Origin of the sequence: Acrocarpospora phusangensis, assembly GCF_016862995.1 — a bacterium.
Lineage (GTDB): Bacteria > Actinomycetota > Actinomycetes > Streptosporangiales > Streptosporangiaceae > Acrocarpospora > Acrocarpospora phusangensis.
Genome location: NZ_BOOA01000009.1, coordinates 57672 through 112066, shown reverse-complemented (window position 1 = coordinate 112066; position 54395 = coordinate 57672). Strand labels below are relative to the sequence as shown.

General features: G+C 68.8%; 56 protein-coding genes, 1 tRNA gene and 1 pseudogene (2 of these 58 cut by a window edge). 27 read left to right on the top strand and 31 right to left on the bottom strand.

Translation table 11 applies throughout. The features are described 5' to 3' along the window. From Aph01nite_RS07940 to Aph01nite_RS07915, 6 genes are all read left to right on the top strand, one after another. A protein-coding gene (locus Aph01nite_RS07940; RefSeq protein WP_204040109.1) for a DUF4132 domain-containing protein crosses the window boundary here: on the top strand, positions 1 to 808 show its end. It extends 2480 nt beyond the left edge of the window; 808 of the gene's 3288 nt are visible here — the last part of the coding sequence; its start codon lies off the left edge, out of view; its stop codon occupies positions 806 to 808. Continuing rightward, complete coding sequence (locus Aph01nite_RS07935) at positions 805 to 1881, top strand: ATP-binding protein (RefSeq protein ID WP_204040108.1); 1077 nt, start codon at positions 805 to 807, stop codon at positions 1879 to 1881. Before Aph01nite_RS07940 ends, Aph01nite_RS07935 begins: the two co-directional genes overlap by 4 nt. Positions 1882 to 1883: 2 nt before the next feature. Then, positions 1884 to 4127 (top strand): DUF5682 family protein, encoded by a 2244-nt coding sequence (locus tag Aph01nite_RS07930; protein ID WP_204040107.1) that lies wholly within the window; start codon positions 1884 to 1886, stop codon positions 4125 to 4127. Further along, positions 4124 to 5242 (top strand): VWA domain-containing protein, encoded by a 1119-nt coding sequence (locus Aph01nite_RS07925; RefSeq protein WP_204040106.1) that lies wholly within the window; start codon positions 4124 to 4126, stop codon positions 5240 to 5242. The genes Aph01nite_RS07930 and Aph01nite_RS07925 overlap by 4 nt, the downstream gene beginning before the upstream one ends. Further along, positions 5239 to 7155 carry a YehQ family protein gene (locus Aph01nite_RS07920; RefSeq protein WP_204040105.1) on the top strand — a complete coding sequence of 639 codons (1917 nt, stop codon included), beginning with the start codon at positions 5239 to 5241 and terminating at the stop codon, positions 7153 to 7155. The genes Aph01nite_RS07925 and Aph01nite_RS07920 overlap by 4 nt, the downstream gene beginning before the upstream one ends. 231 nt (positions 7156 to 7386) lie before the next feature. Then, the gene (locus Aph01nite_RS07915; protein ID WP_204040104.1) at positions 7387 to 7995 is read left to right on the top strand and encodes an SMI1/KNR4 family protein; all 609 of its coding nucleotides are present in this window, start codon (positions 7387 to 7389) and stop codon (positions 7993 to 7995) included. Between the two features lie 27 nt (positions 7996 to 8022). On the opposite strand, the gene Aph01nite_RS07910 is transcribed toward Aph01nite_RS07915, so the two are convergent. The 4 genes and pseudogenes from Aph01nite_RS07910 to Aph01nite_RS41180 all read right to left on the bottom strand — a co-directional run bounded on the left by Aph01nite_RS07910 (position 8023) and on the right by Aph01nite_RS41180 (position 13446). Beyond that, positions 8023 to 9045, bottom strand: a complete 1023-nt coding sequence (locus Aph01nite_RS07910) for a DUF2515 family protein (RefSeq protein ID WP_204040103.1) — start codon at positions 9043 to 9045, stop codon at positions 8023 to 8025. A 112-nt stretch (positions 9046 to 9157) separates the two neighbouring features. Continuing rightward, a pseudogene (locus tag Aph01nite_RS42570) lies at positions 9158 to 9331 on the bottom strand (alpha/beta fold hydrolase); the annotation flags it as partial. An 84-nt stretch (positions 9332 to 9415) separates the two neighbouring features. Further along, positions 9416 to 12169 carry an ATP-binding protein gene (locus Aph01nite_RS07900; RefSeq protein WP_204040101.1) on the bottom strand — a complete coding sequence of 918 codons (2754 nt, stop codon included), beginning with the start codon at positions 12167 to 12169 and terminating at the stop codon, positions 9416 to 9418. Positions 12170 to 12345: 176 nt separating this feature from the next. After that, the gene (locus Aph01nite_RS41180) at positions 12346 to 13446 is read right to left on the bottom strand and encodes a helix-turn-helix transcriptional regulator (RefSeq protein ID WP_239161479.1); all 1101 of its coding nucleotides are present in this window, start codon (positions 13444 to 13446) and stop codon (positions 12346 to 12348) included. Positions 13447 to 13565: 119 nt separating this feature from the next. Between Aph01nite_RS41180 and Aph01nite_RS07890 the strand changes: the two genes are divergently transcribed. Beyond that, positions 13566 to 14231: a hemerythrin domain-containing protein gene (locus Aph01nite_RS07890; RefSeq protein WP_204040100.1), complete on the top strand. Its 666-nt coding sequence runs from the start codon at positions 13566 to 13568 to the stop codon at positions 14229 to 14231. A 443-nt stretch (positions 14232 to 14674) separates the two neighbouring features. Beyond that, positions 14675 to 15583: a hypothetical protein gene (locus Aph01nite_RS07885; RefSeq protein WP_204040099.1), complete on the top strand. Its 909-nt coding sequence runs from the start codon at positions 14675 to 14677 to the stop codon at positions 15581 to 15583. A gap of 76 nt (positions 15584 to 15659) precedes the next feature. Here the strand turns inward: Aph01nite_RS07885 and Aph01nite_RS07880 are convergent, their stop codons facing one another. The 3 genes from Aph01nite_RS07880 to Aph01nite_RS07870 form a co-directional block, all read right to left on the bottom strand. After that, positions 15660 to 16751, bottom strand: coding sequence for an MBL fold metallo-hydrolase (locus tag Aph01nite_RS07880; RefSeq protein WP_204040098.1), 1092 nt, complete (start codon positions 16749 to 16751; stop codon positions 15660 to 15662). 194 nt (positions 16752 to 16945) lie between these two features. After that, a complete protein-coding gene (locus tag Aph01nite_RS07875; RefSeq protein WP_204040097.1) occupies positions 16946 to 17416 on the bottom strand; it encodes a MarR family winged helix-turn-helix transcriptional regulator in 471 nt (156 codons plus the stop codon). Between the two features lie 48 nt (positions 17417 to 17464). Then, on the bottom strand, positions 17465 to 18298 hold the full coding sequence (locus Aph01nite_RS07870; protein WP_204040096.1) for an MBL fold metallo-hydrolase: 834 nt from the start codon (positions 18296 to 18298) through the stop codon (positions 17465 to 17467). 88 nt (positions 18299 to 18386) lie between these two features. On the opposite strand from Aph01nite_RS07870, the gene Aph01nite_RS07865 reads away from it, so the two are divergent. Both Aph01nite_RS07865 and Aph01nite_RS42420 read left to right on the top strand, forming a co-directional pair. After that, on the top strand, positions 18387 to 18857 hold the full coding sequence (locus Aph01nite_RS07865; RefSeq protein WP_204040095.1) for a winged helix-turn-helix transcriptional regulator: 471 nt from the start codon (positions 18387 to 18389) through the stop codon (positions 18855 to 18857). After that, positions 18781 to 19107: a DUF4291 family protein gene (locus tag Aph01nite_RS42420; protein WP_307836766.1), complete on the top strand. Its 327-nt coding sequence runs from the start codon at positions 18781 to 18783 to the stop codon at positions 19105 to 19107. Before Aph01nite_RS07865 ends, Aph01nite_RS42420 begins: the two co-directional genes overlap by 77 nt. Positions 19108 to 19291: 184 nt before the next feature. Here Aph01nite_RS42420 and Aph01nite_RS07855 read toward each other — a convergent pair. Then, positions 19292 to 19367 (bottom strand) — tRNA-Ala (locus Aph01nite_RS07855). A 161-nt stretch (positions 19368 to 19528) separates the two neighbouring features. Between Aph01nite_RS07855 and Aph01nite_RS07850 the strand changes: the two genes are divergently transcribed. Continuing rightward, on the top strand, positions 19529 to 19951 hold the full coding sequence (locus Aph01nite_RS07850; RefSeq protein ID WP_204040093.1) for a TIGR03668 family PPOX class F420-dependent oxidoreductase: 423 nt from the start codon (positions 19529 to 19531) through the stop codon (positions 19949 to 19951). Positions 19952 to 20233: 282 nt separating this feature from the next. Here Aph01nite_RS07850 and Aph01nite_RS07845 read toward each other — a convergent pair whose 3' ends face one another. From Aph01nite_RS07845 to Aph01nite_RS07830, 5 genes are all read right to left on the bottom strand, one after another. Further along, positions 20234 to 20935 carry an HAD family hydrolase gene (locus Aph01nite_RS07845; RefSeq protein ID WP_204040092.1) on the bottom strand — a complete coding sequence of 234 codons (702 nt, stop codon included), beginning with the start codon at positions 20933 to 20935 and terminating at the stop codon, positions 20234 to 20236. A 47-nt stretch (positions 20936 to 20982) separates the two neighbouring features. Further along, a complete protein-coding gene (locus Aph01nite_RS41175; RefSeq protein WP_239161478.1) occupies positions 20983 to 21102 on the bottom strand; it encodes a DLW-39 family protein in 120 nt (39 codons plus the stop codon). Positions 21103 to 21359: 257 nt separating this feature from the next. After that, positions 21360 to 21746, bottom strand: coding sequence for an ATP-binding protein (locus Aph01nite_RS07840; protein ID WP_204040091.1), 387 nt, complete (start codon positions 21744 to 21746; stop codon positions 21360 to 21362). Between the two features lie 79 nt (positions 21747 to 21825). After that, positions 21826 to 22323 (bottom strand): DUF305 domain-containing protein, encoded by a 498-nt coding sequence (locus Aph01nite_RS07835; RefSeq protein WP_204040090.1) that lies wholly within the window; start codon positions 22321 to 22323, stop codon positions 21826 to 21828. Positions 22324 to 22377: 54 nt separating this feature from the next. Next, positions 22378 to 25464: an AfsR/SARP family transcriptional regulator gene (locus Aph01nite_RS07830; protein WP_204040089.1), complete on the bottom strand. Its 3087-nt coding sequence runs from the start codon at positions 25462 to 25464 to the stop codon at positions 22378 to 22380. 107 nt (positions 25465 to 25571) lie between these two features. On the opposite strand from Aph01nite_RS07830, the gene Aph01nite_RS07825 reads away from it, so the two are divergent. The 5 genes from Aph01nite_RS07825 (at position 25572) to Aph01nite_RS07805 (ending at position 29665) form a co-directional block, all read left to right on the top strand. Beyond that, complete coding sequence (locus Aph01nite_RS07825; protein ID WP_204040088.1) at positions 25572 to 26153, top strand: NADPH-dependent FMN reductase; 582 nt, start codon at positions 25572 to 25574, stop codon at positions 26151 to 26153. Between the two features lie 9 nt (positions 26154 to 26162). After that, complete coding sequence (locus tag Aph01nite_RS07820; protein ID WP_204040087.1) at positions 26163 to 26702, top strand: dihydrofolate reductase family protein; 540 nt, start codon at positions 26163 to 26165, stop codon at positions 26700 to 26702. A gap of 13 nt (positions 26703 to 26715) precedes the next feature. Then, positions 26716 to 27810 (top strand): serine hydrolase domain-containing protein, encoded by a 1095-nt coding sequence (locus Aph01nite_RS07815; protein WP_204040086.1) that lies wholly within the window; start codon positions 26716 to 26718, stop codon positions 27808 to 27810. A 115-nt stretch (positions 27811 to 27925) separates the two neighbouring features. Further along, positions 27926 to 28561 (top strand): winged helix-turn-helix transcriptional regulator, encoded by a 636-nt coding sequence (locus Aph01nite_RS07810; protein ID WP_204040085.1) that lies wholly within the window; start codon positions 27926 to 27928, stop codon positions 28559 to 28561. A 60-nt stretch (positions 28562 to 28621) separates the two neighbouring features. Next, on the top strand, positions 28622 to 29665 hold the full coding sequence (locus Aph01nite_RS07805; RefSeq protein ID WP_204040084.1) for a DNA alkylation repair protein: 1044 nt from the start codon (positions 28622 to 28624) through the stop codon (positions 29663 to 29665). Positions 29666 to 29671: 6 nt separating this feature from the next. On the opposite strand, the gene wsfD is transcribed toward Aph01nite_RS07805, so the two are convergent. Beyond that, positions 29672 to 31153 carry a glycan biosynthesis hexose transferase WsfD gene (gene wsfD / locus Aph01nite_RS07800; RefSeq protein WP_204040083.1) on the bottom strand — a complete coding sequence of 494 codons (1482 nt, stop codon included), beginning with the start codon at positions 31151 to 31153 and terminating at the stop codon, positions 29672 to 29674. A gap of 49 nt (positions 31154 to 31202) precedes the next feature. Next, positions 31203 to 31967, bottom strand: a complete 765-nt coding sequence (locus tag Aph01nite_RS07795) for a septum formation family protein (RefSeq protein WP_204040082.1) — start codon at positions 31965 to 31967, stop codon at positions 31203 to 31205. Positions 31968 to 32134: 167 nt separating this feature from the next. Here Aph01nite_RS07795 and Aph01nite_RS07790 point away from each other — a divergent pair, with 167 nt between their 5' ends. Then, positions 32135 to 32662: a hypothetical protein gene (locus Aph01nite_RS07790; protein ID WP_204040081.1), complete on the top strand. Its 528-nt coding sequence runs from the start codon at positions 32135 to 32137 to the stop codon at positions 32660 to 32662. Beyond that, the gene (locus Aph01nite_RS07785; protein WP_204040080.1) at positions 32659 to 34038 is read left to right on the top strand and encodes an XrtP-associated glycosyltransferase; all 1380 of its coding nucleotides are present in this window, start codon (positions 32659 to 32661) and stop codon (positions 34036 to 34038) included. The genes Aph01nite_RS07790 and Aph01nite_RS07785 overlap by 4 nt, the downstream gene beginning before the upstream one ends. Positions 34039 to 34329: 291 nt before the next feature. On the opposite strand, the gene wecB is transcribed toward Aph01nite_RS07785, so the two are convergent. Both wecB and Aph01nite_RS07775 read right to left on the bottom strand, forming a co-directional pair. Further along, complete coding sequence (gene wecB / locus Aph01nite_RS07780) at positions 34330 to 35442, bottom strand: non-hydrolyzing UDP-N-acetylglucosamine 2-epimerase (RefSeq protein WP_204040079.1); 1113 nt, start codon at positions 35440 to 35442, stop codon at positions 34330 to 34332. Continuing rightward, positions 35435 to 36112: a LuxR C-terminal-related transcriptional regulator gene (locus Aph01nite_RS07775; RefSeq protein ID WP_204040078.1), complete on the bottom strand. Its 678-nt coding sequence runs from the start codon at positions 36110 to 36112 to the stop codon at positions 35435 to 35437. Before Aph01nite_RS07775 ends, wecB begins: the two co-directional genes overlap by 8 nt. Positions 36113 to 36396: 284 nt before the next feature. On the opposite strand from Aph01nite_RS07775, the gene Aph01nite_RS07770 reads away from it, so the two are divergent. From Aph01nite_RS07770 to Aph01nite_RS07760, 3 genes are all read left to right on the top strand, one after another. After that, positions 36397 to 37101, top strand: a complete 705-nt coding sequence (locus tag Aph01nite_RS07770) for a choice-of-anchor protein CoaP (RefSeq protein WP_204040077.1) — start codon at positions 36397 to 36399, stop codon at positions 37099 to 37101. A 373-nt stretch (positions 37102 to 37474) separates the two neighbouring features. Then, entirely contained in the window at positions 37475 to 37840 is a 366-nt protein-coding gene (locus tag Aph01nite_RS07765; RefSeq protein ID WP_204040076.1) for a DsrE family protein, read from the top strand. 710 nt (positions 37841 to 38550) lie between these two features. Beyond that, positions 38551 to 39240: an alpha/beta hydrolase gene (locus tag Aph01nite_RS07760; protein ID WP_204040075.1), complete on the top strand. Its 690-nt coding sequence runs from the start codon at positions 38551 to 38553 to the stop codon at positions 39238 to 39240. 10 nt (positions 39241 to 39250) lie between these two features. On the opposite strand, the gene Aph01nite_RS07755 is transcribed toward Aph01nite_RS07760, so the two are convergent. Genes Aph01nite_RS07755 through Aph01nite_RS07745 form a run of 3 tightly spaced genes read right to left on the bottom strand, consistent with a single transcriptional unit; the run spans position 39251 to position 41359 of the window. Beyond that, a complete protein-coding gene (locus Aph01nite_RS07755; protein ID WP_204040074.1) occupies positions 39251 to 39643 on the bottom strand; it encodes a hypothetical protein in 393 nt (130 codons plus the stop codon). A 25-nt stretch (positions 39644 to 39668) separates the two neighbouring features. Further along, positions 39669 to 40781, bottom strand: a complete 1113-nt coding sequence (locus Aph01nite_RS07750; RefSeq protein ID WP_204040073.1) for an SRPBCC family protein — start codon at positions 40779 to 40781, stop codon at positions 39669 to 39671. Positions 40782 to 40786: 5 nt separating this feature from the next. Then, positions 40787 to 41359, bottom strand: a complete 573-nt coding sequence (locus Aph01nite_RS07745) for a hypothetical protein (RefSeq protein WP_204040072.1) — start codon at positions 41357 to 41359, stop codon at positions 40787 to 40789. A 227-nt stretch (positions 41360 to 41586) separates the two neighbouring features. Between Aph01nite_RS07745 and Aph01nite_RS07740 the strand changes: the two genes are divergently transcribed. The 6 genes from Aph01nite_RS07740 (at position 41587) to hypF (ending at position 46592) form a co-directional block, all read left to right on the top strand. After that, positions 41587 to 42381, top strand: a complete 795-nt coding sequence (locus Aph01nite_RS07740) for an SAM-dependent methyltransferase (RefSeq protein WP_204040071.1) — start codon at positions 41587 to 41589, stop codon at positions 42379 to 42381. A 115-nt stretch (positions 42382 to 42496) separates the two neighbouring features. After that, positions 42497 to 42874, top strand: a complete 378-nt coding sequence (locus tag Aph01nite_RS07735; protein WP_204040070.1) for a PadR family transcriptional regulator — start codon at positions 42497 to 42499, stop codon at positions 42872 to 42874. A gap of 18 nt (positions 42875 to 42892) precedes the next feature. Further along, a complete protein-coding gene (locus Aph01nite_RS07730) occupies positions 42893 to 43459 on the top strand; it encodes a D-sedoheptulose-7-phosphate isomerase (RefSeq protein ID WP_239161477.1) in 567 nt (188 codons plus the stop codon). Beyond that, positions 43456 to 43677 carry a HypC/HybG/HupF family hydrogenase formation chaperone gene (locus Aph01nite_RS07725; protein WP_204040068.1) on the top strand — a complete coding sequence of 74 codons (222 nt, stop codon included), beginning with the start codon at positions 43456 to 43458 and terminating at the stop codon, positions 43675 to 43677. The genes Aph01nite_RS07730 and Aph01nite_RS07725 overlap by 4 nt, the downstream gene beginning before the upstream one ends. After that, on the top strand, positions 43670 to 44317 hold the full coding sequence (locus Aph01nite_RS07720) for a D-sedoheptulose-7-phosphate isomerase (protein WP_204040067.1): 648 nt from the start codon (positions 43670 to 43672) through the stop codon (positions 44315 to 44317). The genes Aph01nite_RS07725 and Aph01nite_RS07720 overlap by 8 nt, the downstream gene beginning before the upstream one ends. A gap of 4 nt (positions 44318 to 44321) precedes the next feature. Beyond that, on the top strand, positions 44322 to 46592 hold the full coding sequence (gene hypF, locus Aph01nite_RS07715) for a carbamoyltransferase HypF (protein WP_204040066.1): 2271 nt from the start codon (positions 44322 to 44324) through the stop codon (positions 46590 to 46592). A gap of 157 nt (positions 46593 to 46749) precedes the next feature. Here the strand turns inward: hypF and hypE are convergent, their stop codons facing one another. The 11 genes in view from hypE to Aph01nite_RS07665 are tightly spaced (at most 29 nt apart) and all read right to left on the bottom strand, a layout consistent with a single transcriptional unit that may run on beyond the window. After that, positions 46750 to 47850: a hydrogenase expression/formation protein HypE gene (hypE, locus tag Aph01nite_RS07710; protein ID WP_204040065.1), complete on the bottom strand. Its 1101-nt coding sequence runs from the start codon at positions 47848 to 47850 to the stop codon at positions 46750 to 46752. Then, on the bottom strand, positions 47847 to 48974 hold the full coding sequence (gene hypD, locus Aph01nite_RS07705) for a hydrogenase formation protein HypD (protein WP_204040064.1): 1128 nt from the start codon (positions 48972 to 48974) through the stop codon (positions 47847 to 47849). Before hypD ends, hypE begins: the two co-directional genes overlap by 4 nt. A gap of 12 nt (positions 48975 to 48986) precedes the next feature. Further along, positions 48987 to 49259: a HypC/HybG/HupF family hydrogenase formation chaperone gene (locus Aph01nite_RS07700; RefSeq protein ID WP_204040063.1), complete on the bottom strand. Its 273-nt coding sequence runs from the start codon at positions 49257 to 49259 to the stop codon at positions 48987 to 48989. Positions 49260 to 49280: 21 nt separating this feature from the next. Continuing rightward, complete coding sequence (locus tag Aph01nite_RS42565; protein WP_373872273.1) at positions 49281 to 49388, bottom strand: DUF6893 family small protein; 108 nt, start codon at positions 49386 to 49388, stop codon at positions 49281 to 49283. 13 nt (positions 49389 to 49401) lie between these two features. Continuing rightward, positions 49402 to 49608: a hypothetical protein gene (locus Aph01nite_RS07695; RefSeq protein ID WP_239161476.1), complete on the bottom strand. Its 207-nt coding sequence runs from the start codon at positions 49606 to 49608 to the stop codon at positions 49402 to 49404. Beyond that, entirely contained in the window at positions 49583 to 50191 is a 609-nt protein-coding gene (locus Aph01nite_RS07690; protein ID WP_204040062.1) for a DUF5947 family protein, read from the bottom strand. Before Aph01nite_RS07690 ends, Aph01nite_RS07695 begins: the two co-directional genes overlap by 26 nt. Further along, a complete protein-coding gene (locus tag Aph01nite_RS07685) occupies positions 50176 to 50502 on the bottom strand; it encodes a NifU-related iron-sulfur-binding protein (protein ID WP_204040061.1) in 327 nt (108 codons plus the stop codon). Before Aph01nite_RS07685 ends, Aph01nite_RS07690 begins: the two co-directional genes overlap by 16 nt. Next, entirely contained in the window at positions 50495 to 52282 is a 1788-nt protein-coding gene (locus Aph01nite_RS07680; RefSeq protein WP_204040060.1) for a nickel-dependent hydrogenase large subunit, read from the bottom strand. The genes Aph01nite_RS07685 and Aph01nite_RS07680 overlap by 8 nt, the downstream gene beginning before the upstream one ends. Before the next feature lie 29 nt (positions 52283 to 52311). Continuing rightward, positions 52312 to 53358 (bottom strand): NADH-quinone oxidoreductase subunit B family protein, encoded by a 1047-nt coding sequence (locus tag Aph01nite_RS07675; protein ID WP_204040059.1) that lies wholly within the window; start codon positions 53356 to 53358, stop codon positions 52312 to 52314. Then, positions 53355 to 53840, bottom strand: coding sequence for a hydrogenase maturation nickel metallochaperone HypA (locus Aph01nite_RS07670; protein ID WP_239161475.1), 486 nt, complete (start codon positions 53838 to 53840; stop codon positions 53355 to 53357). The genes Aph01nite_RS07675 and Aph01nite_RS07670 overlap by 4 nt, the downstream gene beginning before the upstream one ends. Next, on the bottom strand, positions 53833 to 54395 hold the 3' portion of the coding sequence (locus Aph01nite_RS07665) for a hydrogenase maturation protease (RefSeq protein ID WP_239161474.1). 163 nt of this gene lie beyond the right edge of the window; the window shows 563 of its 726 coding nt (coding positions 164–726); the start codon falls outside the window, past its right edge; the stop codon is at positions 53833 to 53835. Before Aph01nite_RS07665 ends, Aph01nite_RS07670 begins: the two co-directional genes overlap by 8 nt.

Sequence of the window (54395 nt, the reverse complement as noted above, 5' to 3'; positions counted from 1 at the left end):
CAGGCGGTTCGTCGTCGGCTTCGACGAGCAGCTCAAGCCGTACGTGACGGACGCCGCCGGGAAGCGGCTCAAGAACCTGCCCAAGCCGGGGGCGAACGACGATCCGGAGCTCGCGCCCGCCGCCTCCCAGCGGTTCGCCGGGCTGAAGAAGGACGTGCGCGCCGTGGCCTCGGACAACATCCGCCGGCTGGAGCAGGCCATGGTGACCCGGCGCCGCTGGACCGGTGCGGAGTTCAGGCGGCTGCTCGTCGGCCACCCGCTGCTCTGGCACATCGTACGGCGGCTGGTGTGGGGCCTCTACGACGCGTCAGGCCGGCTCACGGGAGCGCTGCGCGTGGCCGAGGACCGCAGTTTCGCCGACGTCGAGGACGACACGCTGACCCTGCCCGACGAGGCCGTCGTCGGGGTGGCGCACCCGCTGGAGCTCGGCGAGGAGCTGGCCGCCTGGGCCGAGGTGTTCGCCGACTACGAGATCCTCCAGCCGTTCCCGCAACTCGGCCGGGAGACGTACGCCCCGGACGAGACGCTGCTCGCGGAAATCAGTGAAGCCAAAGTCCCCACCGTCAAGGTGGTCGGCCTGGAACGGCGGGGCTGGCGGCGAGGTAGCCCCCAGGACGCCGGCATCCAGTGCTGGATCGAGCGGGACGTGCCCGACGGCCGGACCATCACGATCGGCATCATTCCGGGCATCGCGGTCGGCTACCTCGACTTCGCCGAGGAGCAGACCCTGGAGGGAATCTCCCTCGACGGCCTCGACCCGATCACCGTCTCCGAGATCCTGCGTGACCTCCGGGAGATCACCCGATGAACGAGCACATCCAGCGGCCCCCGGCCGAGATCCGCTACGCCGACGAGCTGGCCCGGCTGCGGGAGAACGACACCGACGACCGGCCGCCCGGCTGGGCGCTGAGCCTGCGAGCCGCCCGGCGCTTCGTCCTCGGGGACGAGAAGCTGGGCGTCAGCCGCAAGTTCGTGGGCGATCCCTCGCTGATCGACCGATCCCTGGTGACGCTCGCGACCAACCGCGGGCTGATGCTGGTGGGCGAGCCCGGCACGGCGAAGTCGCTGCTGTCCGAGCTGCTCGCCGCGGCGGTGAGCGGAACCTCGACGCTCACCATCCAGGGCGGCGCGGCCACCACCGAGGACCAGATCAAATACTCGTGGAACTACGCGCTGCTGGTCGCCGAAGGGCCGTCCACCCGGGCGCTGGTGGCCGCTCCGCTGCTGCGCGGCATGGCCGAGGGCAAGGTGGTGCGCTTCGAGGAGATCACCCGGTGCCCGCTGGAGGTGCAGGACTGCCTGCTGTCGCCGCTGTCTGACCGGGTGCTCTCCGTGCCGGAACTGAACGGTCCGGAGGCGATGGTGTTCGCGCAGGAGGGGTTCACCGTCATCGCCACCGCCAACACCCGCGACCGCGGCGTCAACGAGATGAGCGCCGCGCTCAAACGGCGGTTCAACTTCGAGACGGTCTTCCCGATCGCCGACTTCGACACCGAGCTGCGGCTGGTCGAGGCGGAGGCCACCGCGCTCCTGAAGCGCTCGGGCGTGGGCGCGCCGCCCCGGCGGGACGTGCTGGAGGTCCTGGTCACCGCGTTCCGGGAGCTGCGCGAAGGGCAGACCGCGCGCGGTGACGCCACCGACCGGCTGTCGGCGGTGATGAGCACCGCCGAGGCCGTCTCGGTCGCGCACGCCGTCGGCCTGCGCGGCTGGTTCCTGCGCGGCGAGCCCGGCACCGCCGCCGACCTGGTCTCCTGCCTCGCCGGTACGGCGGCCAAGGACAACCAGGAGGACCTGGCGAAACTCCGCAGATACCTGGAACAGCGCCGCCACGGCGACCAGTGGAAGGCCCTGTACGAAGCCCGCCACCTCCTGCCGGGCTGACGATGACGGTCACGTTCCTCGGCGTACGGCACCACAGTCCCGCCTGCGCCCGGCTGGTCGCCGACACCATCCGTTCCGTACGGCCCGCGTACGTGCTGGTCGAGGGACCGGCGGACATGAACCACCGGATGGACGAGCTGCTGCTGGGTCACGAGCTGCCGATCGCCGTCTACACGAGCTACCGGGATCCGGAACGGCGCCACGGGTCGTGGACGCCGCTGTGCGACTACTCCCCGGAGTGGACGGCGCTGACCGCGGGGCACGAGGCCGGCGCCGAGCTGCGTTTCATCGACCTGCCCGCCTGGCATCCGGCGCTGGCCGACGTCCGCAACCGGTACGCCGACGCCGAGGCGCGGTACAGCGAGGTGACCGGGCGGCTGTGCCGTACCTTCGCGGTGGACAACGTGGACGCGTTGTGGGACCACCTGTTCGAGATCGAGCCGGACGACGGGCTGGCGGAACGGCTGGCCACCTACTTCGAGCTGGTGCGCGGGGACACGCGGGCCGGGCCGGACGACCTGGCCCGTGAGGCGTACATGGCGCAGTGGGTCCGGGCCGCCGTCGCCGACGCGGGCGACCGGCCGGTGGTCGTGGTCACGGGCGGGTTCCACCGGCCCGCGTTGATCCGGCTGGCCGAGCAGGGGGACCGGAGCTGGCCGGAGATGCCGGAACCGCCCGCGGAGGCGACCGTCGGCAGTTACCTGGTGCCGTACTCGTTCCAGCGGCTGGACGCCTTCGACGGATACCAGTCGGGGATGCCGTCGCCGGGGTACTACCAGCACCTGTGGGAGTCCGGTCCCGCCGACGCCGCCCGGGGGCTCACCGAGCGGGTGACGGCCCGGCTGCGCGCCCGCCGCCAGCCGGTGTCCACCGCGGACCTGATCGCCGCCCGGGCCACCGCGGACGGGCTCGCGCTGATGCGCGGACATCCGCATCCGGCCCGGGTCGATGTGCTGGACGGCCTGGCCGGTGCCCTCGTCAGCGAGGCGATCGAGACCCCGCTGCCCTGGGCGGCCCGCGGCCCGCTGCGGGCCGGCAGCCATCCGGTGATCGTGGAGATGATCGCGGCTCTCAGCGGCGACCGGGTGGGCCGCCTGCATCGCTCGACCCCGTTGCCGCCGCTGGTCCACGCGGTTCTCGCGGTGCTGGGCGGTCCGGGTGAGGAACGGCTCGACCTCGGCGAGGAGGCCGACCGGGAGCGCAGCCGGTTGCTGCACCGGCTGCGGGTGCTGCGGATCCCCGGCGTCGCGCGCACGTCGGGACCCCGCCCGGCAGGCGGGACGGAGCTGGTCGAACGGTGGTCGCTGACCGACTCCGACGACCGGCTGCCCGCCCTGATCGAGGCGGGTGGGTATGGCGTGGATCCGCAGGAGGCGGCGGCCGCCGCCCTGGCCGAACGGATCAGGGGCGCGGATCTGGACCAGCTGGCCGACGTCCTGTTCGACACGGCGCTGTGCGGCATCGGCGAACTGACCGGCCAGGTGCTGGACGACCTGGCGCGGGCGGTCGGCGCGGCGGTCGATCTGGGACCGCTCGGGCGTACCCTCACCGTCGCGCTGGCGATGTGGCGTCACGACCACCTGTTCCGTACCAGCGGGAGCACCACCGTGGGGACGATCGTGCGGGCCGCCACCCGGCGGGCGCTGTGGCTGGCCGAAGGCGTACGCGGCGGGCCCGCGCCGGCCGACCTCCCGCGCATCAACGCCGTGATGGCCGTACGCGACGCCCTCAGGCACGCCGGCGCCTCACTCGGGCTGGACCGGGACGCGGCGCTCGGCGTCGCCGACCGGCTCGCCGCCAGCCAGGAGGCCCCACCCGACCTGCGCGGAGCCTCGCTGGGCCTCGGCTGGTCCCTGCGCGGTACGGCTGCCGCGGACCCCGCCCGTGCGGTGCGCGGCGCGTTCGTCCCCGCATCCGCCGGGGACTGGCTGGCCGGGCTGTTCGCACTCGCCCGCGAAGAGGTCCTGCACACCGACGGCATGCTGGAGCTCCTCGACGAGCTGGTCGGCGGGATGACCGACCACGAGTTCCTGGTGGCCCTGCCCGCGCTGCGCCAGGCGTTCGGCTTCTTCCCCCCGCGCGAACGGCACCTCATCGCCACGCGCCTGGTCGAGCGGCGCGCCGGCGGCGCGTCCGGGTGGGACCTGATGCGGCTGGACGCGGCACCGGACCTGGTGGCCGCCGGTATGGCACTGGACGAGCGGGTCGAGGCGGCACTGCGCCGGGAAGGACTGATCACCTCATGACCGACCCCACCCTGGAACGGTGGCGTCTGCTGCTCGGCGAGCCGGGCAGCGTCTGCCTCGGCGGGCAGCGGCTCGACCCGGAGGCCGCCGCCCGCGACGCCGCCATGGACTGGCTCTACGGCCGCGACGATGACCTGCGCCGCCGTGGCGTACGGCAAGGCGGGACCGGCGAGTCCACGCTGACCACCTTCGACTGGCTCGACGACATCACCCGGCTGTTCCCCAAGGAGACCGTCGAACGACTCCAGCGCGACGCCATCGAACGGTACGAGATCCACGACGTGGTAACCGACCCGGCCGTGCTGGCGCGCATCGAACCCAATCCCGCGCTGCTCAAGGCGGTGCTGCGGACCAAGCACCTGATGAATCCGCAGGTGCTGCGGCTGGCCAGGCGGATCGTGGAACAGGTCGTCCGGCAGCTGATGGAGAAGCTCGCCACCGAGGTCCGGAGCGCGTTCTCCGGCACGAAGGTGCGGCGGCCCGGCCGGATGAAGCTGGCCCGGAACTTCGACATGGTCAGGACCCTGCGCGCCAACCTCGGCCGGTACCAGCCCGACACCGGCAAGGTGGTCATCGAGACCCCGTACTTCTTCTCCCGTACGCGCCGCCACCTGGAGCAGTGGCAGGTGATCCTGCTCGTCGACCAGTCCGGGTCGATGGTCGAGTCGGTGATTCACTCGGCGGTGACGGCGGCCTGCCTGTGGGGGTTGCCCGGCGTACGCACCCATTTGGTCGCCTTCGACACCGATGTGGTGGATCTGACCGCTGATGTGGACGATCCGGTGGAGTTGCTGATGAAGGTCCAGCTCGGCGGGGGGACGGACATCGCCCGGGCGGCGGCGTACGGGGCGGGCCTGGTGGATCAGCCGCGGCGGGCGATCGTCGTGCTGATCTCCGACTTCTACGAGGGCGGCGATCCGCATCGGCTGGTCCGTGTCGTACGCGACCTGGTGGAGCAGGGGAGCAAGGTGCTGGGCCTGGCCGCCCTCGACGAGCAGGCCAATCCCGCGTACGACCGGGAGCTGGCGCAGCGTCTGGCCGATGTCGGCGCGTACGTGGGTGCGATGACACCCGGCGAGCTGGCGTCCTTCGTGGCGGAGAACGTGGGCCGATGAGGACGGATCTGCTCGGGCTCACGGCGGACTCTCTCGCCGCGCTCACCAATCGCGGCCTGGTCAAACGGGCCGGCAAGGAAGCCGCGCCGGAGCTTCGTACCGACGACGACGGGACCGTGCACGGCAGTTTCCCCGACGGCGTGACCGCGAGCCTTCCTCCCGGCGGCCTCGACGTGGCCCGCTGCACCTGCGGGGCCGCCGGCGTCTGCCGCCACGTCATCGGGGTGATCCTCGCGTACCAGCGCCTGCCCGCCGAGGCTTCCCCGGAGCCTCTGCCCTGGTCACCGGGGCAGGTGACCGACGACGAACTCACCGCCAGGATCGGTGCCCGCCTGATGGCCGCGGCCCGGCGTACGGAGAGGACCGGGTTCACCGCGCGGGTCCGCCGCGCGACCCCCGCCGACCCGGTGCCGCAGGTCGAACTGGCCACCGCGACCGTACGCTTCCTGGTCCCCGGCGACCTCGGGTTCGTGCACACCGACACCGTCGCCGGCAGCCGCGACGACGTCATCGCCCTGGCCGTGTGGGCGTTCCGGGTCGCCGACGAACTCCACCCGGGCGTTCTGGAAGTACGCGTCGACGTCGGCGGCGAGGCCGAAGCCGGCACCGGATCCGGGATCGAACGAGCCCTCGGGCTGGCCGGCACCGTCCTGCGCGAGGGCGCGGTCAATCTCGGCCAGGGCCTCGACGCCACCATCGCCGACGTGCGGCGCCACCTGGACGCCGCCGGTCTCCGCTGGCCGCTGCTCGCCGTCGGCGACCTCGCCGACCAACTCGCCTCCTACCGCGACCGCAGCGCCCACTACCGGCCCGAACTTCTCGCCGGCCACATCGCCGAACTCCACGCCCGGCACCGGGCGGTGACGCGGCCCGACGCCACCCTGCGCAGCAGCGTGCTCGGCACCGCCGAAGCCGCCGAGACCCCGCTGCGCCGGGCCCGCCTGGAAAGCCTCGGCTGCCGGATCCGCGGCCTCGGCGACCAGCGCATCGCCGAGGTCTACCTGGCCCACAGCGACAGCGCCATGGTCCTGGTCCTCCGCCGCCAGTGGGACGGCGACGACGACGGCCCGGCACTCGCGCAACGACGCATCGCCTCGTCCACCCTGGCCGCCCTGTCCACCGGCAACCTGGTCACGGAATCCGCCGTCCGCAGCGCCAGCCGTACCGTACGCCTGGCCACCGGCCGAATCTCCAAAACCACGGTCAGCCCTTCCCGAGGCGACTGGAACGACCTCCCCCAATCCCTGCGGGTAACCGACTTCGCCGCCCTCAACCGCGAACTCGACGCCCTCCCCCTCCGCCCCATCCGCCCCCGCGTCGAAGCCGAACTGGTCCGAGCCATCACCATCGCCGGGGTGCAATCCCTCACGTACGCCCCCGGCGACCAACGCCTCGACGCCGTCATCACCGACCCTCTGGGCAACACCGCCACCATCCGAGCCACTCACACCGGCGCCGCCCCCGGACGCCTCGACTCCCTGGCCACCGCACTCGCCGACGAGGACCTGCGTTTCGTCAGCGGCGTCGTCAGCCGATCCGCAGGCGGCATCGTCATCGAACCACTCGCCCTAGCGGCCAACGGCCAAGTCATCGTCCCCGACCTCCAACCCCCCGGCGGAAGCCACCGACTCACCCTCACCGAAGCCGCCCATCCCGACCCCCTCACCACAGCCCTGATCGACACCCGGTCCCTCCTCGCCGAAGCAACCCACCACGGCCTATCCCACCTCCCCCCGACCTACGACACCCGCCTAACCACCGCAGCCCACCACCTGACCACCCTCGGCCTCCACCGCATCGCCCACGCCGTCACAACCTTCGCCACAACGCGCACCCACAACTCCGACGAAACAACCGAACAAACCTGGATCGACGCTTACCTCCGCTTAGATGTCGCCCTGGACCTGAACTGACTGACGCCCCATCCGCCGACGACGCCGTGCTGTCTCCAGGGCAGAGTTCGCCACCGTTTCCCGTGGGATGCCCCGCCTGGACGACAGGAAGCATCGCGAAGACATGGATCACCACGTCAACGATCTCTACGATCCTTACGACCGCGCCTACGGCAACGGGCAGGATTGCTCGATACCAGCATCCTCATCCTGCGCGGGGATCGACACTGAAGAAAGCGCGAGGAGCATGACATGCGATCAGACGTCAGCTTGGCGCAACTGAGCGACGAACTCGCCCAGTTCGCCAGCCTGTCGGATATCGCGCCTCTGTCCGAGAAAGAAGTACAGGCACTCGAAGGCATCGTAGGGGCGCCTCTGCCCGAGGAGTTCCGGTCATTCCTGCTCCGCTTCGGCCCCGGCGTCCGTCCCGGCCCGGTGCTGAATCTGGACTGGATCATCGACGAGACTCTGAGCGAACAGCAAATGTTCGCGGAGGAACCCGACGCCGCCGTATCCGCGTCAGCGCCCTTCCCGATCAGCCCCGACGATGTGGCCCGTCTGCCACAGCTCGCGGCGGAGGACACTGAGCCCATCCTCTGGTTCGACAAACCGATGCCCGGGACCATGTTCCTCTGCGGCCATGGCTGCACCTGGATCAGCATGCTTGCGATGAACGGCGACCTGGCCGGCACAGTGTGGATGACGGAGATGGGCTGGGCCGAGGCCATGTACTGGTGGCCGTCCGCCCCCTGGCTCAATCATGATCGCTGGGGTTTCCCACACAGCGGATGGACAGAGCCGGTCCCCTTCCTCGACTGGTACATCCGATGGACTCGAAGCCGAAAGACCCATCCCACCTGAATGATCCCGCGCTGATCACCAGGCAGGCTAGCGGCGGCGGGATTGTCTGGGGAGGGGTAGGCCGAATGGGCGGCGTGGGGCCTGGGTGCGGGGCGTTCGGTGTGGGGTTTCTGTTTGTGGTGGTACGCAGGGGGTTGATGCGAGGGCGTGGGCTGTGGTCAGGATGCGTTGCATGCTGGTGTCGCTCAAACGCGGGTCGGCGTCGAAGCGGCGGAAGCGGGGGACGACGCTTGTGACGAGCCAGTGCCAGCGGTCGTCGTAGCGGGTGATTCGCGGCCAGGGTTGGGCGCGTAGGGCGTGGGGGATGGCTCGTGTGACGGAGTAGAGGTAGAAGGATGTGAAGTAGACGACTTCTCGGCGTAGGCCGTGGACCTCGAAGCTTGTGGCGGCGCCGAGCGAGACGAGTCTGGCGAAGGCGCAGGAGAGGTTGTCGAAGTGGGGTTGCACCAGGGTGCGCTGTTCGTGCTCGAGGAGTTGGATGTTGCCGTCCCAGATCAGGTCGGCGGCCGAGCGTCGGGCGTCGGCGGACGCGGTTTCGTCCTCGAGGATGCGGCGTCCGCGGTCGATCGTCTCGAAGCCCGCGAGGACGGGGGCGTAGTGGTGCTCCGGTCGCAGCAGGGTGCGCAGGCGTGCCATCCCGTCGTCGGCGGTGGCGTACGCGAGATGAACCCAGAAGATGTCGTCGAAGATGCCGTTGTTCGTCTCCCGGATGGTGTTCACGTCCTGCGTCAGGAGAAGTCTCCGGCGGGCCAGGCTGCGCGGGATGTCCACATAGCCCGTTCGGTCGGCGTCCAGGCGTAGCGGGAAGAGGGCGAGGCGGACGTGGTGCGAGGCGATCGCGGCCATGCCGGCCCATTTGAAGCATGCGGGCTGGAGCGTGTAGAGCCAGGCGTAGCGTGAGGAGATCTCCAGGTTGCGATGGAATGCGCAGCATTGACTGGTCAGAAGCCCGTCGGTCACCGCCTTCCATCCCGCGACCGTGTCCGGCGCTCCGTCCCGGCGAACAAGCTCGTACGGCATGCCCCAGGAGTCGCGTGGCTCAGCGGGCACGGCCGGTGACCGCGGGCGCGTCGACGAACTCGAGCAGGGCCAGGTTCACCTCGTCCGGATGCGTCCAGGCGATGTCGTGCGGGCCTCCCTCGATCGCGACCAGCTTGACCTCGTCGAGCAGGGCCGGCAGGCGCGCCCCCGCCAGCAGCACCCGCTCCTGGCGCTCCCACGAGTTCCCGTCCAGCGGATACCCGTGCACCATCACGATGGGCTTGCCGCTGCCGTGGTCCTCGTAGTGGATCTCGATGGGGGCGTTGTTCTCCATTCCTAAGGTGATCCGCGGCATGACCACTCTCCTATCGCGAGGTCACAGGAATGGCCTCGAAGCTAGCCATCCGCCCGAACCGTCGTGTACGTCACATGACGGTCGTTACGAACCGTGCGGCGGTTGGAGGGCGTCGCGGAGCTGTGCGCGCGAGGTGATGCCGAGCTTCGGGAAGAGCCGATGCAGGTGCGTGCTCACCGTACGGTGGGAGAGGTAGAGCCGTTCGCCGATGTCACGGTTCGACAGGCCCTCGGCCGCCAGCTGCGCGATCTGCAACTCCTGGGGGCTCAGCTCCGCCCACGCCGCGGGGACACGCCGACGCGCACGCTCACCGGACGCGCGCAGCTCGCGACGCGCCCGATCGGCGAAGCACAGCAGTCCGAGCGCGTCGAAGATCCGGCCCGCCTCGCGCAGCGGTGTACGCGATTCCGCGCCTCGCCGATTCCGGCGCAGCCACCCGCCGTACGCGAGCTGCGTACGGGCGGCGTAGAACGGCCAGTCAGCGGTCCTCGACATCGCGGCCTGGAACAGCCGCTCGGCGACCTCGCCGTCGGCCAGGAGCGCGGCCGCGTACACGACCTGGACCTCAAGGTGCGGCGCGCCCGTGGCCACCGCGATCCCCTGCCACTCACGCAGAAGACCACGAACCAGGTCAAGGTCACCGTCGCCGCGTACGGCCGCGTCCACGAGGTCGGCGAACGCCCAACCGCAGACGTAGGGCTGGTAGGAAGCATCCGCGGGATCGTAGATGCGGGCGAGGTGATGGTACGCCTCGCCTGGCCGATCGGCCGCGAGCGCCGCCCGGCCGCGAGCGAACGCGATCAACGAGAGCTGCGGGTTGGCGCCCATGGGCAGCAGCGCCGCCTCGGCATCGGCGATCAGATGCTCCGCCGTCTCCTCCTCGCGGAGTTCGGCGACGGCGATGGCGTGGGCCAGGTTCGCGGCACGCCCGAAACGCACCTGGCGCGCCTCCCCGGCCAGCCTCGCCGCCTCGTCCGCGCTGGTGATCGCGTTGCGGACCGCGCCGCAGTTGACGTAAGCCCAGGCCGAGTACATGAGGCACTGGGCGAGCCGCGCCAGCCGGCCGTCGGCCCGATAGCCGGCCACAGCCGAGCGGAGGAACGGAAGAGCGAGGTTGTCGGCCCACACGGCCATGGCGGCGCGGCCGACGGCCATCGATTCATCCGGACCGGGCAAAACGGTCGGCGACATCCGCGCCACCCTGGCGATGACCTCCGGGCCTCGACGGATCGGATCGATGAGTCCGAGCGCCGCCAGACGCTGCGGATCGTCGGCCGGGACGGCGAGTTGCTCGACGAATACCGACACGTGCCGCCTCGTCTTGTCGTCCAGCTGGTCCCAGTAGGCCCGGACCGACACCGCTCCGAGGGCTTCGAGGGCTCGCCGACCGTCCCCGCGCTCGGCGAAGTCCTCGGCGATGCGCGCGAATCGCCGGATCGTGGACGCGCCGGACCAGGCCCGCGTGAGGGTCTCAAGATCGAATGCGGCCATCGCGGCCTCGTGTGCCGGAAGCCGTCCGATCTGCAGTGCCGCGCGAAGGAGCCGCACCGCGTCCGCCGAGCGGCCGAGTTCGTTCGCGAGATTGCCCGCCCGCGCGAGCCGCAGCGCGCGAAGCCGAGGATCGGCGGACAGGTCGGCCGCCCGCTCCAGCGCGGCGAGCGCGATGTCGAGGCCACCACGGTCCGTCGCCCGAGCCGCCGCGTCGGCGAGGGCCGAGGCGATCTCCTCGTCCGGTCCCTGCGCGGCCGCCGCCCGGTGCCAGACCGACCGGTCCGGGTTGCCGGCCAGCGTCCGGGCGAGCGCGGTGTGCGCCGACCTGCGCTGCTCGCCGCTCGCCGCCTGGTAGACGGCCGACCTGATCAACGGGTGCCGGAAGCGGAACTCGCCGTCCTCGAGTGTTCCGAGGCCGGCCGCGGCGGCCACCGCCCAGTGGTCGGCGCCCGACCGTACGCCGAGGAGTCCTTCCAGTTCGGCGAGATCTCCGTCGTGGAGGGCCGCCAGCAGGACCAGCGCGCGCACGTCGGCGTCGAGAGCGGCGAGCCTCGTCGCGTACGTCGCCTCGAGCCGGGCCGTCAACGGCAGCGGCTCCCAGGCCCGGGTCACGTCGAGATCGACCGCCGCGGCGGGCAACTCGATCAGGGCCAGCGGATTGCCGGCCGCCTCCGCGAGAATCCGCCTTTTCACGTCCTCGGACAGGCCAGCCCCGTTCTCGTCGATGAGCGTGCGCGACGCGTCGGCATCCAGCCCGGCGAGGGTGAGATCGGGGAGGCCGGACTCGTCGAGAGCGCTGGGCACACCGTCGCGTACCGCGAAAAGAAGGATCACCGGCTCCATTTCGAGACGCCGCGCCACGAACGCCAGCACCTCGGCCGACGAGCGATCGAGCCAGTGCGCGTCCTCGACCACGAGCAGCAGCGGTGCCTGCGCGTCCCGATCGGTGACCACGCCGAGAGCGGCCAGGCCGAGCAGGAAGAGATCGGGCGCGTCGCCCTCGGTGACCCCGAACGCCACGTCGAGGGCCTTGCGCTGGGGATCCGGACGGTGGCGTACGCGATCAAGGAAGGGGAGTAACAGCTGGTGAAGCCCGCCGAAGGCCAGGCGTGCCTCGGACTGTGTACCCGTCGCCGTCACCACGGCCGCGCCGCGCCCGCGCGCCCGCTCCCCGGCCGCCTCCAGCAACGCCGACTTGCCGATACCCGCCTCGCCTCGTACGACGAGGGCGCCCCCACGCGTCGCGATCTGATCGACCATGCCGAACAGGCGGTCCAGTTCCTGATCGCGCCCCACGAGCGGCCGTTGCCGGGCGGGCCCACCGTCCTCGGGACCGGCAACACCCATGCCCATCCTCCCGGATCTCCACGATCGGCCTTGAGGACGCATCGCTGACCTGATTGTGGCGCACGAGCGAGCCGCCATCGCAGACGTGACGCATCCGACAGATACGCCTCATCCACGATTTACGGGGATAAACTGGTGCGAATGTCCCGACGCTGGCCCACCACGGCCACCGTCGTTCATCCGGCGGCAGGGACACCGTCGTCGAGGTACCAGCCATACGGGCTCGGCGCCGCCCCCGCCGCCACGCGCGGAGCGTAGTGGTGGGTGTGCAGCGAGGCCACCAGCTCACCCCGGCTGTGTGTCCCGGTCTTGGCGAAGACCGCCTTCAGATGGTCCTGCACCGTGAACGGCGAGATGCCGAGAACCGACGCCATCTGACGGGTGCTGCGCCCCTGCGCGGCCAGCGCCGTCACCTCCCGCTCGCGCGAGGTCAGATCGTACGCTCTCGCGATGATCTGGCCGAGCACCGTGGGACGGGCACCTTCGATGATCAGAGCCACCTGGTCCGCGGAGCCCTCGATCGGCGAACCGTGCAGCACCACCCACCGCCCGCCGCGAGCCGGCAGGGCCGCTGTGGCCGGACCGTTCCCCGCCCGCGCGGCGGCCACGACGGACCGGACGACACTCGGGATCCGGCCGCGGTCGTCAATGGCCTCCAGCCAGGTACGCGCCTGGGTGCTGATCGTCTCGACCTCCCCGCCGGAGCGTACGAGCAGCATTCCGGGAGGATCTTCGATCCCCTCGGTGACATCCAGAGCCGCGCGGAGCAGGGTCAGCCGGAACAGGTCCGCGATGGGGGCGACCGCTCCGCTCAGCGCCGTGAGCTCGGCCGCTGCGAACGGCGGGGACGGCGTGCACCGGTAGAGCGTCAGCGATCCCCAGCAACCGTTGCGGGATCGGAGCATCACGCGGGCCTCGTCGCGTACCCCGAGCTCGCGCAGGAGCGGTTCGTACCGTGCCGCCTCCGTGATCCGGCCGCCGGTGGCCTGGTGCAGGCTCGCGACAGGTACGGCGGCGTTCGCCAGCCGGGCGTACCCGTTGAGGTCGGCGTCGCGGAACTCAAGATCGAAGATGATCCGCTCGCGCTCGGCGCCGCCTTCGTGCCCGATCCCGGTGACGAAGCAACTGGTCCACAGCAGGGTGGCCGGATCGACGGTGGAGATCGCCGCGATGTCGTACCCGATGGCGCGGCGCAGCAGCCGGTCGAGTCCCGTACGCATCTCGGTGAGGTCGCCGCCCCGGACCGCGAGCCGGCGCAGGCTTTCGTGCAGGTCCATATCCGAAGGATCGCCCGTACGTGGCCGTGTCACCACCCCCGTGTTTATGGGATGCCGCTCACCGGCGGTCTCTTCGTACGTTTTCGGCATCCGACCGAATCGATGAGAGAGAGCCGCACATGGAACGGGACGACCTGTTCACCCACATTCACAAGGCCCTGCGCCGGGGCCTGTTCGAGGTCACGATGCAGGCGGGGGCCACCGACTGGGCCGATGCCGGTGACGTCGAACGGCTGGCGGCGCGATGGCGGCCCCTGCTGGCGCTGCTGCGGTCGCACACCGAGCACGAGGAGCGGCACATCATGCGCGTCCTCGATCCGTACGAGCACCAGGCCACCGAGGCGATCGCCGAGCAGCACGTGGACCAGGAGGAGTTGCTGGAGCATCTGGCCGAGAGCTTCGACACGCTCGCCGCCCGGCCCGATCCGGCGGCCGGGCTCGGCTTCTACCGCGATCTGGCCAGATTCGTGGCGGGCTACCTCCCGCATCTGCACGAGGAGGAGACCGTGGTGATGCCGCGCATCTGGGCACGCTGCACCGACGAGGAGATCGCCGCGGCGCGCGCGGGATTCATGGCCGAGATGACCCCGGAGATCCAGGCGATCAGTCTGGAGCTGATGCTGCCGTCGCTCGACCGGCCGACCAGGGCCGGGCTCGTCAGGCGGATGGCGGCCACGGCGCCGCCCGACGTGGTGAAGGGCGTCCTCGCCATCGGGGACCGTGTGCTCGGCGCCGACGACGCGGCCGCGCTCCACGCCCTCGTCGCGACGGCACCGGCCGGCTGAAACGGAGTCAAACAGGCCACTATCCCTCAGGGGGAGTGGCCGTTTGACGTGGGGAGGAGCCCAGCGAATTCCTGTTTTAGGTCCGCATGCCGGATATTTCACCAATAATGTTGTCCCGCTCTGCCGTACACGGTCTGGTACGCAGAAGTTCTGGTACGACCCTTGACGACAATCAGCCTCCGGGGAAGCGGCCAATGGATGAAGCACCAGCGCGCAGCAGTCGCCGACCCCTGCTTCTGGGTGCCGCCGCAGCGGCAACCGTCGCCCTGGTCGCGTCGTCACTGATCCTTCCGGGACTTCTGGAACGCACACCCGCCCCATCCCCGACCGCCGCCGCTTTACCTCCGCCACCGGAGAACGTCTGGCCGGAAGCGGTCCACGAACTCCCTCTCGAACTCCCGAACGGGAAGTACCAGCCGATCCTCTTCCTGGACCAGCACAGAATGCTGATCCAAACCGGATCGACCAAAGCCCTCCTCCTGGCCTCGTACGACCTGCGTACCGGCGAAGTGAAAGAACTGGTCCACCTCGCCACCCGGCTCAAGAACCCCTTCACCGACATCGCCGTCGGCTCCGCGACCATCGTCTGGCGTACGACACGAAACGAGAGCGCCGGCCAGGTGACCGACATCTGGACCGCCCCGATCACCGGCGGCGAAGCGACCCTGCGCGCGAGCACACCATCCGGCGGACCCGTCGACGACCCGGAGCTACTCACATCGTCGTCGGCCCTGGTCAGCACGGACTCCTTCGAAGGACTGTCCGTCGCAGGCGACAACATCTACTGGTCCACCACGAACGCCGGCCTCTGGCGACTCCCCCTGACCGGCGACACCCCTCCGGCCCCCGTCCCCGAAACCGCCGGATACCACCTGCTCTCCTACCCCTGGATAGGCAAGCCCGACCTCTTCGGCAGACCCAAGCGAGAGGCCCCCGCCCCCGTCTTCGGCAAACTACTGAACGTCGAAACCGGCGAAACCAGAACCGCCGCCGTCCCCCCGGACACCCAATCCTGGACCTGCGGCCTCACCCGCTGCATGGGCCCACTCCCCGGCGACAAGGACGGAATCACCCAGTCAAGAGACGGTTCCGCCCAGCGCAGCCTCCCATCCATGGACACCGCCAGCGCCACCATCGCCCAGGACCGCTTCTCCGTCCTACGCATGCACGGAAAAGACCGCAAAGCCCTGGCCGTCGTACTGGTCGACCTGCAAACCGGCGAAACCGGCCTCGTTGGCCACCGCGACACCCCAACCGGCCTCGCCCGCCACACCCTCACCCACCACAGCGACCTGTACTCCTACTCCCTCAACAACAAACTGATCGTCATCGACCTCCGCGCCATCCACTAACGCCTACGACCACCAGCCGAGCGCTTCATCGGTCGTGGCTCCCGGATGATCCTCGTGCGCTGGCTTCTTGGCCTGGTTAGGGGTGAATGCCGAACGGGCCGAGGATGCCGGCGTCGATTCGTGTGGAGTTGACCATCGTCGCCGCGTTCGCGGGGGTGAAAACGTCGGCTGCGGCGAGTTGGCCGGTGTACTTGGCGATGACGGGAGCGGCGGCCTGTTCGGCGGCGGTGTCGAGGTAGGACTTGAAGATGGCCCAGGCGTTGCCGGTGGGGCCGTACTTGGTGAAGAACGGTGTGGGGTCGAGGGTGTTGAGGGTGTCGCGGGTGCTGATGGCGAGGTCGTGTACGTAGGCGCGTTGCAGGGTGACGTCGGCGCGGGTGCCGAGGCGGCCGAGATGGCCTCCGATCAGGGTTTGCCAGGGAGAGGCGAGGACGGTGTCGTGGGTGGCGATCCACGCGGGGATGTCCTGCGATTCGGCGAGGTTCTTGAACGGTGCCCAGCCGGGGAAGATGACGTCGACGACCATCAGCGTGGCGGCGGATGGAACGTGGATGAAGATGTTGTCGGGACTGTGGTTGGGGCCGTGGTACGACAGGTGCAGCCGCTCGCCGCCTACGCGCAGGTCATAGCTTTCGCTGAACGTGATGGTCGGGAGGGGGCGGTTGTTGTCCCGGGCGGACTTGAGAAGGCGCTTGGTCTCGGAGTGGGCGATGCGGGTAACGCCGCGGCCGAAGATCGATGCGGCGCCGATGTGGTCCGCGTGCGAATGTGAGTAGATCAGGTGGGTCACGCGGCTCGGCCGGTTGCGGGCCGTGGTGACTTCTTCGATGGCCCGCAGGAGGTTCCGGCCGATGGTGGGCGGGGCGTCGACCATGACCACGCCGTCGGTGGTGGTCAGGAACATGGCCTGGTAGAAGCCGTCGGTGACCCAGTACAGGTTGCCGCGTACGTGGCCGACGTAGTATCCGGCCTGGTTGACGGCGGGACCGAACGCGCTGGCCGGGATGGGCGCGTAGTCCGGCAGAGTGCCCGTCGCCGCGCTCTTCGGGACGGCGTGGGCCGCGCCGGGCGAGTTGAGGGCCAGCAGACTGGCCGCGGCCGGGACGGCTGCGACCGTGGAGGCTTGGCGTAGAAAGTTACGACGGTTTAAGTCGCGCGAAGACGTCATGGCATCCTCCAAGATATTTGCGTGTAGAAATACTTATCCCGCCGCAGAGAGACCGTAGGCGGGCCTGGCGATGTCGAGTCATCGCGGTGTTCTGCGACGTTCGCCTCCGTCGGCGACTTCAGTATGGACTCAAATATTTGCGCACGCAAGCAAATGATCGGAGCGATACGGGGGCGACTGTTGAGATCGGGCGGTCAGTCGGCGGTGGTCTCGCGAAGTGCGGTCAGGACGCGGGACAGCGCCTGGGTCGTCGTGCGCATCTCGCTCTTGGTGATGTGATCGAGGACCAGCGACCGTACGCGGGCGACGTGGCCGGGGTAGGCGGCGGTCAGCACGGCGAGTCCTTCGGGAGTGATGGCGGCGATGGCGCTGCGGGCGTCCTGTTCGCACCTGCGCCGGGTCACCAGCGAACGGCGTACGAGATCGTCGACGACGCGGCTCATCCGGCTGCGGGATAGGGCGGTCGCCTCGGCGAGTTCGCCCATGCGCAGTTCGCCGGACGGCGCCTCGGAGAGGGCGACCAGGACGGAGTAGTCGGTCATGCCGACTCTGGCCTCCCGGTCGAAGTGCTCGTCCAGGACGCGTGGGAGTCGCAGGAGGAGTTCAACGAGGGAGCGCCAGAAGAGTTCCTCGTCGCCGTCCAGTCCGGGCACCGGCGTTGTCATCCGATCAGCCTATTGGCTGAGGTTGCGTCCGGTCGCAACTATCTGGTGTCAGGTGTAGAGGGAGGTCGCGCCGTTCCACAGGGCGCCGGGGTTGAGGCGTTCGGGGAAGCGTTCGAGCATGGCGCGGAAGAAGTCGAGGGCGGTCGTGTACCGCGGGAGCAGTTCGTCGGCCGCGTCGAGGTACGCGCGGGTCTGCGCGATGGCGCGGTCCGCGTCGTCGTCGAGGTCCTTGTTCTTGTGACCAGCGACGATCAAGCGGGGCCGCAGGTTCTCGACGATGTCGATGGCTTTCCGCCACGCGTCGATCCCGCCGTCCTTCGTCTCGACGAGGAACTGGTGCACGCCGTTGTAGATGACGTCGCCGGCGACGACCAGGTCGAGGTCGGGCACGTGCAGAACACTGGTTTCGTCGGTGTCGCTGTGGCCGACCTCGATGATGGCCAGCTCGTGGCCTTCGAGGTCGAGGCGGTTCCCTGGTGGAGTGGCAGCCGTGACGGGCGAGTCGGGGATCTGGCCCGGCAGGAGTCTGTCCCAGAAGACCTCGCGGATGGCGACGTTGCGCCGCATCTGCTCGATCGTGCCGGCGGAGGCGACGACCTGGGCTCCGAAGCGCTGGGCGAGCAGATCGGCGGTGAACCAGTGATCGCCGTGACCGTGGGTGACGAAGATGTGGGTGACGTTCTTGCCGCTCGCCTCGATCCAGGAGCCGACCACGTCGGCCTGTGCCCGGGTCATCGGCGGGTCGATGAGGACGGCGTCCCTTTCGCCGTGGATCAATGTGATCGACAGGGGCGAGAACATCCGGCGGTCGCCGTTGGGCACCGGTTCACTGACGGCCAGCGGGATGGGGTCGGCTACGAAGGTTTCATAACCAAGGGTCATGTTGATCACGCTTTCCACGAGGACCTGACTTCGTTCTTTGAAGCTAGCATGCTGAGTAGAAATAATGAAGTCAGGGTAAACTCGGGGCATGGATCCCTTGTCGCTGCCCGCCAACCAGTCCTGCCCGATCGCCCGCTCACTGGCCGTGCTCGGTCAGAAGTGGAACCTGCTGCTGTTGCGTGAGGCGTTCTTCGGGCGCACGAAGTATGCGGAGTTCCAGCGCATCGGCGTACCGAGCGGGACTCTCGGCGCGCGGCTTGACGCGCTGGTGGACGCCGGGTTGCTGGAACGGCGCGCGTACCAGGAGAAGGGTGAGCGCACTCGCGACGAGTACGTCCTCGCCGAGGCCGGTCGCGATGTCATGCCCGTTCTCGCCGCATTGATCCAGTGGGGCGAGACCCACCTCCCGAAGGAGCGGGGCGCCGACGTCACGTACACCACGACAACGATCGAGGGCAGCCCCGTCCGCCTCGAATTCGTGGATGATCGAGGCACAGCGGTCAGCAGAGACGCCGTCATCATTGCCCGCCAAGCGCGAACCGCCACGGCTTCGGGGTAATCGCGAGAAAACTGCTCGCGAAGCCCATGGGAGGGTGCGGCTTATGGCACCCCGATATCAGATCCGTGCCGACTACGACGCTTGCACGATTGTGGTCTACCAGGCGTACTCGCCTGCCATCGCTGACGCGGCGTTACAGGCGGGCCGCCTCGTCGCTCCGTTCTCAGGCATACGGAGAAACGCTCGCATCGCAGTCGGGCGAGTCTGGTTGATCTCAAGGCGCGGCACGACAGCGGCCGGGCGGCACTGATCTCTCAGCACGCGACGATGGAAGCAGATCGGAAGATCGCGGATGCCCTGAGCGCTCGTGTTGAGGCTGAACGCGGATATCCGGATGATGACGACGGCCTCGCCGGCGCGCGGGTTCCCGCAGGCTAATGGCACGTTAAGGGCACGAACGCCGCTTCCCGAGATCAGGGAGGCGGCGTTTTGGCTGGTGGAGCCTAGGAGATTCGAACTCCTGACATCCTGCTTGCAAAGCAGGCGCTCTGCCAGCTGAGCTAAGGCCCCCGCAAAACAGTTCGTGACCTGCGGTAATGGTGTTGATCACGAAGCTGTCTGGCTTGTACACCGTAGCAACAGCCTAGGCTTCGCGCCACTCGGTATCGCAGTGCGGGTGTGCGGTCGTGTCGGGGTCGCAGTTGGGCGGTGAGGGTGGGTATGTGGGGGCTATGGAGCAGAGGGAAGCTCGGGAGCGGTTTCTGAGGGCTCGGGCTGGGGTGTTGGGTACGGGGGGTTCGGACGATGGGCCGCATCTTGTGCCGATTGTGTTTGTGGTGGAGGGGGATGTGATCGCGTTTGCGGTCGATCACAAGCCGAAGCGTACGAAGGATCTTCGGAGGTTGCGGAACATCGCGAGGGATGACCGGGTGTGCGTGCTGGTGGATCACTATGAGGAGGATTGGACGCGGCTCTGGTGGGTGAGGGCGGATGGGCGGGCCGGGGTTGTCGAGGATGCGGGGGTACAGGAGGAGTGGATCGGGCGGCTTGTGGAGCGGTACGAGCAGTATCGGGAGCAGCGTCCTGAGGGGCCCGTTGTGGCGATCAGTGTGGAGCGTTGGCGGGGGTGGTCCTACCAAGCTCTCGACGAGTAAACGATTGCGCAGATGTCTTACGCCCTCGATGGGCGAACGATCCGATGGATGGCATCTAGCCCCCGACAGTAAACGGCATGCGGACGGGCGGATGACCCTGCAGGCAGGAGACAGTCTGCAGGGATGATCCCTGAAGGCCAACAGCGGGCCGGAGACGCTTGGCCTCTGAATGCCGCGCGCGGACGACGCGGACGGCTGCGGGCCGGAGACCGTTGATCGCCGAAGGTCGTTGGCGGACCCGCGCGGACAGCTGTCGACCAGAGGCGGTTGGTCTGGAGGCCGTTAGCGGATGGCGGGGACGGCTTGTTGGCCGAGGATGAGGGTGGGGAAGTCGGCGATGGAGTCGAGGATGTGGGTGGCGCCGCCGCCGAGGAGGCGTTCGCGGCTGTGGACGCCGGTGAGGACGCCCGCGACGACGGAGGCGCCGGCGCGGCGGCCGGTGATCATGTCGTTTTCGGAGTCGCCGGCGACGGCGACCTGGCGGACGTCGTCGATGCCCAGTTTGAGGACGGCGGAGAGCACCAGGTCGGGGTGGGGGCGGCCGCGGCCCGCGTCTTCGGGGCAGAGGGCGAGGTCGAGTTTGTCGTGCCAGCCCAGGGCGGAGAGGATCCGGCTGAGGGTGCCCCGGCTGAAGCCGGTGATGAGGGCGATCTGGATGTCGGCGGCGCGGAGTTTGTCGAGGGCTTCGACGGTTCCGGGGAGGGGGATGAGGCCGGTGCGCTCGATGGCGCCCTCGTACGACCGTTCGAAGGTCAGATTGGCTGCCTGCGCCCGCGCTTCGTTGTCCGGAAAAATCCCGCGAAAGACGTCGATCTTGGGACAGCCCCGGGACCGGTGGACGTGGACCATGGCCCGCGCGTACGCACTGGTCCCGGGGACGATGCCCTGGGTGGCGATCGCTTCGGCGAACGCGCGTTCGACCATGGCGACGTCGCCGATCGTGGTGCCCGCCAAGTCCAGGCAGGCCAGCCTGACGGTGGTCATACCCGCACCTTCGCCACGATCAAGCAAAACCCATCTCCGGACGGTCGTCAGTTCTCGCTGCCGGTCGCCTCGGTCCACAGGTCCAGTTCGGCGCGGTCGGACTGCACCTTACGCCAGACCAGCAGCCCCCCAATAGCGATAAGCGCCAGAACGAGCAGCTTCTTCATGGTGTGACCCCACTTCCCAACGGTCTCACCAGCCGGGTGAGACAACGCCCGGTTCCAACTAGGTTCCCGCCAGCCTAGCAAGGGTTCGGTGCACGGCCGGGGTTGCTCGATAACCGGTTGTACCTAATCTGGCGATAGTGAACCACTCGTTGGGGTCATCCGCCCAGTTCTTTTAGGTAGTAACCCATCCAACTGGTCTTATCTCGGACAGGTTTCGGGCGAATGCCGTACTGCCGTGACTTAGCTCTGAGCGAACCTTAGGGCAGCGGGGCCGCGAGTCTGACCGTGGTGCCGGTGGAGCTGGTCTGGATGGTGGTGTGGGTGAGGCGGCGCATCAGCCAGAGGCCGCGGCCGCCGAGCGGGGTGTGTTCGGCCAGCTCATCGGAGATCAGCGTGTGGTACGGGATGCCCGGCCCGCTGTCCCGCACCTCGCAGCAGAACTGCCCGGACTCCTCCCAGATGGCGATGCTGCGGGGCCCGAGGCCGTATTTGACGGCGTTGGTGACGGCCTCGTGGACGGCCAGCACGTAGTCTTCGAGGGCGGCGCCGATCAGGCCGGCCGCGTGCGCGGCGCGTTGCACGAGGTGGCGGACATGCGTGATCGCGTTCTGGTCGAACTCCAGACTCAGCAGGATGCCTGTCACAGTGCTCGCCGCCTTTCCACGCTGTTCTGCCACTACCCGCGAAACGGGTGGTGGCACACGTGTGACGGAAGTTGGAGTCTCAGCTGATCTGCTCGCCGATCTCGGCGATCTCCGCACGCTGCTCTCTGACAATGCGGCGGGCGAGGTCGCCGGTGGGTGGGTGATCGCCGGTGGCCACCGCGACCTGAGCGATCATGACGCCGGTGTTGAGGTGTCTGCTGAGGGTGCTGAGCCACATGCGGTCGAACTCCTCGCCGGTCCGGCTCTGGAGTGCGGTGTAGTCGTCCGCGGTCACACTGCCCGGCATTTGGTATTTGGCATCTTTTGGCACTGGCATGTTCCACATGTGAAGCCAGGTGTTCATCACGTCGATCTCGGTACGCTCGTCGACCTTGAGCTTGGCGGCGAGCGCGGTGACGTACGCGTTGGTGCTGCGGCCTTTGACCATGTCCGCGAGTTTCAGCGTCTGCCGGTGATGAGTGATCATCTCCAGCGAGAACCGCACGTCCGGGTCCTGAGTGTCGGCAGTGGCCGAGCAGCCGGCAGCCAGGAACGCCGCGAACGCCAGAACTCTCACCCAACGCATCTTCCGCCTCCTCGCGGGGAGGTACGCGGCGAGGAGGGCTCGGGTTCAACGGAATCGGCGCTCGGCGCCCTCTTTGAACTCGGCGTCGTAGGCCTCCTCGCCGAGGCCGGCGCGGACCATGGCGGTGATCCGGTCCACGTCCACCCGCTCGGCGGGCGCGAGCGGCGTCTCCTTCTCGGTACGGACCCGCGCCGCCGCCCCGAGCAGCCGCGCGGCCTGCCCGTGCTCGCCCGCCGCCGCGAGGGCTCCCGCCAGGCCTTCAGCGACGAGCGCGTGCTCACGGGGCGCGTCGAAGGTGAGCGCCGTGGTGAACGCCCGCCGGTGCAGCTCCACCGCCTCGGTCAGGGCGCCGCGCTGCCCGGCCGCGAAGCCCAGCTCGGCCAGGACCATCGGCAGGTGCGGAGGCGGGTTGGCCTCGTCGATCGGGCTGGTACGGGCCAGCACGCCGCGCAGATGGGTCTCCGCCAGCTCGATGAGGCCGTCCTTGCGGGCGGCGAAGCCGAGCGTCATCTCGGCGAAGACCATGCCCGGCACGTGCGCCTGCTCGACGGCCAGCCGGAGCGCGCGTTCGCACAGATGGCGTGACTGCGCATAGTCCCCGCGTTGCAGGGCGATCCAGCCGAGCCAGGACAGCCGGGTCGACACCTCCGTCCACAGGCCGAGCTCCTCGGCGATCACCAGGCCGTCCCGCTGGCGGCGTTCTGCCTCGTCGTAGTCGCCGGTCAGTTCGGCCAGCGCGCCGAGCCAGCCGGTGGCCTCCAGCTGGCCCCAGCGCTCCCCCAGCGCGTTGAAGATCTCGGCGCTGCGCTGGGCGGCGTTCCCGAGTGCGCTCAGGTCGCCGCGAACGTGGGCGAGTTTCGCCTGGACGCTCAGTACGGCCGCTTCGCCCCAGCGGTCGCCGTACTGGCGCATGACCGGCAGGGCCTGGTCGATGAGGTCCGTGGCGACGGCCAGGTCGCCCAGGTCGGTGGCGGTGTAGGCGAGGAACCACTGGGCTCTGGCCTTGCCGGCGGGGTCGCCGTCCAGGAGGGCGAGGGCGGTCTCGCGGCGGGTGGTCTTGTCCGTCGTGTCGCCGTGGAGGAGGGCGATTCCGGCCTGCCAGGCGAGGGCGGTGGCGCGCTCGGCGGATGCCGTACCGGGCTGGGAGAGGCAGGTTTCGAGGGAGCGGCGGGCTTCGGTGAGGCGGCCGCGGAGGAACCAGTACCAGGTCAGGCGGTTGGCCAGGCGGAGGTTGAGGGCGGTGCGGAAGTTGGCGGCCTCCGCGTCGAGGCGGCGGAGCCAGGTGCGCTGGGCGGGGCCGTACAGGTGGGGGTGGGCCTGGTCGGCGAGGTCGGTGTAGTAGGCGCGGTGGCGGTCCAGGAGTTCGTCGTATTCGCCGGCTTCGCGCATGCGGTCCACGCAGTACGCGGCGACGGATTCGAGCAGCCGGTAGCGCGGGCCTTCGGGGCCGTGGGCGACGGTGACAAGGGAGCGGTCGACCAGGCGGGACAGGAGGTCGAGCACGTCGGGCACGGCGCAGACGGCTTCGGCGGCGTCGAGGGTGCAGCCGTCGGCGTGGATGGCCAGCCGCCGCAGGACGATCCGCTCGGGGTCGCCGAGCAGCTCCCAGCTCCAGTCGATCATGGCGGTGAGGGTCTGCTGGCGGGGCGGCGCGCCGCGATGGCCGGTGGCGAGCAGGCGGAACCGGTCGTCCAGACGGGCCACCAGGCCGTGTACGCCGAGCGCGCGGACCCGGGTGGCGGCCAGTTCCAGCGCCAGCGGGATGCCGTCGAGGCGGCGGCAGAGCATGGCGACCGCGGGGGCGGTGTCGGTGTCGAGCGTGAAATCCCGGGCAGCGGCCTTGGCCCGGGTGACGAACAGCCGGACCGCGCTGGACTGGTCGAGGGTGGCGAGGTCGGCGGTGGGGGAGGGAACGTCCAGCGGAGGCACGCTCCAGACCGATTCGCCGGGCAGCGCGAGGGCCTCCTGGCTGGTGGCGAGGATCCGCAGCTTGGGCGCCTGCCGCAGCAGGGTGTCGGCCAGTTTCGCGACGTCGTCGATGACGTGTTCGCAGTTGTCCAGCACGAGCATCAGGTTCCGGGAGCGGAGCGCGCCGGCGAGCCGGTCGGCGCCGCCGGTGTCCTGGATCTCCAGCGCGGCCATGATCGCCTCGGCCAGGCCGGATCCGCTCAATGCGGCCAGTTCGACCAGCCAGACGCCGTCGGGAAAGATCATCCCGCGGGCGGTCTCCAGGGCCAGGCGCGTCTTGCCGACGCCGCCGGAGCCGGTGAGCGTGACCAGTCTGCTCTTTTCCAGGAGGGTACGGACCTCGGCGACCGCCTCCTCCCGGCCGATCAGGTCTCCGAGGGGTTCCGGCAGGTTCGTACGGATCGTCGTGGCCGTGCTCAGCGCCGGATCCTGGTGGAGGATCGCCTGATAAAGCGCGACCAGGTCGGGGCTGGGGTCCAGGCCCAGCTCGTCGGCCAACCGGTCACGCAGGTCGGCGTAGTCGGCGAGCGCCTCGCTCTGGCGTCCTGCCAGGTAGAGGGCGCGGATGTGGGCGGCGCGCAGGCGTTCCCTGAGCGGGTGGCGGGCGGTCAGCTCGGCCAGCTCGCCCGCGAGCAGGCTGTGTTCGCCCAGTTCCAGCCGGGCCTCGGCCCACTGTTCGAGCGCCGCGAGCCGCTGCTCGTCGAGGCGGGCGATCGCGGGGGCGGTGAACTCCTCGTCGGCGAAGTCGGCGTAAGCCGTACCGCGCCAGAGGGCGAGAGCGTCGGTGAGCAGGGCTGCGGCGGCGCGCGGGTCGGCGGTTTCCCGGGCTTCTGCGGTCAGCTGGGCGAACCGTGCGGCGTCGACCGCTTCCGGGCCGGTACGGAGGGCATAGCCCGGCGGGATGGACACGACCAGATCGCGGGCGCCTGGTTCGGCTTCGTCCAGGGCTCGGCGGAGCTGGGACACCTTGACCTGAAGCGCCCCCGCCGGATTGGCCGGCGCGTCGTCCCCCCACAGATCGTCCACCAGACGGTCGGCCGACACCGTGCGGCCTTCGTGAACGAGCAGGTCAGCGAGGAGAGCGCGGACCTTCAGACCAGGGATCGGCACCGCGCGCCCGTCCGCCGTCCACACCGCGAGTGGCCCCAGCACCCCAAAGCGCATGCCGCCACGCTAGCGGCTTACGGCACCGGCCGCCTGACCGTAAGGGGACGAGAAGGAGACCGTAAGACACCCCTGGCAGATTCGCAGGTGTCAGAAAGGAGGCGGACATGACGGACAAACTGAGGTTCGCGATCATCATCGCGAGCACCCGGACCGGGCGGTTCGGTCCCACGGTGGCCGGCTGGGTGCTCTCCCGGGCCTGGCGCCGGGCCGACCTGGAACTGGACCTGATCGACCTGGCCGAGACGGCCCTCCCGGACACGCTCGGCGACCAGGACGACCCGCTCCCCGACCCGGTACGGCGCCTCGCCCCCCGCCTGGCCGCCGCCGACGCCTTCCTGGTCGTTACCCCTGAATACAACAGAAGCTTCCCGGCTCCGCTCAAGACAGCCATCGACTGGTTCTACGCGGAGTGGCACGCCAAACCGGTCACCTTCATCTCGTACGGCCGGGAGTCCGGCGGACGCCACGCCACCGCTCAACTCCGGCAGATCTTCACCGAACTGCACGCGGTGGCCATCCGCGACGAAGTCGCCCTGGCCTGCTACTGGGAGCAGTTCGCGGCCGACGGCACCTGGCCCAAGCCCACGTCACCCTGCAACGCCGCGCTGAAGACCACGCTGGACCAGCTGTCCTGGTGGGCCCACGCGCTGCGGGAAGCCCGAGCCAAAAACCCTTACCTCGCCTAGGAGCGAATCATGCGCAAGATCATCACTTCCACGTTCGTGTCCCTCGACGGCTTCATCGACAACCCGCACCTGTGGTCGCTGAACTACTGGAACGACGAAGCCGCCCGGGTCGCCCTGGATCAGCTGCTCGGCAGCGACATCCTGCTGATGGGCCGGGCCACGTACGACGGCTTCGCGGACTCCTGGCCGAACCGGTCCGGGGACCCCTTCTCCGACCACATCAACGCGATGGACAAGTACGTGGTCACCTCCACCCTGGAGAAGGCGGACTGGGACAACACGACGATCATCCCGGGCGACGATCTGGTCGCCGAGGTGACCCGCCTGAAGGAGCAGGACGGCGGCGACATCCTGATCTACGGCTGCGGCCGGCTGACCGACGCGCTGCGGGAGAACGGCCTGCTCGACGAGTACCGCCTGTGGATTCACCCGGTCGTGATCGGGGAGGGGCAGCGCGTGTTCGCGGAGGGGACCAAGGCCACGTTCACCCTGGCCGGTAGCGAGACTTTCGAGTCCGGCGTCACGATTCTCACTTACAAGCCCGTTTGAGAGGTACAGGACGATGACTGATCTGCAGAAGAACGTTCAGGCCACCCTCGACGAGCTTGTCGAATCCGGGACCGAACGGGGCATCCAGGTGGCCGTCTACCGCGGCGGCGAACTGGTGGTGGACGCGGCGGCCGGGGTCGCCGACCCGGAGACCGGCCGTGAGGTCACCTCCGGCACCGTGTTCTACAACTTCTCGATCGGCAAGGGCGCGGCGTCCACGGTGCTGCACGTGCTCGCGGAGCGCGGCCTGCTCACCTACGACACCCCGGTCGCCGACCTCTGGCCCGAGTTCGCCGCCCACGGCAAGGGCAACGTCACGGTACGGCAGGCGCTCAACCACACCGCCGGCGTGCCCGGCATCCCGGTGGACAGCACCCCCGAGGACGTCTGCGACTGGGACAAGATGTGCGCGGCCCTCGCCGACCAGGAGCTGTGGTGGGAGCCTGGCACCCAGACCGGCTACCACGCCTACAGCTTCGGCTACCTCGTCGGCGAGATCGTCCGCCGGGCCACGGGGAAGCCGATCTCGCAGGTGCTGCGGGAGGAGGTGGCCGAGCCGCTCGGCATCGCCGACGAGATCTACTTCGGGATGCCGGTCTCCGAGCACGGACGGCTGGCGGTGCTGGAGGACGTGCCGATGACCGCCGACTGGGCCGGGGACATGCCCGCCGACCTGCCGATGTTCAAGGCCGGGCCGATGGCGCTGTTCCCGTCGGCGGCGCTCGGGAACCGTACGGACGTGCTGGCGGCCGACATCCCCGCCGGGGGCAAGACCTCGGCACGGGCGGTCGCCCGGATGTACGCGGCGCTGCTCGGCGAGGTCGACGGGGTCCGCCTGATCTCGCCGGAGCGCCTCCGGGAGGTCTCCGCGGTGTCGTTCACCGGGATCGACCAGGTCTTCGGCAATCCGGCCACCTGGGGACTGGGATTCGCGATCGGCCGTCCCGGCTCGGACGCGGAGACCACGCCCACGGTGTTCGGGATGCCGGGCGCGGGCGGCAGCGCCGCGTACGCGGACACGGCGACCGGGATCACGGTGGCGGTCACCAAGAACAAGCTGAGCGGCGACTTCGCCACAGCCACCCGGATCAGCGAATTGATCGGGTGACTTGATATTGGTTTGGGCCAGACCCGTTGGGTCTGGCCCTTTTCGCGTCTTTTTCCATCAGGTAAACATTGAAATTTCTACTAACAAGAGACTTGTCACCTGGCATGGTGTCAGTGTGAAGAAGGGTTACGGGCAGCACTGCCCGATCGCTTTGGGCGCGGAAGTATTCGCCGAACGCTGGACACCCATCATTCTCCGCAACCTCATGGTGGGCTGCCACCGCTTCAGCGCGATCCTGGAAGGGGCCCCTGGCCTGCCCCGGAGCGTGCTCTCCCAGCGCCTGCGCCGGCTGGAGCGGGACGGCGTGGTCGAACGGCACGACCAGGAGTACCACCTGACCGAATCCGGCAGGGAGCTCACCGACGTCTGCCTGGCGCTGGGTACCTGGGGCGCCCGGTGGCGGGAGCCCCAGCCGTCGCTTCATGATCCGTACCTGGTGCTCTGGACGATGTCGCACCTGATCGAGCCCGCTCTGCTGCCCCGGCCGAGGGTCGTGCTCCGCGTGGACCTGACCGACCGCCCCGAGCGGTACTGGCTGCTGCTGTCCGTCTCCGGCAACGAGGTGTGCCGGGAGAATCCCGGTTTCGAGGAGGACGGGGTCCTCACCGCCGACACCGGGTGGCTGCTCCGCTGGGAGTCCGGGACGGTCGCGCCGGCCGGGGCCACGCTGGACGGCCCGCCGTGGCTGGCCCCGGCCCTGGCCGCCTGGTCGGGACTGACGCCGCTGGACCGGCGGGTCCCCTCGGGGTGAGGCCCCGGAATTGTCGGTGGCGTGTGGCAGCGTGTGGCCGTGGCTCAACCGTTGAAAGAAATGATCAATTCGGAGTCCGTGGGTGTGCTCGCGGATGGCGTCGCGGCCGTGTGGGCGCCTTTTTCGCGCGGCGGATTCGTGCGGGCCGCGCTGGCGGGGCTGGCCAGGCTGGAATTGAAGGATCGGGTGCGGCATGTCGCGCGGGCGCTGCACGACGCCCTGCCGCTGCCATTTCCGGCCGCCGCGGAAGTGATCAGAGAAAGCGCCCTGAAGGTCCGGCTGGACATGTGGAGCGGCTGGCCGGCCACCGAGTATGTCGGGGCGCGCGGGGCCGGGCATCTGGACGAGTCCATGGCGACGCTGGCGGTGCTGACGCCGTACTCGACGGGGGAGTTCGCCGTGCGGCCCCTGCTCGAACGCCACGAGATGGACGCGCTGAAGGTCATGTACGGCTGGGCCTACTCCCCTGACGAACATCTGCGCCGGCTGGCCTCGGAGGGCACCAGGCCGCGGTTGCCGTGGGGATCCCGGGTGCCCTGGCTGATGGAACCGGGCCCGGCCATCCCGATCCTGGACGCGCTCCGCGACGACCCCAGTGAGTACGTGCGCCGGTCGGTCGCCAACCACGTCAACGACATCGCCAAGGACCATCCGGACACCGCGGTCGATCTGCTCGCGCGGTGGCGGGAGAGCGGCGGCTCCCACGTCGAGCGGGTGCTGCGCCACGCCTCCCGGGGACTGCTCAAGTCCGGCCATCCCCGGGCGCTGTCCCTGATGGGCGCCGTGCCCGGGAGCGGCACGGTCAACGATCTCGCCCTGGAGAGCGACCAGGTGGCGATCGGGGAACGACTGCACTTCTCCGTGACTCTCACCGCGGACCATCCGGGTCCGCTGGTGTTGAAATACGCGATCCGGCGGGACGGCTCGCATCGGGTCTTCCATCTGGCCGACCGCCCGGCGGCGCAACCCGGCCAGCTGATCACCGTGAACAAGTCCCACTCGTTCCGCCCGGTCACCACCAGGAACGAGCCGCCGGGACCGCGCACGTTGGAGATCGTCGTCAACGGCACGGTCCGGGCCAGCGCGCCCTTCGTCCTGCGGTGAGCCCGCTCAGACTCCGGCGGAGGCCAGCGGGCGCCGGTTCTCGGGCATGCCGGGAGCCTTCTGCCAGTGCGGCCGGGGGCGCACGCCCTGGAGGCGGACCCACAGGGACAGGCACAGGAGGGGGATGCAGGTCGCGGTGAGGAAGCTGACCACGGTGAGATGGTGAGTGCTCTCCACGCGGCCGGCGCTGACCAGGACCGCCGCGAACTGAGCGACGATCATGACGGGAACGAGCATGGCGACGGTGCCGACCGCCTTCCTGCGCGGCCTCAGCCCCCGCCGCCGCGTCACGGAGCGGCCCGCGGCGAACGTGACGATCCAGAGGATCACCAGGAGGGCGGGAGCGGCGCGGAATGTCCCCCACAGCCAGCTGTACACGGCTATGCGGTGTTCCCGCGCGCCGGGGTGGTGCCCGGCCTCGGGCGGATAGGAGCCGAGATGGTCGGCCGACAGGCGGCCGATGCCTTCCAGGCCCCAGCCGAGGGCCCGGATGACATGGGCGGGATGGGAAAGGTAGAAGCGCGCGATGGCGGTGTTCGTCACCGTCGCGTTGAAGACCGCGTTCAGCGCGGGCGGGAGGCTGATGACGGTGCCGTCTCCGTCGGAGAGTTCGCTGATCGCGAGTGCGGCCTGGGGGTCGAATCCGAGTCCCTGGAGGTCCTTGGCGGCGCCGGGGTTGTCGTACAGGATCGAGCCGAAGACGAGGGCCTGCCGGGCCGCGGCCATCTGGCGCTCCGGTTGCGAGGCCAGGTGGAACGACGCCATGGCGATCACCGCGAGGCTCAGCACGATCCCGGGGGTTCGCCGCAGCGCCGTCCACCACGCCCCGCGCCGCCACCGCTGGCCGCGGACCGGCCGCCACAGCAGCGCCAGGCACACCGGCACGACCAGCGCGACCGTCTGCACCTGGGCTCCGATCGTCACCAGGGCGACGGCCGTCACCAGCGACAGGCGCAGCACGGTCACGCCGCGCCCCAGCCAGAGCAGGGCGGCCAGCAGGAACCCGGCCCCCAGCAGGGCGACCGGTTCGGTGTGCGGCGAGACGAAGAACCCGGCGAAGGCGGCGTCCGCGTACACCAGCCCGATCGTGCTCGCCACTGCCGCCCGGATCCACCACCGGCCCGGCAGCAGCCCGGCCAGCAGGGCGACGATCACCCCGACGAGGATCGCGCAGATGACACCCAGCCCTCGGGTGTCGACGTCCCCGGGCAGCCACAGCAGCCTGTTGATCGACTTCTCCAGCCAGATCATGGCCAGCTGGGTCGAACGATAGGGCTCGCAGGTCTCCCCGAACCAGGGATGCGACTCCCAGGTCGTGAAGACGTAGTCCGCGCCGTCCACACCCCACGGCCGGGAATTGGCGAGCCCGAACCCGCAGAGCAGCTTCTGGCCGCCGCCCTGGTCCGCGACCCCCACCGGCCCGCCGGTGAACAGCCGCGCCAGCATGACCCCGGCCCAGAGCAGGCCGGTCACCACAGCGGTCTTCACGAACGTTCCTCCCGCCGCACGATCATTTTGGGGAACCTGCGCCCGGAGTTCACCGCAGGCCCCCGCGCAGGGTGGTCGTGGTCACCGCGCCGTCCTCGTGGCGCAGCCAGCACTCGGCCTGGTGATCGTTGATCGGTACCGGAGTCACGTTCAGGCCGGCCAGCGGCCCCCCGGTGTAGGCGCGGGCGTTCACCCGGCACTGGCGTCGCCACTGCCGCTTGGTGTTGTCCTCGGTGTACAGGTAGGCCGGCGGTTCCACCCACTCCTGGTCGTGGGGAAGGGCACAGACGACGTCCTGGGTTTCGAGGCGGCAGCGCCGTACGGCCACGGATTGGCGGGTGCCCATGATGCCCCGCAGAGGCGTGGTGACCTCGGGGGCGTCATCGGGGTTGAGGGCCGGGACGAACAGATCGCAGCGCAGGATGCGGTTTCCCGCCGCCCATTCGGTGCGGGTCGGGAACTTCGCCCAGATCTCGATGCCCCACTGGGCGTCCCGCGCCCGCGCGCCCAGATACGGACGCACCGGGCGGTAGTCGCAGGCCGCGCGCAGCCGGTCGGGACTGGGCCGGACCGGCTCGGCGGCCAGCGAACCGGAGACCTTGGTCAGCAGGTAGGTCTCCGTCTGATGGGGGTGGGTGCACGGCACCGGCGGGGCCACGTCGCTGACGTGGTAAAGCTCCTCCGGCTGCGACATGCGATGGCAGGAGCCCACCGCCATCGTCGAACTCGGCCGGCCCACGGCGGACGCCTGAGGCAGACCGCAGGACGCGGTGAGTCCGGCCATCAGGTACGCGAGCACGACACGAAGCGCCATCGTTGCCCCCTTCGAATGGACGTCGCCGCACGTTAACGGCTGGGCGACGGCGGTCGCGGGGGACGCGCCCCGGTCTCCTCCTCTGGAGTGAGCGCACCCGGTCGTGGGCGGGGGCGCGGGTCATGGGCGTACTACGGTCCGTGCAGTCGAGTATCCGGGGGGCGCGCATGACCTTTCAGTCCATCCAACGGGTTCTGGTGCTGGCGGCCTTGGCTGTGCTGCTGGTGCTGGTCCTGACCAAGGAGTCGGTCCTGCGCGGCTGGGAGGCGGTGATCGCCAGTACGGTCGTCTCGGTCAGCGCGGCCACCGAGACCGGGGCCAACCCGTTCCTGGCGATCGTGTCGTTCAACCGGGAGACCGGGCATCCGACCGGCCTGCAGATCACGCCGGAGTGCACCTCGGCGTTCCTGATGGTGCCGCTGGTGATCGTCACCGGCCTGCTCATCTGGCTGCGCCGCCAGGGCTCGTTCTGGCCGCTGCTCGGGCTGGCGGTGGCCTCGCTGCTGCTGCTGGCCACCAACCAGGTCCGCATCGTCGCCGTGGTGCTCCTGATCAAGGGCATGGGCTTCTCGTCCGGCTACTACTGGGGGCACACCATCGTCGGTTCGGTCATCAGCATCTTCGGCATCGGGCTGAGCCTGATCAGTTACGCGCTGCTGGCGATCCGCAGCGGGCGCGGAAGGACGGCCGCATGATCGGCAGCCTCAGCTACCTCCTGGGCCTGACCCAGGCGTTCGCGCTGTTCCTCAGCGTCATGTTCATCACGTACGTGCTGACGATCCTGCGGCCGTACGTGCGAAAGAAGCCCGACAAGGCGGGTGATCCCCGGCATTTCCGCTGGCACATCTTCATTCCCTGCCGGGATGAGGAGGCGGTCATCGGGGAGACGCTGCACTACCTGCGGGAGGTCTTCCCGCTGGCCCGGCTCTGGGTGGTGGACGACGCCTCCGAGGACCGTACGGCGGAGATCGTGGCCGGGCTGGCGGCCCGCGACTCGATGATCCACCTGGTCCGGCGCTACCTGCCGGCGGCGCGGACCGGGAAGGGCGAGGCGCTCAACGCCGCGTACACGGCGCTGGACTCCTGGCTGGGTCCGGGTCGGAGCCGGACTGACCAGGTCGTCTGCGTGCTGGACGCCGACGGCAGGCCCGCGCCGAACATGCTGGCGGTGTGCGCCGGCGAGCGGCTGTTCGGCGATCCGTCGATCGGCGCGGTCCAGATCGACGTGTGGATGAGCAACCGCGGGGAACGCACGCCGTTCCCCGGCGCCGGCCGGTTCCGCAACTTCTTCGGGCGCACCCTGGTCCGCATGCAGGACCTGGAGTTCCGCGGCGCGATCTCGGCGATCCAGCTCAGCCGCCGCAAGACGGGCACGGTGGCCATGGGCGGCAACGGCCAGCTCACCCGTCTGAGCGCGCTGGACAAGCTGGCCGCCGACGGGAAACGCCCGTGGGGCGGGTCGCTGCTGGAGGACTTCGAGCTGGGCATCCAGCTGCTGCTGGCGGGGGAGCGCAACGAGTACACCTCGGACACCTGGGTGGAGCAGGAGGGGCTGGCCTCGTTCAAGCGGCTGATCACGCAGCGCACCCGGTGGGGGCAGGGCACGATGCAGTGCGCCAAGTACCTGCCCGAGGTGTGGTGGTCCAGGAACTTCACCGGTCTGGGCGCCCTGGAGGTGCTCTACTACCTGGCGCAGCCGTGGATGCAGCTGTTCGGCACCCTCATCTACCCGATCCCGCTCAGCTTCCTGATCTGGCGGATGGTCGTGGATCCGGCCGGGGTGATGGCGTTCATGGCGGCGGGCGGGTGGATCCTGTTCACCACGTACCTGGCGTTCGGCACCCTGCCGTTCCTGGTGTGGGGGCCCCTCTACTGGTGGCGTTGCGCGCCCGAGATCGGCTTCCTGCGCGGCGTCGGGTACGGCTTCGCCTACGCCCTCTACATCTACAACTTCTACATCACCTCATGGCGGGCGGCCTTCCGCCTGCTCCGCGGACGCAGCGGCTGGGCCAAAACCAGACGCAACAGCGAGACGCACCTGCGCGGCGCGCCCGTCGCCCGGGATTCCTGAAAGCCCAATACGAAAAGGCCCAGACAAATATGTCTGGGCCTTTTCGGTTATCCGGCTTTTCGCATCCGGACCGCGCGGACAATCATCATGCCGCCGACGACCAGGCCCACGGCCAATGCGACCAACAACATGACGGGAAGGCCGGTACCGGGCAGCCGGGGAGTTCCCCAGCCGAATGTGCCCCAGCCGCCACCGCTTCCTCCGTAATACACCCGGGCCTCCAACCGCTTGCGAGGTGACCACCCGAGGGTCACACAGCAAGCGAGAATGACGTTTGGAAACACTCCCCTCTCACTCCATGGGATGAAATTCCGCTGGACGTTCCCGCATCCCCAGCAACCACCCACAAGCCCGGACAGTCCGGTCAGCCGCCTTGCCGTCTCCGAACACACACGGTCTGGGCGTACGGGCCGTGCGGCCGGGCCTGGCCACGTCGAGCACGGCGGCGGCGCTCTTGAAGATGAGTTCCTCGTCGGTGCCGACCAGATGGGTGGACGCGCTGTGCAGCGCCTCGCCGCGCTCGGTGGTCTCCCGCATGATCAGCAGCGGCAGCCGGAGCGAGGCCGCCTCCTCCTGGACCCCGCCCGAGTCGGTGATCACCAGCGAGGCCGTGGTGAGCGTCCGCACGAACTGCTGGTACGGCATCGGGGGCGCGCACTCGATGGTCGGCAGGCCGTACGTCTCCTGCTCGAAGATCTCGCGTACGGCGGGGTTCATGTGCGTGGCGACCAGCAGATCTATGTCCGGATATGTACGGGCAAGCCGGGTGACCACCCGGGCGACCCGGCGCAGTGGCTCCCCCCACGATTCCCGCCGGTGCGCCGTCACCACGACCAGCGGGCGTTCCCGGGGCGTGCCGCCGCCCATGCGGAACAGCGCGTCGATGACCGTGTTGCCCGTCACCACGACCTGCTCCGCCGGTATGCGTTCGGCCAGCAGGTTCTCGGCGGCGCGCGGGGTGGGGGCCAGGTGCAGGGCGGCGAGAGGGGCGATCATCCGCCGGTTCGCCTCCTCCGGGAACGGCAGCGCGTCATAACTGCGCAGTCCCGCCTCCACATGCGCGACCGGAACCCCCGCCAGGTACGCGGCGAGCGCCCCGGCCAGGGCCGACGTCGTGTCGCCCTGCACCAGGACCAGGTCGGGCCGGTGCGCCGCGAACTCGGCGCCGAGCCCGCCGAGCAGGCCGGAGGCCAGGCCGGTCAGGCCGTCAGGGGCGCCAAGGGCGACCCGCCGGTCCACGGCCGCGCCGAACAGGGCGAGCACGTCGTCGACGACCGCGCCGTGCTGGCCGGTGCCGACGACCGCCACCTCGGCCCACGGCTCGGCGTGCAGGGCCTCGACGACCACGCCGAGTTTGATCGCCTCCGGCCGGGTTCCGACCACGGCCGCCACACGCTTACGCAACGTGCCCTCCCGTCTGGCGCGGCCCGACCGGCACGAGCGTGTCGGCCCGGCCGCGGCCGAGCGCCATCGCCACGACGTGCACCCGGTCGCGGGCGCCGGTCTTCCTGAGAATCGCCTTGACGTGGCTTTTCACGGTGTCGATGGAGATGCGCAGGCGCAGGGCGATGGAACGGTTGTCGTAGCCGAGGAGGACCTCGTCCAGGACCTCCCGTTCCCTGGCGCTCAGGCCGAACCGGGCCAGTGAGCTCTCCTCGCCGGACCGCCAGGAGCGGGTGGTGACGCGGTCGTCGATGATCTGCTGGCCGGCGAGCACGCCGTACAGATAGAAGATCAGGTCCTCGGGTGGGGAGATCTTCAGCAGGTAGCCGGCGGCGCCCCAGGTCATCGCCGAGACGGCCACGGCGTCGTCATTGGTGCTGCTGAGCAGCACCGGCAGGGTCGACGGGCTGGCCAGCCGGATCCAGCCGCACAGTTCGAGGCCGCTCTCGCCGCCGATGTCCGTCTCGCACAGCACCAGCTCGGGCTTGTGCGTGAGAATGACGCTCCTGGCCTCGTGCACAGTGGGCACGGCGGCGATGATCCGCAATCGCCCCGACTTCGCGAAAACGATATTTAGTGCTATGTGGGTGAGCTTGGACTCGTCTACTACGACGACACGATATTCCTGCACATTGTCCTCGCGCGAACAGTGAAATATGACCAGTTTGGTCGCATCTAAAACGAATGAGCCAGGAGGGGGCTTCGCTGGTGCCCAATCTAGCGGTACGCCCCTCAGCGCTCAGAATTAACACTCACCCCGAGGAGTGATTAATCGAGCATTGCTCACTCGGAAGAGTGAGCAACGATGGAATATGCGACGTTGCCATTCCCCTTCAGCCATAACCTGGGTGAACATCCGGTTGCGGAAAAACAGCCCAAGGGGATCCAATGAAAAGGTTCTTGAAAAGAGCGTGCATGGCCACGGTGGCGAGCGGAATGTGCGTGCTCATGCTCGCCGACCGCGCCTCGGCGAGCACAGACGTGGAAGCGTACGGCGTGACCGCCACCCTGCCGCTCCTGTCATTCGGCCCCACCCCCTATGCGAATCTGAGCGATCCCAGTGATTCGGTGGCGACCATCGGCACCGGTGGCGGCGCCAACCAGTTCAACGCGAACACGCTCAACGCTTCGGTCCAGCAGGACACCGCGATCGGAACCGAGAGCGCCACCGCGTCGCTGGAGGACCTGAACGCGACGCTCGCCGGCATCGGCATCACCGCCGACGCCCTCACCGCCACCTGCAACGCGACCGCGGGCTCGCCCACCACCGGCTCGGTCAGCCTGACCGGCGCCAATGTCGGAGGGATCGCCGTTGCGGCCAACCCGGCGGTGAACACCGTCATCCAGGTTCCGCCGCTGCTGCCCATCCTGTCGGTCACCCTGAACGAGCAGATCGCGTCGGGCGACCAGTTGACCGTCAACGCCATCCACGTCCGCCTGCTCGCCGGTGTCGGCGACGTGATCATCGGTCACGCCATGTGCGGCCCCGCCACCCTGGACCCGCCGCCGCCGGTGCCGCTGGCCTCGGGCGCCGGCCTCTACCTCGGCCTGGGCCTGGCGGGCGCGACGGCGGCCGGCGTCAACGCCCGCAGGCGCCGCCGGAGCACGGCGGTCTCCTAGACCATCGCTCGCGCTTCCGCGGCTCGCGCTGTCACGGCTCGTGCTTCCGCGGCCCACGCTGTCACGGTTCACGCTGTCACGGTTCACGCTGTCACGGCTCGCGCTTCCGCGGCCCACGCTGTCACGGCTCGCGCTTTCGCGGCTCGTGCTTTCGCGGCCCACGCTGTCACGGTTCACGCTGTCACGGTTCACGCTGTCACGGTTCGTGCTTCCGCGGCTCGCGCTTCCGCGATGAGTTCCTTGCGGTGGCCCTCGGGGTCCGAGGGCCACTACAGGTCTCACACGTTCGCGATTCGCTCACACGCTCCTTCACACATGTGCCGGGCATCGTGGTCGCCAGACAACAAACCCGGATCTTTCGAAGGAGTCCCCCATGGCTGGAAAAGCCGTCATCAGCTTGACCACGGGTCTTGAGGACCCCGAGCGCGTCGCCATCGCCTTCCTCGTGGCCGTCGGCGCGGCGGAGCAGGGCCGACCCACCCTCATGTTCCTCACCAAGGAAGCCACCCGGCTCGCGACCCAGGGCGTCGCCGTCGGGGTCGCCTGCGAGGGCTGTCCGCCGCTCGCCGACCTGGTCGCCCGGTACGAGGCCGCCGGCGGCACCTTCCTCGTCTGCCCGATCTGCTTCGACGCGCGCAAACTCGACAAGGACACCCTCATCAAGAACGCCGAACTGGGCGGGACCGTCCCGATGTGGCAGTGGATCGGCGACGAGGGCGCAACCACCTTCAGCTACTGACACCGGGCGAAACCGCTCCGACGTGGCAGTGTTCCGCACGGAAGGTGCAACCACCTTCAGCTACTGACACCGGGCGATGCGTCCCGACGTGGCAGTGGCTCCACACCGAGGACGCGGCCACCTTCACTGCGCGAGACCGTCCCGACGTGGCGGTGGATCCGTACCGAGGGCGGCTCCCCTTGAATTACTGCCTCGCTGTACGCTCCGGGCCGCCGCCCCCTCCAGGCGGCCCTTCTCCCGATTTTTCGGGATATCGGGGATTCTTCTGAATTTTTGCCAGCTTTTCGGCGACCGTGTGCGCCGGGGCGTGGTCGTGGCTGCCCGAGCGTCCGGGTGTGGACGGGAGCGTTCTGCTGGAACGTTCCTCGTTCAGCCGCGTCTTCGTTTTGCCGCAGGGGCACCAGCTGGTTGTGACGAGTCCGATTCGCTCGATCTCCTGCCAGCGATGGCGGTGGAACAGGCGTAGCCACATGTGCGCATCTCCATGAACATCGAGTCGGCCCAAATAGGGTGACCGGCCGCGAAATCTGACGGATGACACGCTGAGCCCCCGGCTCCAGCAGGCCATACGGTCGTTAGAGAAGGTGTGTGACCTGCCCCCCGGCCGCCTGCTCGTCGACTCCCCCACTACAGCAGGCCCGACTTGCAGTTCACTGCGGGCCGGCTGTGGTCGGGCATGGAATGTCGGTGGCGTGGAGTAGAAGGGAGTCATGGCTAATTTCGTGTTGTTGCCCGGCGGGGGCTCGGGGCCGGGGTACTGGTGGCTCCTCGAGGAGGAACTTCGCCGTCGTGGTCATGGGACCGTGGCGGTGGATCTGCCGTACCAGGACGAGAAGGCCGGGCTGGAGGAGTTGGCGGACGCGGCCGTCCAGGCGATCGGCGACCGGCGCGATCTCGTCGTGGTGGCGCACTCGTTCGGCGGGTTCACCGGGCCACTCATCTGTGAGCGACTCCCGGTCGAGTTGCTGGTGTACGTGGCGGGCATGATCCCGCGGCCGGGGGAGACTCCGGGCGACTGGTGGGAGAACACCGGCCACAAGGCCGCACTCCGGGAAAGCCAGGAGCGTGACGGCGTGGATCCAGACAGCCAGTCTGTGTACGACATGTTCTTCCAGGACGTGCCCCGGGAGATCGCGGATGTGGCGATGACCCATGAGCGGGATCATGCCGATACGTCGATGATCACGCCGTGGCCGGGGCGTACGCATCCGGATGTGCCGACTCGTGCGCTGATCTGCACGGATGACCGTTGTTTCCCGGCGAACTTCATGCGTGAGCTGGTTCGTGACCGGCTCGGGCTGGTCGCCGATGAAATGCCGAGTGGACATTCGCCGATGCTGAGTCGTACCAGCGAACTCGCGGACCGCTTGGAGGGCTTCCTGACCGATCTGTCCAAATAGCTGCTTGGACTCAGGACTCGTCTGCCCGCCGCGGGATCAGAAGTTTGGCCGCGACGACGTAATCGATCTGGACTCGTTTGTAATCCTTCGCAGCGGTCACGTGCTGGTTTACCTTGCCGAGGGCTACGTCCGCGCCGACGTGCAGGCGCAGGAGGTCGAGGACTTCGGCGTCCAGCGAGACTCGGGCGCGGAGGTCCTCGACGGTGAGGTTGATCTCGTCGACCTTGACCTGCGGGATGTCGAGCAGGACATCGGGCTCGGCCCGGTCAGGCAGAACGTCGGGATCGCCCCATTCGCCCAGCGCGCTAGGTTCGTGAGGTTCGCGAGGTTCGCGAGGTTGGTCGTGGGCGACGCTCGACGAGTTCGCCGGGTTTGGGCTTGGCTTCCGCGACTCCTCGGGCATGTCGCACTCCTTACTTCATGACATTTCAGGACTTCGAGGAACCTCCGGATCTGGCCGGCTCGCGGTCCTCGGAGCGTTCTTGCGCCTGGAGCCCTTCCTCGCGCTCGTCGCGGCCTTCCTCGCGCTCGTCGCGGCCTTCCTCACGCTCGTCGCGGCCTCGCTCGGCTCGCTGTTCGCGTCCCTCGCCCTGTTCGCGTCCCTCGCCCTGTTCGCGTCCCTCGCCCTGTTCGCGTCCCTCGCCGGCCGACTCGTCCTGTGCTTCCGGCCTGTCGCGGGTCTCGTCCTTCTTCTCCTCCACGACCTGACCCTCGTGGATCACCCCGCGCCAGCCTTCGATCTCCTCCGGATGCAGCATCGCCTGCGTCATCACATGACGTCTGAAGTGCTTGAACTCCAGGCGGGCTCGGCGTCCCTGCGCCCTCCACAGGTTCCCCGTACGCTCGAACAAACCCTGCGGGTGGTACTCCAGCACGAGCGCGACGCGGGTGAGGTTCGAGCCGAGCGGTTCGAAGGTCACCGCTCCGTCGACGTAGCCCTTCTTGCCCTGCGACCGCCAGATGATCCGCTTGTCCGGCTCCTGTTCGATGATGTCCGACTTCCAGATCCGGTGGGACCAGAAGATCTGGGCCTTCCAGGTGACCTGTTCGTCGGATTCCTGCTTGACGTGCTCCACCTTCTTCATGAAGGTCGGGAAGTCCTCGAACCGGGTCCACTGGTTGTAGACGACGTCGACCGGGGCTCCGACGTCGAGGGTCTCGACGATGTTGATCGCCCGGGTCTTGTCGCCTCCGGACTTGCCGCCTCCCCCGCCGGTCAGCCCCAGGGCCTGCGCGCCGCCTTTGACCAGTTGTCCCAGGCCCTTGGCCGCCGTTCCTGCTCCCTTGAACATCTGCCCGAGCCGCCGGACACGACCGAGAGCGGGCGCAGAGGGACCGGCGCCCCCATCGGCCTGCCCCTTGCCCCCGCTCTCGGCGTACTCGGTCAGCCGTCCGGTCAGCGAGGTCACCTTGCCGGTCACCGAGCCCAGCGCCCGCTGCCCGAGTGCCTCCATCAGGCCGGTCACCTCGTGCCCGAGCCTGTTGAGCGGCAGCGCCTGCGTGGTCTCCTTGACCGGCTCGCTCTTCACGTCCTGTGTCATCCCGGTCACCCCGATACCCGAAGCTCGGACTCCGTCCGCCGGTCGCCCGTCCCGGCGTCCTCCCGCGTCTTCGATTCCGCTTCTTCCTCGGGCGCCTTCCGGCCGTCGCCCTTCTCCCGACGTCCACCGACGACCTTGGTCACGGTCCTCGCCGGACCGCCGGCCTGCTCGGTCACGGTCTCGGCGGCCTGCTTCGCGGTGCCACCGGCCGCTTTGGTCACGGTTTCCGCGGTCTCCGTACCCTTCGCGGCTGCTGCCTTGAGCTGTTCCTCCGGGTGCCGCAGCATCTCGGCCCGGCTGTGGATCTTGTCGCTGAGTGCGTTGATCTGCTTGCTGGTGGCCGCCACCGCCGCGGTACGCCCCGCCTCCCGCAGATCGTGGCGGAGCCGGCCGGTAAGCTCGTTGAGTTCCGGCGAGTCGAGGACCTTGAGGCCCTGCTCCAGCAGTTTGCCCTTGTGGGCCCGCAACTGGCCGGCCGCTCCTGCCATCGCCAGGCTCACGGCCGTCTTCAGCTTGTGATTCCGTCCGAGGTAGTACCCCACGGCCACCGCCAGCGCCACCTTGACGCGACTTGTCATGATTCCTCCTCCCAGCAGCGGCTCCGGCTCCCGGCACAGATCGGGCGCACACGCCACCTAGAAGAGATCGGCATTGCGCTGATCCTTCTTTACTCACCGCCATGCCCACTAAGCAGACATAAGAACATAAACGACCATAAAGGGGATATAGATCCTCGGTATCCGCCTTAGCCCTATGATCGGCCGTATAACCCTTTACTTCTTTGGGTGGAATTGAGGAGAAAGTCATGGACGAGCTTGCGCGAGTTCCCCGGGGAATCGACTCGTCGAAGCCGAGCTCGGCCCGCGTCTACGACTACCTCCTCGGCGGCAAGGACAACTACGCCGTGGACCGCATGGTCGCGGAACGCCTGCTCTCCGTCGCCCCCGACACCCGCTCCGTCGTACGGGCGAACCGCGCATTCCTCGCCCGCGCCATCAGACTGCTCTCCGAACGCGGCGTGTCCCAGTTCATCGACCTCGGCACCGGCATCCCCACCTCCCCGAGCGTGCACGAGGTCGCCCGCGAGACCCACCCCGACGCCAAGGTCGTGTACGTGGACAACGACCCCCTGGTCAAAGTCCACAACGACGCCCTGCTCGCCACCGACGACGGTGTGATCACCCTGGAGGCGGACATCCGCCGCCCCGACGACATCATCGGCCACCCCGACGTGAAGGACCTCATCGACTTCGACCGCCCGGTCGGCGTTCTCCTGGTGGCCGTGCTGCACTTCGTCTCCGACGAGGAGGGCGCGTACCGGATCGTCTCCGGGCTGCGGGACAGGGTCGCCCCGGGCAGCTACTTCGTGCTCTCGCACAGCAGCTCGGAGAGCGAGCCGGAGGTGCTCGCGCAGCTCAAGGCGTCCACGGCCAACAGCCCCGCCCAGTCCACCTTCCGCGACCATGCGGAGATCCTGGACTTCTTCGAGGGTCTGGAGATCGAGGAGCCCGGCCTGGTCCCGGTGCAGCGGTGGCGTCCCGCGATGGACTCCATCAGCAGCCGCCTCATCGTCGAAGGCGCGGTCGCCAGAAAGCCGTAATCAATTTCCGTCCTCCGGACGGCGATGACTTCCACAAGTGCCGTACGTGTGCCACGAAGCGTGCCGGCATGAGCGCTAGCGTCCTGATTGATGCAGGTCAGCGAGGAGAGGCGCCATGCCCGGTAGTGAGATCCGTAGTCTCCTCCATCCTTTCCTGCTTCTCCTGATCTGCGAACGTCCCGCCCACGGGTACGACCTGATCGAACGTCTCGCCCTCTTCGGCGCGGACGACCTGGAACCCGCCCAGATCTACCGGATCCTGCGCGCCCTTGAGCGGGAAGGACTGCTGGCCTCCACCTGGGTGGCGTCGGCGACCGGCCCCGCCCGGCGGCGTTATGAGCTGACCGCGAGCGGTATGGCCGAGTTGCAGAGCTGGATGGCGCGGCTGACCCATCTCGGCCAGGTCGTGGAGGCGTGTCTGGCTCGATGGCGGCAGCTCATGCCGTGTGAAAGCCCTCAGTACCGCAGTCCCTACGTCCTCCCCACGTCATAAGAATTGGAGAGTCCGGTTGTGGACGCTTTCGAGCGGCGCGTGGGCCCTGGTAGCGCCCTGTCCGACGCCGTGGATCAGATCCTGCGCGCCTGTCAGGACATGGCGGGGCGCTTCCGGCAGGGCGGCAAGCTGATCGTGTTCGGCAACGGGGGCTCGGCTACCGATGCCCAGCATGTCGCCGTCGAGTTCGTGCATCCCGTCATAGTCGGCAAGCCGGCCCTTCCCGCCCTTTCGCTGACCAACGATGCCGCCATGGTGACGGGCATCGCCAGAACCGAAGGGCTGGACGACATTTTCGCCGCCCAGCTCCGGCTGCTGGCCTCGCCGGACGACATAGCCGTCGGCATCTCGGCCGCGGGCGACTGCGCCAACGTGCTCCGTGGTCTGGACACCGCGCGAGAACTCGGCCTGTTGACCGTCGCTCTCTTCGGCGGAGCGGAACCCCGGCAGACCGCGGCGGATCACCTCCTGGTCGCCCGGTCCGCGGATCCGCTCATCGTCAAGGAGGTACACGTGACGATCTATCACCTGCTCTGGGAGCTGACGCACGTCTACCTGGAGCAGCCCTCGGCGGTGGCCCGATGACCGAGGAAGAGCGTTACGAAACCTGTGTCACCTGCTCCGACGTGGCGGTTCCGGTACGAGTGATCCGATTGCTGGACGACGGCCTCGCCGTGGCGGAAACCGCGTGCGGCCCGGAGGAGATCAGTGTGGCGCTGGTGGACGCCCGGCCCGGTGACATCGTGCTCGTCCACGCCAAGGAAGCCATCGCCGTACGCCGAGAAGGGGGCGACCATGAGTGAACCCGGCCTGGAGACCCTCTACCCCTTCCTGTACGCGGACACCGGACCCGACTGCCACGACCACCTGCGCCGATCCACCCAGGACAAGATCGCCGAAATCATCACCCTGCGCCAGGAACTGGCCGGTGTGTACGGGCAACGCCTGGCCGCCTGCGCGTACGACATGGCGACCGCTTTCGACCACGGCGCACGCCTTTTCACCTTCGGCAACGGGGGCAGCAGCACCGACGCCCAGGACGTCGCGCAGACGTTCGCCCATCCGCCGGCACCCGCGCGTCCGGTCGCCGCGATCTCCCTGGCTCAGGACGTGGCCGTGCTCACGGCGCTGTCCAACGATGTCGGTTACGACCGAGTTTTCGCCCGCCAACTGGCCGCTCTCGGACGGCACGGCGACGTCGCGGTGGGTCTCTCCACGAGCGGCGGTTCACCCAACGTACTCAACGCCATGGCCGAGGCACGCCGACTGGGCATGCTCACAGTCGGCTTCGTCGGCTACGACGGCGGCAAAATGGCGCAGGACGACCTGGTCGACCATCTGTTCGTGGTGCCGTCCACATCGGTGCATCGCATCCAGGAAGCGCAGACCACGCTTTATCACGTCCTTTGGGAGCTGACCCAGACACGCGGCGACGGGTCCTGACGGAATGCTTCCCGCGCAGCGCATCCGGGTCCGCGTCCAAGGGCTCGTGCAGGGCGTGGGTTTCCGCCCTTTCGTGTACGGCCTCGCCACCGAGTACGGCGTGACCGGCTTCGTCGGCAACGACTCCGGAGGCGTGTTCATCGAGGCGGAAGGCCACCCGCCGGCGCTGGACGGCTTCGTGGCCGGGCTACGACGTCAGGCTCCGCCGTTGGCGCTGGTCGAACACGTGATCATCGAAGTGACCGAGCCGCTCGGGGAGGCGGGCTTCCGGATCGTCCCCAGCGAGGGCGGCGCCCGGCGTGACGCTCTGGTCGCGCCGGACACCGCGACCTGCGACGACTGCCTGGCCGAACTGTCGGACCCGGCTTGCCGCCGCTACCGTCACCCGTTCGCCAACTGCACGAACTGCGGCCCTCGATTCACCATCGTCACCGGGGTCCCCTATGACCGGGACGCCACGACGATGGCCGGATTCGCGATGTGTGCCGAGTGTGAGCGCGAATACCGCGATCCCGTCGATCGGAGGTTCCACGCGCAACCGGTCTGCTGCCCGGCCTGCGGTCCGACCCTGCGCCTGCTCGGCGCGGACGGCCGGCCGATGCCGGGAGATCCGGTCACCACGGCGGTGGAGTGGCTACAGAGGGGCTGCATCCTGGCGGTCAAAGGGCTCGGTGGTTACCACCTGGCCGTGCTCGCCGACCACGAGCGGGCCGTGGCCACACTACGAGCCCGCAAACGCCGGGAGGCGCGGCCGTTCGCCGTGATGGCGCCCGATCTGGCAGCGGCCGACGCGCTGGTTCACCTCGAACCCGAGGCGATACGGCTCCTGACCGGCAGTCGGAGCCCCATCGTGCTGGCTCCCCGGCGGGAGGACGCCGCGGTCGCCGAGGCGGTGGCTCCGGGGAGCCGCGATCTGGGAGTGATGCTGCCGCACACGCCGCTGCACCACCTGCTCGCCGCGCAGGTCGCCCAGCCGTTCGTGCTGACCAGCGGCAATCTCTCCGACGAGCCGATCGCCTGCCAGGACGCGGACGCTCTTCGGCGGCTGGCCCCGGTTGCCGATGGCTTCCTGCTGCATGACCGGCGTATCCATGTTCGTGCGGATGACTCCCTGGTCCGGGTGTTCCGCGGCAGGGAGATGCCGATTCGGCGATCGCGTGGTTACGTGCCCGCTCCCGTGGCCGTGCCGTGGATGTTTCCCCGGCCGGTGCTCGCCTGCGGAGCGGAGCTGAAGAACACCTTCTGCGTGGCGAAGGGCACCCAGGCGTTCCTCTCCCACCACATCGGCGACCTGGAGAACTACGAGACCCTGCGCTCGTTCACCGAAGGCATCGACCACTTCTGCCGAATCTTCGGGGTACGTCCCGCTGTGGTCGCCCATGATCTGCATCCGGAGTATCTGTCCACCAAATACGCGTTGGACCGCGAAGACTGCGATCTGTTGGCAGTTCAGCACCATCACGCTCATATCGCGTCCTGCCTGGCGGACAACGGACACGAGGGACCGGTGATCGGGGTGGCGTTCGACGGCCTCGGATACGGGGAGGACGGCACTCTGTGGGGCGGCGAACTCCTCGTCGCCGACCTGGAGACATTCCGCCGCGCCGGCCACCTGGAGCCGGTGCCCATGCCCGGCGGAGCCGCCGCCGTCCGTCAACCATGGCGTATGGCGGCGGCATATCTGGACCAGATCTACGGCGATGCGCTGCCTGATCTGCCGGTCACTAACCGCCACAAAGGCAACTGGGCAACAGCCGTCTCCATGGCCCGAACGGGAACCAACGCGCCCCTCACCTCCAGCGCCGGCCGCCTGTTCGACGCCGTCGCCGCTCTCACCGGAGTCCGGGATGTCATCACCTACGAGGGACAAGCCGCCGCAGAACTAGAAGCACGCGTCGACCCCGCAGAAACAGGTGCCTATTCTGCGCGACTGGGAGAAGACACCCTCATCATCAAGTCCGGCGATCTCGTCCACGCCGTGGCCGAGGACGTGCTCGCCGGAGTCGCCGTGGAGCGCATCGCCGCCCGCTTCCACAACGGCCTCGCCGCCGTAGTCGTCCGCGCGGTACGCGAACTACACAGACAAACCGGACTGGACACGGTCGCCCTGTCCGGCGGCGTCTTCCAGAACGTCGTCCTTCTGGAACGCCTGGCACACGGCCTGGAGCAAGCAGGACTAACCGTCCTACTCCACCACCGGGTACCACCGGGGGACGGCGGCATCTCCCTCGGCCAGGCCGTGATCGCCGCCGCCCGGGAGCGCGCCACGACCTGAAAGCATCTACCGAGTGCCGCGGGCTCTCCCAACGAGTGCGTCCGATTTAGCGCCGGTGCGGCGAGGCGCGTCACCTGCGTTAACGGCGCCGGATAACGGCGAGGACTTGGCCTCTGGCTCAGCTCCCAGGCAACGCCCTTGGCATGAGGCAGGGCCGTCAGCAGATTCGAGGCAGTGGGTCACCGACCAGCATGTCGACGATTCTTGTTCCGCCGAAGGTGGTTTTGAGTAGGACCAGTCCTGCTGGGTCGGCTTCGACTCTTCCTACGACCGCGGCGCCCTCACCCAGAGGATGGCGGCGCAGTACCTCCACGGCGGTGTCCGCGTAGGAGCCGTCCACGACTGCGACGAACCTGCCTTCGCAGGCGACGTACAGCGGATCCAGGCCGAGGAGTTCGCAGGCGCCGTTCACGATCGGGCGTACCGGGACCGCCGATTCCTCCACAACGATGGCCGTTCCTGCGGCTTGGGCGACCTCGTTGAGGACTGTCGCCACGCCGCCTCGGGTGGCGTCGCGGAGCATGTGTACCGGAACCGCGTCAAGCAAGGCGGCGACGAGTTCGTGGATGGCTGCCGTGTCCGAGGTGAGATCTGCTTCGATGTCCAGTTCGCCACGGGCGATCATGATGGTGATGCCGTGTTCGCCGATCGGGCCGGACACGATGACGGCGTCGCCGGGCCGTACCGACAAAACGCCCAGGGTGAGTTCGCGGTCCAGGACGCCTACTCCAGAGGTGGTCACGTAGCAGCCGTCGCCGCTGCCGCGCTGGACCACTTTGGTGTCCCCGGTCACGATCTGCACGCCCGCCCGCGCGGCCGCGGCCGCCATCGAGGCGGTGATACGGCGGAGGTCGGCGATGGGGAAGCCCTCCTCCAGGATGAATCCCGCCGACAGGTAAAGCGGCCGTGCCCCGCAGACCGCGAGGTCGTTGACCGTGCCGTTCACGGCGAGGTCGCCGATGTCCCCGCCGGGGAAGAACAGCGGGGACACCACGTAGGAGTCGGTCGTGAAGACCATCCGGCCGCCGTTGACGTCGACAAGAGCCCCGTCGTCCAGGGACTCGAGCGCCGGATTGCGAAAAGCGTCCACGAAGACGGCTTCGACCAGGGTCTGGGTTGCTTTGCCGCCAGCGCCGTGGGCCAGCGTGACCCGCTCTTCTCTGATCTTGGGTTTGCGCGCGCGGGCTTTCTCGATCCGCAGCAGCACCTGCTCCTCCCGGGACGGGTGCGCGGCCACGGCGGTCTGTTCGGCGGTCATGTCAGGCTCGTCTCCTCAAGACGCCGGCGCGTGAACCGGCCGAAGTTGTAGTACGCCGCACAGGCCCCCTCCGAGGAGACCATGCAGGTCCCGATCGGCGTCTCCGGCGTGCAGGCCGTCCCGAAGACCTTGCACTCCCACGGCTTCAGCACGCCTTTCAGCACTTCACCGCACTGACACGCCAGCGGATCGGCCACTCGGACCCCGGGCACGTCGAACCGCGCCTCCGCGTCGTACGCCGCGTACGCCTCCCGCATCCGCAGCGCCGACCGCGAGATGAACCCCAGCCCCCGCCACTCGAAGTACGGCCGCAGCTCCATCACCTGGGAGATCACCTCCAGCGCCCGCCGGTTGCCGTCCCACGGCACCACCCGCGTGTACTGGTTCTCCACCTCCGCCCGGCCGTCGGCCAACTGCCGCAGCAACATGTGAATCGACTGCAGAATGTCCAACGGCTCGAACCCGGCACACACGAGCGGCTTCCCGTACGTCCCCGCGATGAACTCGTACGGCCGGCACCCGATCACCGTCGACACGTGCCCGGGCCCGATGAACCCGTCCAGCCGCTGGTCAGGCGAATCCAGAATCGCCTTGATCGCCGGAATGATCGTCACATGGTTGCAGAAGACGGAGAAGTTGGTGAGCCCTTCGGCGGCGGCCCGGAGCACGGTCATCGCCGTGGACGGCGCGGTCGTCTCGAACCCGATGCCCATGAAGACGACCATGCGATCCGGATTCGTCCGGGCTATCTTCAACGCGTCCAGCGGCGAGTAGACCATGCGGATATCCGCACCCGCGGCCTTGGCGTCAAGGAACGATCCCTTTCCACCGGGCACGCGCATCATGTCCCCGAACGAGGTCATGATCACCTCGGGCCGGCGGGCGATGGCCATCGCGTCGTCCACGCGTCCCATCGGGATCACGCACACCGGGCAGCCGGGGCCGTGCACCAGCGTCACGGCCTCCGGCAGATAGTCCTCCAGTCCGTGCTTGTAGATGGTGTGCGTATGTCCTCCGCACACCTCCATGAACGTGTACTTCCGACCGGGTTCGCAGAGCTCCCGGATCTGCGACGCCAGCCGCTTGGCCTTCTCCGCGTCGCGATATTCATCGACGAACCGCACAACGCCCGCCTTTCAGGTGATATCTGATTCCGCGAGCGCTTCGAGCTCATCGGTGTATGCCTGCCCGAGACCGGTCAGCAGGGCGAGCGTCGCCGCCGCCTCCGCTTCGTCGATCTTGGACATGGCGAAGCCCACATGGACCAGAACCCAGTCGCCCGGGCGAACTCCCTGGTCGCCCAGCAGGCCGATGTGGATGGCCCGCCGGACGCCCACCACGTCGACCGTGGCCAGGTCGGTCTGTCCGGGGATGAGTTCGACGATCTCGCCGGGAATGCCCAGGCACATCGGCCGTGCCGCCCTTTCGTGTCACATTCGTTCGATCTTGATGTACCGCTTCAGCGCGGGCAGTTCCCGCCAGAACACGGCGAGCAGCAGGCCTCCGGCGAGCAGGGCCAGCATCTTCTTGTTCCGCATGTCACACCTCCTCTCAGCCCGGTGGCAGGTTCGGCATGACCGGCAGAATGGGGTTCTCCTTCTTGGGCCGCACGCCGGTCGAGCGGCGCGCGTCGGCGCTGCCGTCCTTGTGGTGGCCTGCCTGGAAGCGGTGCGCGCGTCCCTGATTGCCTTGCCGTACGCCCTTGACGTGCGCGGTCGTGTCAGGTTTCACGTCAGGCTTGCCCACGCGGATACCCATGACCTTTTCCCCTCTCTGACAGTTCGGCGAAGAATCGGGGCAGCCGGGCCCAGAGTTCCGGACCTCCGGACATGCCCTTCCATTCGCCGCGTACCAGTGCGACCAACCGGTGGCAGTCGTCGATCGGGACGAGCCAGCGCTCGTCCAGACCGCGGACGGCGGCCACCAGGAAGGCCTCGACCTCGGGCCGGATCGAGCGCAGCGGCTCGTACTGGCCGACGAGGTTCGCCCAGATTTCGGCGTCCAGGTCGCCGCGGGTGGCTCCGGCCGGGCTCGGGTAGTGCGCGAGCACCGAGCCGTCCGGTTGCGGCACGAAGAACGCCAGGCCCACCGGGACGCCGAGGTCGGCGGGCGGCGGGCCGGTGAGCTGGATCCGGCGGTCCGGAACCAGCTGGAAACGGCCCAGACCGGCGCCGCCGCGTTCGAACAGCAGCGCGCACGGCCGGCAGGCGCACAGCAGCTGCTTGTGCCGCTCCTCCAGCAGGTGGGCGTGGACGCCCGCCAGCGGAGCGCCGCACAGCTCACACGGCTCGGGCGCCTGCCGCGTACGCACGACCGTCCGGTTGATCACTTGCTGCAGCACGCGGTCCCCCCGGCCTTGGCGGGCGGTTTGCGCAGCAGCGCGTCAGCCGGAATGAACGTCTTCGTGTCCTTCTCCGGCTGGATGTCGTGCAGCGCCAGCAGGTGCGCAAGCAGGACGTCACGCGTCAGGCCGGTACGCAGCTCCGGGTCCGCGCGGTCCATGACCCGGGCGAGCGCCTCGCCGTACACCTCGGCGAGCAGGGCGACGGCGTCGAGCGCCGTCTCCGCCGACGCCGCCTCCAGCTCGGCGAGCAGCTCCTCCAGCACCTCCAGCCGTACGGACACGGTCCGGTCGTCCAGACGCTCACCCATGGCCGGCCCCGAACATGGGCGAGTGGAGCTTCTTCAGGGTGCGGCCCTTGCCGAGGTACATGTGCACGCCGCAGGGCAGGCACGGGTCGAAACTGCGCACCGCGCGCATGATGTCGACGCCCTTGAAGTCGTCCGGCCCGTTCTCCTCGAAAATCGGCATCCCCTGAACCGCGTCCTCGTACGGCCCCGGCGTGCCGAACTCGTCCCGCGGACTGGCGTTCCACGGCGTCGGCGGGTACGGATGGTAGTTGGCGATCTTGCCCTTCTGGATGACCAGGTGGTGCGAGAGCACCCCGCGTACCGCCTCGTGGAATCCGGCGCCGATCGCCTCGTCCGGCACCTCGAAGTCCTGGAAGACCTTCGTGTCGCCGCCGCGGACCCGCCCCATGGCCTGCTCGATGAAGTAGACGGCCATCGCCGCCGCGTACGCGACGAAGTAGACGCGGGCGCGGTTGCGCTCGATGGCGTTGGACCACGGCGGGATCCGCCACTCCAGCACGGTCTCCGGCAGTTCGCTCCCCTTCGGCAGCGAGATCTGCACCGACGAACCGGTCGATTTGACGTAGGGCGTGTCCACCAGGTTGGCCAGCGCCGTGCTGTACAGCCGGGCGAACGGCCCGCCGCCGGTGTCGAGCGCCAGGTGGTCGCCGGTGCGCGGGTCCAGCCAGCGCGGGCTCATCACCCAGCTGTAGTTGCCCTTGAAGTCACGTTTCTGCGGCGCGGGCAGCGTGGTCTGGTTCCACGGATGCCGCATGTCCACCGGGTTGCCGAGCGGGTCATGGGTGACGAACGGCTCCTCGGCCATCCAGTCGTCGTAGAACGAACTGCCCAGCAGGACGCGGATGCCTAGGTTGATGTCGACCAGGTTGGTCGTGACCAACTGCCCGTCCACGATCACGCTGGGGGTGACGTACATCGCCTTGCCCCAGTCGTTCATCGTCTCGTAGCGGTAGTCGACGACCTCGGGATTCTGGAACGCCCCCCAGCAGCCCAGCAGCACCCGCCGCCGGCCGACCTCCTCGTACCCGGGCAGCGCCTCGTAGAAGAAGTCGAAAACGTCGTCGTTGAGCGCGACGGCCCTCTTCACGAAGTCCACGATCCCGAGCAACCGGGACAGGTAGTCGGTGAACACCGTCGGGCTCGGCATCGTCCCGACCCCACCCGGATAGATCGTGGACGGGTGCACATGCCTGCCCTCCATCAGGCAGAACATCTCCCGGGTGGTACGGCTGACGCGCAGCGCCTCCTTGTAGACGTCCCCCTCGAACGGATTGAACGCCTCCATGATGTCGGCGATCGTGCGTTTGCCGTGGATGGCGGCGTTCGGCGCCTCCGTCGTCCTGGCGCGCCGCAGCAGGCCGGGGTTGGTGTCCTTGACCATCGCTTCGCAGAAGTCGACGAAGACGAGATTGTCCTGGAAGAGGGTGTGGTCGAACATGTACTCGGCGGCCTCGCCGAGATTGATGATCCACTCGGCGAGTTTGGGGGTCTTGATGCCGTACGCCATGTTCTGCGCGTACACCGAGCAGGTGGTGTGGTTGTCTCCGCAGATGCCGCAGATGCGGCTGGTGATGAAGCCCGCGTCCCGCGGATCCTTGCCCTTCATGAACACCGAATAGCCACGGAACAGCGAGGACGTGCTGTGGCACTCCACGACCTCCCGGTTGGCGAAGTCGATCTTCGTGTAGATGCCGAGGTTCCCGATGATGCGGGTGATCGGATCCCACGACATCTCGACCAGCCGGCCGACCTCCTCGGCGGCTTCCTGCTCCATGACCATGCCCGTGCTCCTGTCTGTCTCGGTGATCTCTACGGACGCCAGTGCGGGTTGAAACCGCTGGTCAGAGCTTCACGGTTGTGCCGCCACCGGGGCTCTCTGTTGGCCGTGTGGTTGGTGATGCCGCGCATCCGCCGGACGAACACGCCGTACGGTTTGATCAACATCGTGGAGAGGCTGCCGCCGGGCGGCATGTCCATGAAGGGCATGAACTTGTCGGGGAAGCCCGGCATGGTGCAGCCGATGCAGATTCCGCCCACATTGGGGCAGCCGCCGATCCCGCCCATCCAGCCGCGCTTGGGCACGTTGCAGTTGACCACCGGCCCCCAGCAGCCCACCTTGACCTGGCATTTGGGCGAGTTGTAGTCCCTCGCGAAGTCACCCTGCTCGTAGTACGCGCCCCGGTCACAGCTCTCGTGGACCGTACGGCCGAACAGCCACTGGGGGCGGAGCATCTCGTCCAGCGGTGGCGGCGGGGCGTTGCCGGCGGCGTGGTAAAGCACCCAGGTGAGGGTCTCCATGAAGTTGTCCGGCTGGACCGGGCAGCCCGGGATGTTGACGATGGGCAGCCCGCCGGCCGACCGGAAGTCCCAGCCCAGGTAGTCGGCCAGGCCCATGCATCCGGTCGGGTTGCCGGCCATGGCGTGGATGCCGCCGTACGTGGCGCAGGTGCCGATGGCGACGACCGCCCAGGCCCGGGGGGCCAGCGCCTCGATCCAGGTGTTGACGGGGATCGGCTCCCCGGTCGTCGGATCGTTGCCGAAGGACGTCCAGTAGCCGTCGCCGTTGATCTTCTCGTTGGGGATGGAGCCTTCCATGACGAAGATGAACGGTCCGAGTTCGCCGCGGGCGGCCGCGCGGAACGGGGCCAGGAAGTCCTCGCCGCCGAGCGTGGGCGAGAGCACCTTGTTGTGCAGGTGCACCTTGGGCAGGCCCGGGACCAGGCCGTTGATCACGTCTTCGATCGCGGGCTGGGAGGCGGCGGTCACCGAGACGGTGTCACCGTCGCAACTCATGCCCTCCGAGATCCACAGGATGTGCATCTCCTCGAATCCGGTGTCGGGAACTGGAGCGGTCATGTCGCACCTCCGTCGTCTCCGCGGCCGCATGTCTGGGCGCCGCTGTGGCTGTGGCTGTGGACGCGGCGTTCGCCTACGAATAGGTCCTCGAAACCGTGGCTGAGCGCGCACGCTTTGGCGGGTTTGCCTTCGGTGGGTTCGAAAACGATCATTTCCAGGTGGACTTCGGTGCCGCCGTTGACCTCGATGTCGACGCCGCCGCATCTGGGGCAGGCGACCAGGGTGGAGGCGTCCACAGCTGGGGCCTCGCGGGAGCAGCCGCGGCAGCGCACCGACAGCGGTTCGATGACCACTTCGACGTCGGCGTCCTGGGCCGGGGTTCCGGCGGCGGCCACGCGGAAGCCCTGGTCGATGACGGCCGGATCGATCTCGTGTCCGCCCACGTGGCCGCCGACGCGGACCCGTACCGAGGTCACCCGGCGGCCTTCGGCGCGGTGCAGGATCGCCTGAACGATCGCGTCACACAAACCCGTCTCATGCATCGGCACTCTCCACGTCCACTGGTCGTCTCACTGAGGCTTGCTTGGTGTCTTGCTGCGTCTCTTGCCGTGTTGCCTGCCGGGCCTCTTGCTCGATCCCGCGCGGACTCCGCCGCCGGGCCTCCCGCTGGGCCTCTTGCCGGGTCCCTTGCTGGCTCTCCAGACGGGACCCTTCCTGGACCCCTCGCTGGATCTCTTGCCGGGCGTTTTGCCTGATCGCTGATGTGGCTAGGGTCTCCGCCTCGTGGCGGGCCAGGTCCGCGACCAGGCGGACCGCGTCGTCGAGGGCGGCGGCGACCGGAGCGGAGAGGCCCATGCCTTCGTCGATCACTGCTGGCTTGCAGCCCACGATCAGGACGCGTTCGACTCCGCCGCCCAGGTCGCGTAGCAGGTTGAGGACGGCCTGGGGATGCATGCCGTGGCCGTTCACCGGCACCGGGCCCAAGGTGTCGGGGTCGTCTTCGGTCGGGTCGACTTCGAGGACGATCAGGGAGCCCGGAGGGCCTTCAATGGGCACAGCGTCCACCATGATCAAGCTGTTGTAGCGGCCGTTCAGCA

What these genes read in the sequence shown, in the direction of transcription:
- Aph01nite_RS07915 (WP_204040104.1), top strand. Translation starts at nt 7,387, where the DNA reads ATGCGATCAGACGTCAGCTTGGCGCAACTGAGCGACGAACTCGCCCAG.
- Aph01nite_RS41180 (WP_239161479.1), bottom strand. Translation starts at nt 13,446, where the DNA reads ATGGACCTGCACGAAAGCCTGCGCCGGCTCGCGGTCCGGGGCGGCGAC.
- Aph01nite_RS07765 (WP_204040076.1), top strand. Translation starts at nt 37,475, where the DNA reads ATGGCTGGAAAAGCCGTCATCAGCTTGACCACGGGTCTTGAGGACCCC.
- Aph01nite_RS07745 (WP_204040072.1), bottom strand. Translation starts at nt 41,359, where the DNA reads ATGACAAGTCGCGTCAAGGTGGCGCTGGCGGTGGCCGTGGGGTACTAC.
- Aph01nite_RS07675 (WP_204040059.1), bottom strand. Translation starts at nt 53,358, where the DNA reads ATGACCGCTCCAGTTCCCGACACCGGATTCGAGGAGATGCACATCCTG.
- Aph01nite_RS07890 (WP_204040100.1), top strand. Translation starts at nt 13,566, where the DNA reads ATGGAACGGGACGACCTGTTCACCCACATTCACAAGGCCCTGCGCCGG.
- Aph01nite_RS07695 (WP_239161476.1), bottom strand. Translation starts at nt 49,608, where the DNA reads ATGGGTATCCGCGTGGGCAAGCCTGACGTGAAACCTGACACGACCGCG.
- Aph01nite_RS07900 (WP_204040101.1), bottom strand. Translation starts at nt 12,169, where the DNA reads ATGGGTGTTGCCGGTCCCGAGGACGGTGGGCCCGCCCGGCAACGGCCG.
- Aph01nite_RS07935 (WP_204040108.1), top strand. Translation starts at nt 805, where the DNA reads ATGAACGAGCACATCCAGCGGCCCCCGGCCGAGATCCGCTACGCCGAC.
- Aph01nite_RS07805 (WP_204040084.1), top strand. Translation starts at nt 28,622, where the DNA reads ATGATCAATTCGGAGTCCGTGGGTGTGCTCGCGGATGGCGTCGCGGCC.
- Aph01nite_RS07870 (WP_204040096.1), bottom strand. Translation starts at nt 18,298, where the DNA reads ATGACCCTTGGTTATGAAACCTTCGTAGCCGACCCCATCCCGCTGGCC.
- Aph01nite_RS07725 (WP_204040068.1), top strand. Translation starts at nt 43,456, where the DNA reads ATGACCGAGGAAGAGCGTTACGAAACCTGTGTCACCTGCTCCGACGTG.
- Aph01nite_RS07820 (WP_204040087.1), top strand. Translation starts at nt 26,163, where the DNA reads ATGCGCAAGATCATCACTTCCACGTTCGTGTCCCTCGACGGCTTCATC.
- Aph01nite_RS07750 (WP_204040073.1), bottom strand. Translation starts at nt 40,781, where the DNA reads ATGACACAGGACGTGAAGAGCGAGCCGGTCAAGGAGACCACGCAGGCG.
- Aph01nite_RS07700 (WP_204040063.1), bottom strand. Translation starts at nt 49,259, where the DNA reads ATGTGCCTGGGCATTCCCGGCGAGATCGTCGAACTCATCCCCGGACAG.
- Aph01nite_RS07845 (WP_204040092.1), bottom strand. Translation starts at nt 20,935, where the DNA reads ATGACCACCGTCAGGCTGGCCTGCCTGGACTTGGCGGGCACCACGATC.
- Aph01nite_RS42420 (WP_307836766.1), top strand. Translation starts at nt 18,781, where the DNA reads ATGATCGAGGCACAGCGGTCAGCAGAGACGCCGTCATCATTGCCCGCC.
- Aph01nite_RS07925 (WP_204040106.1), top strand. Translation starts at nt 4,124, where the DNA reads ATGACCGACCCCACCCTGGAACGGTGGCGTCTGCTGCTCGGCGAGCCG.
- Aph01nite_RS07670 (WP_239161475.1), bottom strand. Translation starts at nt 53,840, where the DNA reads ATGCATGAGACGGGTTTGTGTGACGCGATCGTTCAGGCGATCCTGCAC.
- Aph01nite_RS42565 (WP_373872273.1), bottom strand. Translation starts at nt 49,388, where the DNA reads ATGCGGAACAAGAAGATGCTGGCCCTGCTCGCCGGAGGCCTGCTGCTC.
- hypF (WP_204040066.1), top strand. Translation starts at nt 44,322, where the DNA reads ATGCTTCCCGCGCAGCGCATCCGGGTCCGCGTCCAAGGGCTCGTGCAG.
- Aph01nite_RS07760 (WP_204040075.1), top strand. Translation starts at nt 38,551, where the DNA reads ATGGCTAATTTCGTGTTGTTGCCCGGCGGGGGCTCGGGGCCGGGGTAC.
- Aph01nite_RS07790 (WP_204040081.1), top strand. Translation starts at nt 32,135, where the DNA reads ATGACCTTTCAGTCCATCCAACGGGTTCTGGTGCTGGCGGCCTTGGCT.
- Aph01nite_RS07830 (WP_204040089.1), bottom strand. Translation starts at nt 25,464, where the DNA reads ATGCGCTTTGGGGTGCTGGGGCCACTCGCGGTGTGGACGGCGGACGGG.
- Aph01nite_RS07825 (WP_204040088.1), top strand. Translation starts at nt 25,572, where the DNA reads ATGACGGACAAACTGAGGTTCGCGATCATCATCGCGAGCACCCGGACC.
- Aph01nite_RS07795 (WP_204040082.1), bottom strand. Translation starts at nt 31,967, where the DNA reads ATGGCGCTTCGTGTCGTGCTCGCGTACCTGATGGCCGGACTCACCGCG.
- Aph01nite_RS07815 (WP_204040086.1), top strand. Translation starts at nt 26,716, where the DNA reads ATGACTGATCTGCAGAAGAACGTTCAGGCCACCCTCGACGAGCTTGTC.
- Aph01nite_RS07735 (WP_204040070.1), top strand. Translation starts at nt 42,497, where the DNA reads ATGCCCGGTAGTGAGATCCGTAGTCTCCTCCATCCTTTCCTGCTTCTC.
- Aph01nite_RS07680 (WP_204040060.1), bottom strand. Translation starts at nt 52,282, where the DNA reads ATGGTCATGGAGCAGGAAGCCGCCGAGGAGGTCGGCCGGCTGGTCGAG.
- Aph01nite_RS07885 (WP_204040099.1), top strand. Translation starts at nt 14,675, where the DNA reads ATGCTGATCCAAACCGGATCGACCAAAGCCCTCCTCCTGGCCTCGTAC.
- hypE (WP_204040065.1), bottom strand. Translation starts at nt 47,850, where the DNA reads ATGACCGCCGAACAGACCGCCGTGGCCGCGCACCCGTCCCGGGAGGAG.
- Aph01nite_RS07755 (WP_204040074.1), bottom strand. Translation starts at nt 39,643, where the DNA reads ATGCCCGAGGAGTCGCGGAAGCCAAGCCCAAACCCGGCGAACTCGTCG.
- Aph01nite_RS07875 (WP_204040097.1), bottom strand. Translation starts at nt 17,416, where the DNA reads ATGACAACGCCGGTGCCCGGACTGGACGGCGACGAGGAACTCTTCTGG.
- Aph01nite_RS07740 (WP_204040071.1), top strand. Translation starts at nt 41,587, where the DNA reads ATGGACGAGCTTGCGCGAGTTCCCCGGGGAATCGACTCGTCGAAGCCG.
- Aph01nite_RS07865 (WP_204040095.1), top strand. Translation starts at nt 18,387, where the DNA reads ATGGATCCCTTGTCGCTGCCCGCCAACCAGTCCTGCCCGATCGCCCGC.
- Aph01nite_RS07880 (WP_204040098.1), bottom strand. Translation starts at nt 16,751, where the DNA reads ATGACGTCTTCGCGCGACTTAAACCGTCGTAACTTTCTACGCCAAGCC.
- Aph01nite_RS07850 (WP_204040093.1), top strand. Translation starts at nt 19,529, where the DNA reads ATGGAGCAGAGGGAAGCTCGGGAGCGGTTTCTGAGGGCTCGGGCTGGG.
- Aph01nite_RS07785 (WP_204040080.1), top strand. Translation starts at nt 32,659, where the DNA reads ATGATCGGCAGCCTCAGCTACCTCCTGGGCCTGACCCAGGCGTTCGCG.
- Aph01nite_RS07770 (WP_204040077.1), top strand. Translation starts at nt 36,397, where the DNA reads ATGGCCACGGTGGCGAGCGGAATGTGCGTGCTCATGCTCGCCGACCGC.
- Aph01nite_RS07930 (WP_204040107.1), top strand. Translation starts at nt 1,884, where the DNA reads ATGACGGTCACGTTCCTCGGCGTACGGCACCACAGTCCCGCCTGCGCC.
- Aph01nite_RS41175 (WP_239161478.1), bottom strand. Translation starts at nt 21,102, where the DNA reads ATGAAGAAGCTGCTCGTTCTGGCGCTTATCGCTATTGGGGGGCTGCTG.
- Aph01nite_RS07685 (WP_204040061.1), bottom strand. Translation starts at nt 50,502, where the DNA reads ATGGGTGAGCGTCTGGACGACCGGACCGTGTCCGTACGGCTGGAGGTG.
- Aph01nite_RS07720 (WP_204040067.1), top strand. Translation starts at nt 43,670, where the DNA reads ATGAGTGAACCCGGCCTGGAGACCCTCTACCCCTTCCTGTACGCGGAC.
- Aph01nite_RS07920 (WP_204040105.1), top strand. Translation starts at nt 5,239, where the DNA reads ATGAGGACGGATCTGCTCGGGCTCACGGCGGACTCTCTCGCCGCGCTC.